We start from the raw sequence: 56,768 nt of genomic DNA, 5'->3' as shown, positions 1-56,768 counted from the left end.
ATCCAGCCCGGCGGAATCGGGAAAGCCCTGCCCGAGGTTGATGGCGCCCGCCCGTGCCGCAAGGGCGGACATATGCTCGAAGATGGTGGTGGAAACCGGAATGGGCTGGCCCGGTCCCTGCCCTTCTCTCATTGAGTCCGGAGCCTGGAGAAGGGGTTGTTGCGCGCCTTCTCGGCCTCTTCGGCCGCAGCGGCTTCCTCCTCCGTCGTCAGGTGGGCACGCACCCGCGCCAGCACTTCGTCGCTGGCGCGCGGATAGGGATCGAGCACAAGGGCCAGCGACTGGGCGACCGCCTCGCCAAGATCGATGCCGCCATTCTCCACCGGCAGGATGTCAAGCGCATCCTCTTCCAGTTCCAGCTCCGTTCCGGGGTCGATCTCGGCCTCTGGCTCGAAGCGCAGGTCCAGCGCTTCCTCGACATGGGCCGGCACAGGCTCTGACGAAACCACGCAACGCTGCACCACATCGGCCACGAGCCGGCCCGAAACGCGCGCACCGCGCCCATGGCGGCTGACGGCAAGCGTCGCTTCGAGCCGGTCGATGGCGATGAGGCCGAAGCGTTCGGCAAGCGCGGCGCGCGCTTCCGGGCCGGCGACAAGGGCCTGTTCCTTCGGCTGGCCGGGCAGCCGGTCGAGGGTCATGCGGACGCTGAATTCCGGGTTTCTGCTCATCGGGCATATCCTGCGGACAGGCGCCCCGCGAGCAGATCGCCCGCAGGCACGGCGTCAAGGGCCGCCTTCAGGCGGCGCACAGAAGCGGCAAGCCCATCGGGCGCCCCCTCGGGCGGGGCAGCGCGATAGACATTGCGCGCCAGCGCATCGGCCAGCGCCCCCTCGGGCGCGCCTTGCGCCAATGCCGCGCGATAGGCGCCCAGCCTGCCGCCCATCGCACCGATCACCCGGCCCATGTGCTTGCCGATCACCATGTCGCCGATGCCGATGTCCCGCAGCGAGCCATCCATGTCCTCGACGAAGCGTTCCGTCAGGATCGCCGTTTCGCCCACCAGCCCTTCCGATTCCAGCCGAAGCAGCACCAGCGCAGTGACCAGCGCGACCATGTCGAAGCGGCCATCCACCGTGTCGGCGACGCCATGGTCGAGATACCAGCCGGTGTCGCGGGCGGTGCGCGTGATCCAGCCCCAAAGGGCCGAAAGCGGTGGCGGGGCGGGTTTCAGCAATCTGGACAGGAAGGACATGGTCGGAATCCGCGATCATCCGGGCGCGTAGGGCTGCGACGAAGTGCCGGCAGCTTGCTTGCGCTGCTACATCAAGAAGCGCATATGGCGGCCATGCGCCCGCCCCGCAAGCGTGCGTTCAGCCGCGCCCTGCTTCATGAAGGGCCGCCTGATGATGGAGAGTTAATGACCGCCCCTATCCGCCTTCCGTCCCGCAAGCTGCTCCTGCCCGTCCTGCTTCTGGGCGCGCTGGCGGGCACTTCGGCCTGCACGCGCATCATGAACAACCAGGGTTATGTGGCGGATCAGGAACTGGTCGCATCGGTCCAGCCGGGGATCGACAACAGGCAGTCGGTCGAACGGTCGCTCGGCCGGCCGACGGCAACGTCCCAGTGGGACAATGATGTCTGGTATTATATTTCCCGCAACACCCGCCAGCTTGCCTTCGCGCGGCCGGTCGCCAGGGACCAGAGCGTGCTGATCGTGCGCTTCGGGCCTGACGGCACCGTGACCGCCGTTGAAAAGCGCGGCATGGAGCAGGTGGTCGCCCTTTCTCCCCATTCCGACAAGACGCCGACCGCCGGCCGCGAGGCGACCTTCCTCGAGGATCTGTTCGGGAACATCGGCACAGTCGGCGCGGCGCCTGGCGGCGGCCCGCAGTAAGGCAAGGCCGGGATACACGTTACAGGAACAGGAAAAAGGGCCTGCCGGCATATCCCGGCAGGCCCTTTTCCATGTGGTTTCATGTGGCGGGGCCTGCTGTGCAGGCCCGCCGGATCAATGCGCGGCGAGTGCAGCCAGAAGCAGCAGCGCCACGATGTTGGTGATCTTGATCATCGGGTTCACGGCAGGGCCTGCCGTATCCTTGTAGGGATCCCCCACGGTGTCGCCGGTCACGGCTGCCTTATGCGCTTCCGATCCCTTGCCGCCATGGTGGCCGTCCTCGATGTATTTCTTGGCATTGTCCCAGGCGCCGCCACCCGATGTCATCGAGATGGCGACGAAGATGCCCGAAACGATCACCCCCAGCAGCAGGGCGCCCAAGGCTGCAAAGCCATTGGCCTGGCCGGCAACCGCCGTGATCACGAAATAGACCACAATGGGCGCCAGCACGGGCAGCAGCGAAGGCACCACCATTTCCCGGATGGCGGCCTGCGTGACGAGGCCGACAGTCCGCGCATAATCGGGCTTGGAGGTTCCCTCCATGATGCCCGGGTTGTTGCGGAACTGGGTGCGCACTTCCTCGACCACGGCACCCGCCGCGCGGCCCACCGCCGTCATGCCCATGGCACCGAACAGATAAGGCAACAGCGCGCCCAGCAGCAGGCCGACGATGACATAGGGGTTGGACAGCGAGAAATCGACGACGAGATTCTCGAAATACTTCGAGAGATCAGCCGTATAGGCGTTGAACAGCACAAGAGCGCCCAGACCGGCCGAGCCGATGGCATAGCCCTTGGTCACCGCCTTCGTCGTATTGCCCACCGCATCGAGCGCATCGGTGCGCTCCCGCACCTCGCCCTCGAGGCCGGCCATTTCGGCAATGCCGCCGGCATTGTCGGTGACAGGCCCATAGGCATCGAGCGCCACGACCATGCCCGCCAGCGCCAGCATCGCGGTGGCGGCAAAGCCGATCCCGATGACACCCGCGAACTGGTAGGCGACTATCATGCCCACGCAGATCACGAGCGTGGGCAGCGCTGTCGCCTCAAGGCTGATGGCAAGGCCCTGGATGATGTTGGTGCCATGCCCCGTCTCGGACGCACGGGCGATGGAGCGCACCGGCCGGTAGGCCGTGCCGGTATAATATTCCGTGATCCAGACCATCAGGCCGGTGACGACAAGACCAACCATCATCGACCAGAAGAGGTCCATGGCGGTGAAGCCGCCCGAGCCGTCGGCCGCCTGCCCGCCGAGCACCACGCCCATGTCGGGAAAGACGAGCATGGTTGCGAGGAAGAGCGCCGGCACCGATGCCACGGCCGACACGATGAAGCCCTTGTAGAGGGCGCCCATGATGTTCTTCGACGTGCCGAGCTTCACGAAGAAGGTTCCGAGGATCGAGGTGAGGATGCAGACCCCGCCCGCCAGCAGCGGAAGGGTCATGAGCGCCTCGAGGTTCGGCCCGCCGATAAGCAGTGCAGTCAGCACCATCGTTGCGCCGACAGTCACGACATAGGTCTCGAACAGGTCGGCGGCCATGCCGGCGCAGTCGCCGACATTGTCGCCCACATTGTCGGCGATCACGGCGGGGTTGCGGGGGTCATCCTCGGGGATGCCGGCCTCGACCTTGCCGACAAGGTCGGCGCCGACATCGGCCGCCTTGGTGAAGATGCCGCCGCCAAGCCGCGCGAAGATGGAAATGAGCGACGCACCAAGCGCCAGGCTGACAAGGCTGTCGATCACCACACGGTCATCGAAGGCAAGGCCGAGCTGGCCGGTCAGCACGCGGAAATAGACCGTGATGGCCAGAAGCGCGAGGCCGGCCACGAGAAGGCCGGTGATGGCCCCGGCGCGGAAGGCGAGCGTCAGGCCGGCCTGCAATCCGTGGCGCGCCGCCTCGGCCGTGCGGACGTTCGCGCGCACCGAGATGTTCATGCCGATGAAGCCGGTGGCGCCCGAAAGAATGGCGCCGATGGCGAAGCCGATTGCCGGATAAATGCCGAAAAACACATAGACCGCCACCAGCGCAATGACGCCGACGATAGCGATGGCGCCATATTGTTTCCTGAGATAGGCGCCCGCGCCTTCCTGGATGGCGGCGGCGATTTCCTGCATGCGGGCATTGCCTGCCGGTGCCGCCAGCACCGAACGCGTGGCGAAAAGGCCATAGAGCACTGCGGCTATGCCGCAGCCTATGGCAACCAGGACATGATCCATTGGTCCCTCACCCCTTTATCGTTCCGGCACGAACCGGGTCGTGCCTTGTTGACATGGCGTCCGGCCCCTCCCGGGCCTGCGCCATGGGCAGAGCTTGGCAAAGTGACAGGGGGTGCGCAAGCCGCGGCGAACGGTTGCCGGCCAGCGGTCAGGTGCGGCGATCAGCCGTTGTGGTCAGCTGTGGCGATAGCCCATGGCCGAAGGTTCCGCCCCATCGAGCAGAAGGCCCGATCCGGGCGCAAGCTGGCCGATGCGGGAAACGGCAACACGCGCGCTGGCGGCAGCTTCGGCCACAGCCCCGCGCGCGGCCGGGGGCGCGGCGAACAGCAGCTCATAATCATCGCCCATGGCAGCCAGTGCTGCCACGGCAACGCCGCTCGCCCGCGCCGGATCGCTCAGCGGGATGGCGGCGCTGTCGAGGAAGGCGCCAAGGCCGGAAGCCGCTGCCAGGCGGGCGCAATCGATCAGCAGCCCGTCCGATACATCCATGGCTGCCGACGCCACGCCCCTGAGCGCCAGCCCCAGCGCCAGCCGCGGCACCGGCCGGCGGTAGCGGCGCAGCAGCGCCGCGCCGCCATTGCCAGCCGGGCGCCTGCCAAGCGCCACTTCAAGCCCGAGGCCGGCATCGCCAATGGTGCCGGAAACCCAGAGATCATCGCCCGCCCTTGCGCCGCCGCGCGAAAGGGCAGCCCCGGCCGGCACCGAGCCAAGCGCCGTCAGCCCGAGGACGGCACCATCGCCGGTGCGGATCGTATCACCGCCCAGAAGCGGAGTCGCATGGGCACGAAGCGCCTCGTCCATGCCGCGCAGAAGCGCTTGCGCCCAGTCCAGGCCCTGCCGGCTTCCGAGGCCCGCCCCCATCAGCACGCCGCGCGGGCGGGCGCCCATGGCGGCAAGGTCTGAAAGGTTCACGGCAACCAGCTTCCAGCCGACATCGGCCGGCGGGCAATCGGGCGTGAAGTGCACGCCCTCGGCCAGCATGTCGTGCGTGGCGACGAGCTGGTCGCCCAATGGCCAGTCTAGAACGGCGGCATCGTCCATCAGCCCGCGCGCGGCCGGGTGCGGCGCAATCCGGCGCAGTTCCTCCAGAAGCGCGGTCTCGATGTCCAGCCCTGGCCTCCCTTCCGGCTTTCCTGGCCTCAGCCCGCCTGCTCCGGCTCTTCGCGCACGCTGCGGCCAAGCCTGTCAAGCAGGGCGTTGACGAAGCCGGTTTCGGCGCGCGGATAGAAGGCCTGGGCCACATCCACATATTCCGAGACGATGGCCGCGCGCGGCACATCCGGCCGGGCGACCATCTCATAGGCGCCGCAGCGCAGGATCTGGTGCATCAGCCGGTCCAGCCGGGACAGTGTCCAACCCTTGCCGAGAAAGCTCGTTATGAGCGAATCGAGCTCGTCGACCCGCGCCAGCGATCCGGACACGATGTCATCGAAAAAGGGCCGGTCGGCTTCGGCGAGGCGGTCGCCGCCTTCCTCGGCATCGGTCACGGCGCCCAGCCGGTGGCTGTGAAACTCGGCAAGGAGTTTCGCAATATGGGTGCCGGACACGGATTGCTGGTAAAGCGCCTGCACAGCGGCCAGCCGCGCGGCCGAGCGCCGCTGGCGGGCTTCCCCGCCGGAGCTGTTCCGGCGCGGGGGACTGGATGGTTCTGACGTCATGGGCCGAGGCCATAGCGGCGATGCGCCGGCTCTGCCAGCCCGCAGGAAAAGTCTCTGCCGGTCGCGGGAAAATCCCGGCACGCCAGAATCGACCAGAATCGAGAGGTTACAGGATGCGGCGGCGGGCCGCAGCATAAGGGCGGGAGAAACATTCAGGAGCCCGAGGGACATGCTGACCAAGGCCGACGATTATCCGATTCACCAGACATCCGAGCCGATCGCCTATGCCGGAACCGACCGGAACTTCTACGATCGCTATTTCTTCAACGCGCAAAGCCCTGACGGCACGCGCTTCATGGGCGGCGCCCTCGGCGTCTATCCGCACCTCAACGTGATGGACGGGGCCTTCTGCTGGCTCGAGAATGGCGTGCAGCGTTCGGTGTTCGTGTCCCGCCTGCTCGGGATGGAGCGCATGGACACCCAGGTCGGGCCGCTTTCGGTGGAGATCGTCGAGCCGCTGAAGCGGGTGCGCGTGCGCCTCGCCGAGACGGACGGGCTTTCGGCCGACCTGCTCTTCGAAGGCCGCCATCACCCGATCGAGGAACCGCGCTTCATCTGGCGGCATGGCCCCCGCACCCTGATGGACGTGACCAGGATGACCCAGAATGTCGCCATCAGCGGCCATGTCACGGTGGATGGCGTGCGCCGTGACTGCTCCGGCTGGCGCGGCACCCGTGACCGCAGCTGGGGCGTGCGCCAGATCGGGGCCGCCGATCCGCAACCGCCGGTGCCGGTGCGGGATCCCCAGTTCTTCTGGCTCTGGGCGCCGCTCAACTTCGAACGCCATGCGCTCTATTTCCACACCAACGACGATGCCGAGGGCGTGCCCTGGAACCGGTCCGCGGTGCTCGTGGACCTCGCCTCGGGGGCGGAAACCAAGCTGGCAAACCCGCGCTTCAAGCTGGATCTCCAGCCCGGTGGCCGGCGCGCCACCTCCGCCGTTCTGGCCGCCGATGCGCCCGGCGGCCCGCTCGAGGTGCATCTGTCCATCGACCAGAATTTCCAGATGCACGGAATCGGCTACACGCACCCGCAATATGGCCACGGCGCATGGCGCGGCGATCTCGATGTGCAGACGGAGCGTTTCGACTGCCGTGCGGCGGACATCGGCGCCTTTTCCAACGTGCACATCCAGGGCCTGTGCGCCGCCGAACTGCGGCTGCCCGATGGCAGCATCGAAAAGGGGCGTGGCGTGCTCGAGCAGATGATGATGGGGCCGCACGCGCCGTCGGGCTTCAAGGAACTCTACGACCTGGCCTGATCTTTCATGATTGGGTGATGACGGCGGGGCATCATCGCCCCGCCGCCCTTCCCGAGCGCCGAACCGCCTGCCAGCGGCTTGACGATGGCGCGCGGCGGGTGCGAGGAGCGCGTTCAGCATTCCGAAACCGGGCATGGCGTATGGAACGACCGTTCAACGCATCCGTGCCTCGCTACGGGTCGAGAGGAGAGAACAGGCATGAATAAGTTCATCGGGCGTGCTTCCGCCGCAATGCTTGCGGCCCTTCTGATGGTCGGCGCGCCGGAAGCGGCCCTGGCGCAAAAAGGCAGCAAGGCGCCGAGTTTCAAGTTCACGAAGCCGGTGCAATCGCTTCTGGCGCAGGCGCAGAAGGCGCAGCAGGGCAATGACCATGCCGGCGCGGTCGCGCTGCTGCAGCAGGCCGACGCCCTGCCCAACAAGAATGCCGACGACGCATACATGATCAACATGCTGACGCTGAATTCGGCCATCAACCTCAAGGACAATGCGCTGCTCGAGAAGGCGCTCGAAGGCGCGCTGGCGTCCGAGCGGCTTCCGGCCGAGGAGCGCCCGAAGTTCATCCGCAATCTCGGCGCCATGGCGCTGCAGCGCAACGACACGCCGGCCGCCCTGGCGCAGTTCGAGCGGCTTCTCGCCCTCACCCCGAACGACAGTCAGCTGATGGTCGAAGTGGCGGAGCTTTATCGCCGCCAGAACCAGCCGAAGATGGCGATCGAGAAGATCAACAAGGCAATCGCGGCGTCGGAAACCAATGGTGCCAAGGCCGACGAGCAATGGTACCGCCGCGCGCTCGCCATCGCCTATGATGGCAAGCTCGGCGCCGAAACCATCGCCACCGGCGAGGCCCTGCTGAAGGCGCACCCGAACCCGACCAACTGGCGCGACGTGCTTCTGATCTACCGTGACAGCACCAAGATCGACGACCAGACCAACCTCGACGTGATGCGCCTGATGCGCCTGAACGGCGCGCTGGCCGGCGAGCGGGATTTCGTCGAATATGCCGACACCGCCACCATCCGGGGCCTTCCGGGCGAAGCCAAGGCTGTGCTCGACGAAGGCATCGCCAAGGGCGCGCTTCAGGCCGCCAAGCCGGTCGTCCGGGATCTTCTCGCCCAGGTGAACCCGAAGATCGCGGCCGACAAGGCTTCGCTCGCCGGCCTTGCGAAGGAAGCTGCAACCAGCAAGAACGGCCGCCTGGCCTATGCCACCGGCGACGCCTTCCTCGGCTATGGGGATTATGCGAAGGCCGCCGACATGTACCGGCTGGCCATCCAGAAGGGCAGCGTGGACGTTGCAGCCGCCAACACGCGACTCGGCCATGCGCTGGCCAAGGCTGGCGACAAGGCTGGCGCGGAAGCGGCGCTGAAGGCCGTCAGCGGCGCCCCGCGCGACCAGCTCGCCCGCTATTATCAGATCTGGCTCGCCAGCCAGTCCTGAGAGCGGACCACAAGGAAATGAAGGGCCGGACCTTGGGGTTCCGGCCCTTCTCCTATATGGGCCTAGCCCGAATCCCCCCGCTGCGGGGCGCAAACGAAACCACCGCCAACAGACAGGATCAACGGACAGTGCCAATGGCGATCAGACTTGGACTCACCTTCGACGACGTTCTCCTGGTGCCGGCGGAATCAACCGTCCTGCCGTCGCAGGCGGATACGTCCACCATGATCACGAAGGACATCCGTCTCGCCATTCCCGTCCTGTCCTCCGCCATGGATACGGTGACGGAAGCACAGATGGCGATCGTGATGGCGCAGGCCGGCGGGATCGGGGTTCTGCACCGCAACCTCACCATCGCCGAACAGGTCGAAGCCGTCCGCCAGGTGAAGCGGTTCGAATCGGGCATGGTGGTGAACCCCATCACCATGACAGCCGACCAGACGCTGGGCCAGGCGCTGGAACTGATGGCGACACACCGGATTTCGGGCATCCCCGTGGTCGCGGAAACGCCAGCGGGGGGGCCGGGCCGGCTGATCGGCATCATCACCAACCGCGACGTGCGCTTCGCCGAAAACATGAACCAGCCCGTTTCCGAACTGATGACCCGCGACAATCTCGCCACTGTACGGGCCGGGGTGACACAGGAGGAAGCGCGCCGCCTGCTGCACCAGCGCCGGATCGAAAAGCTGCTGGTGGTGGATGACGAAGGCCGCTGCGTCGGTCTGATCACAGTCAAGGATATCGAAAAGGCCGTCACCTACCCGAACGCCACCAAGGATCCGGCCGGCCGCCTGCGCGTGGCTGCCGCCACCACCGTCGGCGAGGCAGGCTTCGAGCGCAGCTGCGCCCTGATCGACGCCGAATGCGACCTGATCGTCGTCGATACCGCCCATGGCCACAGCCGCCAGGTATCCGAGGCCGTGAGCCGCCTGAAGGCGCGTTCGGGCAATGCCCGGATCGTCGCCGGCAATGTCGCCACAGCCGAAGCCGCACGCGCCCTCATCGATGCGGGCGCCGATGCCGTGAAGGTCGGCATCGGGCCGGGCAGCATCTGCACCACGCGCGTTGTCGCCGGTGTCGGCGTGCCGCAGCTGACGGCGATCATGGACACGGTCGAGGAAGCGCAGCGCCACGGCATTCCGGTGATCGCCGATGGCGGCCTGCGCACTTCGGGCGATATCGCCAAGGCGATGGCGGCCGGCGCATCGGCCGTGATGATCGGCTCGCTCCTTGCCGGCACCGAGGAAGCGCCGGGCGAAACCTTCCTCTACCAGGGCCGCGCCTACAAGAGCTATCGCGGCATGGGCTCGGTGGGCGCCATGGCGCGCGGCTCGGCCGACCGCTATTTCCAGCAGGACATCAAGGACCAGCTGAAGCTGGTTCCCGAGGGGATCGAGGGCCAGGTGCCCTACAAGGGCCCCGCGCGGGACTTGCTGCACCAGCTGGTCGGCGGCCTGAAGGCGGCAATGGGCTACACCGGCTCCGCCACGCTGGAAGACCTGCGCCGCCGCGCACAGTTCATCCAGATCACCAATGCGGGCCTGCGCGAAAGCCATGTCCATGATGTGAGCATCACGCGCGAGGCGCCCAACTACCCGACGAGCTGAGGCCCCGCCTCCGTCCGGCGCGATAAAGGCGCAAGTCCGGCGCACCCCGGCCCGCATCCAGTTCATGGCGGCGGGCTGGCGTTGCGTTCCGGGGGCCAGCCGCTATGTCAGGTCGATGCGTCCATCCCCCCGCCTGCAGGCTGCCATCGAAATCCTCGACCTCGTGATCGATGCCGCCGCCACTGGCGGCGCCGCCGCCGACACGATCATCCAGCGCTATTTCGCCAGCCGCCGCTATGCCGGCTCGAAGGATCGCGCCGCGATCCGCGACCTAGTCTTCGCCGCCATCCGCCGTTCGGCCGAACGGCCGCTTTCGGGGCGGGCCGCCATGCTTGGCCTCGCCGAAGAAAGGCCCGATCTCCTTTCCCTCTTCGATGGCAGCCCGCACGCGCCCGAACCGGCACAGGCTGACGAGCCACGCGCCGCCGCATCCCTCGTTCCGGGCTGGCTGGAGCCGGCCTTCCGCGCCCGCTTCGGCACCGCGATGGAGGTCGAGGCGCGTGCCCTTGCCGCCCGCGCGCCGCTCGATCTCAGGGTCAACCGGTTGCGCAGCGCCTGCCCGTCCGACATCGCCGCACAGCTAGGCGCGCAGCCGATAGCGGGTCTTCCATGGGGCCTCAGGCTCGACCCGCCACAGCCGCTCGACAAGCACCCGCTTTACCTTTCCGGGATGATCGAGGTGCAGGATGCAGCCAGCCAGCATTGCGCCGCCATCGCCGGCGCACGGCCCGGCGAAACGGTGGTCGACCTGTGCGCGGGCGCCGGCGGCAAGACACTTGCGCTTGCAGCCGACATGGAAGGCCAGGGCCGCCTGATCGCCAGCGACACGGACAGGGCGCGGCTTTCGGGCATGGCGCCCAGGCTTTCCCGCGCGGGCGCGTCCGGGCTGGTCGAAGCCCGGCTGCTCAATCCCGGCCATGAAAGTGGGGCATTCGCCGATGTCGCCGGCCTGGCCGATCTCGTGCTGGTCGATGCCCCCTGTTCGGGAACAGGCACCTGGCGCCGCAACCCGGAACTGCGCTGGCGCCTGACGCCACAGCGGCTCGATGCGCTGCTCGCGGTTCAGGCGCGGCTCATCGATGTTGCGGCAGGGTTGCTGAAACCGGGCGGCCGGCTGGTCTATGCCGTATGCTCGGTGCTGGAAAGCGAAGGCCCGGCGCAGGCTGCGGCAGCAGCCGGGCGGCTGGGGCTGACCATTGCCGACAGCATGGCGCTGTCTCCGGCCACCGATGGCTGCGACGGCTTTTTCGTCGCGCGCCTGACAGGAAGTTGCTAGGTCTGTTGACGGGCAAGGGGTTCTGGACCTTGCCCGGATCGAAAGGGAGAGGGACTGAAATGGGCTTGACCCGCGCATCACGGCTGGCCACCGCGCTTTTCATGGGCGCGATGATGGCGCTTCCCGTGGCGGCCGATGCAGCACCATCGCGGGTGGACAGGATCGCCGCTGCCCCTGCACGCGGCCTTCCCGACAGCCAGCTTGCGCCGCGTTCGGTGGCATTGCTGCAGCAGGGGCAGATGCACCTCGCCAATGGCGCCCACCAGGCCGCTGTCGACAGTTTCGAAGCCGCGCTTGCCGTCGATCCGCGCAACCGCCAGGCCTTCATCGGGCTTGGACAGGCAGCGCATGCGCAGGGCCTTTCAGGCACGGCCGTCCGTTTCTATCGCGAGGCGCTGGAAATCGAGCCAAACGACCTTCAGGCGCTGGAACTGCAGGGCGTCGCCCTTCTGGAACGCGGCGCCACCGCGCGGGCGAATGCAAATCTGGAGCGGATCCGCAAGCTGTGCGCCGCCCCCTGCCCCCAGGCGGACAGGCTGGCAGGCCAGGTTGCGCGCAAGGAAGCAGCCAGCGAACAGGCCGCCCTTGCCCAGGATAAGCGCCCTGAAGTGCGCGCTGAAATCCGCCCTGAAGCCCGCCCGGCCACGAGCCAGGATAAACGCTGAAGACATATGGCATGACCATGGCTTCCGCCCCGCACGCAGATCTTCACATGAAGCCCGGCAGCGCCGACCTGCGCACTGCGGCTGAGGCCGTCCTTGTCGGTCAGGGCGTGCAATGGACCGAATTGCGCGCCCGCGTGTTCGAGGCACTGGCGCAGGATGGCAGGCCGGTATCCGCCTATGATGTCGCCGAGCGCGTCTCGGCCATGTCGGGCCGGCGGGTGGCCGCCAACAGCGTCTATCGCATTCTGGACCTCTTCGTTGCCCACAATCTCGCCAAGCGCGTGGAAAGCCGCAACGCCTATGTGGTGAACGTCCACCCGTCCTGCGCGCATGACTGCATCTTCCTCGTGTGCGAAGGGTGCGGCCGCATCGACCATATCGATGATGACCGCCTCGCCGAAATGATGCGCCAGCGCGCCGCCGCCACGGGCTTCAGCCCTGGCCGCCCGGTGCTCGAAATGCTGGGCCGCTGCACCGCCTGCGACGCCGCCGGCTGAGGCCCCGCCCGGCCGGTTTCGACGCAGGGGCATTCGGCCGCAACATCGAAACGCGGAAACGGCTTTCCGGGCCGCGCGCTTCACGCTAGTTTACCCGGATGACTGATCCGCAATCCGGCGCGAGCCCCGCGCCCTATCGCCGGCCCGAGACCCCGCTGCTCGACAAGGTGATCCTTCCACCGGACCTGCGCCGTCTGAAGCCGGGTGAATTGCGCCAGCTTGCCGACGAGCTGCGCGCCGAGATGATCGATGCCGTCAGCGTCACCGGCGGCCACTTGGGGGCCGGGCTGGGTGTCGTCGAACTGACCGTCGCGCTCCACTATGTGTTCAACACGCCGGACGACAAGCTGATCTGGGATGTCGGGCATCAGGCCTATCCGCACAAGATCCTGACCGGCCGCCGCGACCGTATCCGCACGCTCCGCCAGGGTGGCGGGCTTTCCGGCTTCACCAAGCGTTCGGAAAGCGACTATGATCCCTTCGGCGCAGCGCACAGCTCCACCTCCATCTCCGCTGGCCTCGGCTTCGCCATCGCCAACAAGCTGTCGGGCGCGCCCGGCAAGGCGATCGCCGTGATTGGCGACGGCGCGATGTCGGCCGGCATGGCCTATGAAGCGATGAACAACGCGCACGAGGCCGGAAACCGGCTCGTCGTGGTGCTGAACGACAATGACATGTCGATCGCCCCGCCTGTCGGCGCGCTCAGCGCCTATCTGGCCCGGGCCTATTCCTCCAACACCTTCCTCGGCATCCGCGATGCCGTCCGCCAGGTGGCAAGGCGTGCCCTGCCACGCCCGCTGCAGGGGCCTGCCAAGCGCGCCGATGAATTCTTCCGCACGCTGGGCACCGGCGGCACCCTCTTCGAGGAACTGGGTTTCTATTATGTCGGCCCGATCGACGGGCATGACCTCGATATCCTGGTGCCCATCCTGGAGAATGTGCGCGATGCGGCCGAAGGGCCGTGCCTCATTCATGTGGTCACGAAAAAGGGCAAGGGCTATGCCCCGGCCGAGGCAGCGGCGGACAAATATCATGGCGTCGTGAAGTTCGACGTGGTGACGGGCAAGCAGCACAAGCCCGCCCCCGGCGGCCCGCCGAGCTACACCAATGTCTTCGCCGATGCTCTCATCGCGGAAGCCGTGCGCGACGACAAAGTCGTGGCCATCACCGCCGCCATGCCGTCCGGCACCGGCATCGACCGTTTTGCCAAGGCCTTCCCCGACCGCAGCTTCGATGTCGGCATAGCCGAACAGCATGCAGTGACCTTCGCGGCCGGCATGGCGGCACAGGGCTATCGCCCGTTCGCCGCCATCTATTCCACATTCCTTCAGCGCGCCTATGACCAGGTGGTGCATGATGTCTGTATCCAGAACCTGCCCGTGCGCTTCGCCATCGACCGCGCCGGCCTCGTCGGGGCGGATGGAAGCACCCATGCCGGCAGCTTCGACATCACCTATCTCGCCACGCTTCCCAACATGGTCGTGATGGCCGCCGCCGACGAAGCCGAGCTTGTCCACATGGTGCACACCTGCGCCCTGCATGACAGCGGGCCCATCGCCGTGCGTTACCCGCGTGGCGAAGGCGTCGGCGTGCCGCTGCCGGCAGCCCCGCAGCAGCTGGAAATCGGCAAGGGCCGGGTGGTGCGCGAAGGCAAGAAGGTGGCGATCCTGTCGCTCGGCACCCGCCTTGCCGAAGCGAACAAGGCGGCAGACGAACTGGACGCGCGCGGCCTTTCGACCAGCGTTGCCGACATGCGCTTCGCCAAGCCTCTCGACGAAGCCCTGATCCGCCGCATGTGCGCCACCCATGACGTCGTGCTGACCATCGAGGAAGGCGCGATCGGCGGCTTTGGCGCCCATGTCCTCACCATGGCGTCCGATGAAGGGCTTATGGATACGGGCCTCAGGATCCGCACGCTGCGCCTGCCCGACATCTTCCAGGAGCATGAAAAGCCCGAGAAACAATATGCCGAAGCCGGGCTTGACGCGGCAGGCATCGTGAAGACCGTGCTGTCAGCCCTGAGGCATAACAGCCTCGCCGTGAACGAGGGCGCGCGGGCCTGACGTGACGGCCTGGAACCTCGCTCAAGGGGCAGCGGCAAAGATCCGGAGCCGGGGCTGATGGCCAGGCAGCGGGCAGACCAGATGCTGGTGGAACGCGGGCTGGCTGAAAGTCGCTCGCGTGCGCAGGCCCTCATCATGGCAGGGCTGGTCTATGCGGGCGAGCGCAAGCTCGCCAAGGCCGGCGAAATGCTGGCGCCCGATGCCCCGATCGAAGTGCGCGGGCGGGATCATCCCTGGGTCTCGCGCGGGGGGCTGAAACTGGCCCACGGTCTTGAGCATTTCGGCCTCGATGTGACCGGCGCGGTGGCGCTGGACATCGGCTCCTCGACCGGTGGCTTCACCGATGTTCTGCTCGCCAATGGCGCTTTGCGTGTCCACGCCGTCGATGTGGGCACCAACCAGCTGGCCTGGAAGCTGCGGCAGGATCCGCGCGTGGTGGTGCTTGAACAGACGAACGCCCGCGCCCTCACATCGGCCCACATCCCCGAAGCGGTGGACATCATCGTCTGCGACGCAAGCTTCATATCGCTGGCGAAGGTGCTGGAAGCAGCGCTCGGCTTTGCGAAACCGGGCGCGCATCTGGTCGTGCTGGTGAAGCCCCAGTTCGAAGCCGGCCGTCAGGAAGTGGGAAAAGGCGGCGTGGTAAGAGACCCTGCCGTCCATACGCGCGTGTGCGAAGAGGCAGCGGCTTGGGTCACGGGTCGGGGGTGGCGGGTGCTGGGCATCACGCCTTCCCCCATCACCGGGCCGGAAGGCAATGTGGAATTCCTGCTGGCTGCACAAAAGCAAGGGGCGGCAGAGCAAAGCTCCACCGCCCCCTGAGCATTACCGGCCGCAGCCGGAAGCCGGAGACCGATCGCTGACGATCAGTGCGCCATCGACTTCTTCACCTGGTCGGCGGCGAGCGCCATGCGGTTCGAAATCGGCTGCACCACGTCACCGGCAACCTTCAGCCAGGTCTCGGACAGCTGCGACCAGTTGGCGACAGCCTTCTCGAACTGCGACCTGGCATAGTCATTCTGCGCCTGGAAGAATTCCTGGGAAGTCTTGGCGCCGGTAACCGCCTTGAAGGCAGCCTGCGCATCCTCGACATGCTTCTTCGACGTTTCCGCGAAGTGGCCGGCAAGGGTCTCGGCGGCGACGCCGGCCGCCTTGGCGGATTCGATCATCGCCTCGACATTGCCCTTGGCGAAATCGCTCATCTCGCTCATCGTTTTCATGTTCTTCTCCATCAGCTCGCTCATCCTGTCGTTCATCTGGCCGAAGCCCGCCCCAACCTCGGCAACTGCCTCGGCAGCTGCTTTATTCACGGCGTCCACAGCCTCCTCGGCCGTTTTCTCAATCCCGGAAAAGATGGCGGCTGCCGGGGTCTCACCCGCAACGGTTTCAGCCGCGCCGCCCTGTTCGCTGCCTTTGCTGCCGCTCATCGCCATCTCCTTCGTGACGGGCAGCGGTGCCGCATCCCCGTCCGGTGCAGCCGATGCCGCCGATGCCGCCTTTACGGGGCGTGTCCGTCCGGCCTTGCGGCCAGCGTTCCCGCTTGTCCCGTTGCGTCGCGCAGACGGCGCCTTGGGGGGATTTTCCTGCGACATTCGCCGCACTCCATTGCTATGCTGCGTTGCACAATAGCAAGGAAAGGCCGCAGAGGCAACCGGATTCTTGTGCACCGCAGCATTGGCCATGCCGGCGGCGTGATGGGCAAGGCCCGGGCGCGTCAGCCTCAGTGCGAGACGGCAACCCGCTCCACGCCGGAAAGCTTCAGCTGGGCGTCGATGGCGGCCACCAGCCGGGCAAGCGCGGCATCGTCCTTTGCTTCCGCCCGCGCCACCAGCACGTCCTGCGTGTTCGAGGCACGCAGCAGCCACCAGCCATCGGGCGTGTTCACGCGCGCGCCATCCGTGTCGTTGACATTCGCGCCCTCGGCCTTCAGCCGTGCCTGCACTTCACGCACCACTTCGAACTTCCGCTCTTCCGAGCAGGGGAATCGAAGCTCCGGCGTGTTGATGACAGCGGGCATGGCGCTTTTCAGAGCCGTCAGCGATTGGCCCAGCACGCCCACGGCCTCGATCAGGCGGATGGCTGCATGCAGCGCATCGTCAAAACCATACCAGCGGTGCTTGAAGAAGATGTGCCCGCTCATTTCCCCGGCGAGTGGCGCGCCCGTCTCCTTCATCTTCGCCTTGATGAGGGAATGGCCCGTCTTCCACATCAGCGGCTTTCCGCCCAGTTCGGCGATGCGGTCGTAAAGGGCCTGACTGGCCTTCACATCGGCGATGATGGTGGAGCCAGGAAGCTCCTTCAGCAGCGCCTCCGACAGGATCGCGAGCAGCTGGTCCCCCCAGATGATTCGCCCTTCCCCGTCGATCGCGCCGATGCGATCGCCGTCGCCATCGAAGGCAATGCCGAAATCGAGCTTCTGTTCGGCAACGAGCTGGCGCAGATCCTCGAGATTATCCTCAACCGTCGGGTCGGGGTGGTGGTTCGGAAAATTGCCGTCGATCTTCGTGAACAGGGCATGATGTTCGCCCGGAAGCCGCTTCAGCAGCTTTTCGAGCGCCTCGCCGGTTGCGCCATTGCCTGCATCCCAGCCGATGCGAAGGGCCGGGCCGCTGAAATCGCGCAGCAGGCGATCAACATAGCGGTCCAGTATGTCAGCCTTGCGGGCGCTGCCCTCGCCATGCACCCAGTCCCCGTTGATGGCGGCTTCTCCCAGCGCCCGGATGTCGGCGCCATAGAAGGGGCGATCCTTCAGCATCATCTTGAAGCCATTGTAGTTGGGCGGGTTATGGCTTCCCGTGATCATCACGCCGCCATCGGCTTCCAGCTCCGATACGGAGTAATAGAGCATCCCCGTCGGGCCGAGCCCCACGCGCAGCACGTCGCAGCCGGCAGCCACCAGCCCGTCGACCAGCGCCTGCTCCAGCCGTGGGGAGCTGTGGCGGCCGTCATAGCCCACGCACACCAGCTTTCCGCCACCACGGCGCACCACGGTTCCGAAACCGCGCCCGATGGCTTCGGCATCCGCCTCGCCCAGCGTTTCGCCGATGATTCCGCGAATGTCGTATTCGCGCAGCGAGGTCGGGTGGAACGCATGGCTCTGCATGAAGGTCCTTTCGCGGGTTTGCGTCACAAGATGTGCAGCAAGCGAAGCGTTAGGTAGCCTTGCCTGCCCGCGTCAACCGGGTCGGCGGCGGTGAATTTGCAACAAAAGGTCACGCGCCGCATTCACGCGACGGGCAATGTCCGGGTCACCGCCCCGGTCGGGATGGACTTCGGCAATCCGTCGGCGGTGGGCGGCAATGATCTCGTCTTCCCCGGCATTGAGACCGACACCGAGGATCTGCCGGGCTTCCAGCTCGTCGAGCGGGATGGCGGAAACCCGCCGCCGCAACTGGCCGGCAAGGGCAAGGCCGGCCGTGGCGGCGGCAACTGCAAGCCCGGTCAGATGCTGGCCGCGCGCCACCAGCCATGCAGCAAGCCCGGCGCCCGCCACCAGCGCGATCTTGCGCCCGGCATCAGGCCCCAGCCGCCCCGTGAACCAGAGCCAGCCGAACAGGCCAAGGGCGGCAAGCGCCAGCAGCCCCATCAGGCGGCCTTCTGGCCGGGCACCCTGTCGGCAAGGGGAAGCTGCAGCGCACCGATCAGTTCACGAAGCTCCGCCCGGGCCGCCACATGGCTGACGGAGGCATCCTTCAGATGCGCGATATCGAGAAGGGTAAGGCCGCGCGGGAACAGTTCGCGGTAGATCACCCGCTCGGACAGGCCCGGCACCACGCGGAAGCCGATTCGCCGCGAAAGTTCCTCCAGCGCCGTGCCAACGCGCTTGCGGTTGCGGGCCTCCAGCGTCGAAAGGCGGTTCCTGAGCACCACCCAGTCAACCGTGCCGCCATCGCTGCGGGCGCGCGTCTGCCGCGCCTTCCAGACCAGCTCGGCATAGAAGCTGGGCTTGGTGACATTGTATTTTTCGGGATCGACCTGGCCCAGCAGGTCGAAATCGATGAAGCTGTCGTTGATCGGCGTGATCAGCGTATCGGCCCGGGCGATCGCCGCGCGGCCAATGTCGGAATCGCGTCCCGGCGTGTCGATCACCAGCACATCGGCATCCGTCTTCAGGAATTCGGCAAGCGCCGCATCCTGGCCGTCCTCGATCACCGTCACCGGCGGGACGATCAGGTCGAGTTTCTTGCGCTGAGCCCATTGGGCGCGGTTTTCGAGGTAGCGCGCCGTGGTGCGCTGGCGCCAGTCGCAGTCCGCCACGGCGACGCGCAGGCCCACGCTTGCCAGCGCAAGGGCTATGTGCACGGCTGTCGTCGACTTGCCGGACCCGCCCTTTTCGTTGCCCAATACGATCACGTGGGGCCCCCGCGCCCCCGCTTGCGTTGACATCTTACCCTGCCTCTTGCGAAGGCCGGCCCAGTGCCGGCGGGCGCACCTTGGCGACAGAAGGGTGCTTTCGTCAATCGAACGGAGGGTCGTGATGGAAACGGTGAGGGACGTGACGGCGCTGAGGGCCCGCATCAGGGCCTGGCGCGGCAATGGCGAACGTGTGGCGCTGGTTCCCACCATGGGGGCGCTGCACCCGGGCCACATGTCGCTGGTGGCGATGGCCCGCCGCAAGGCGCACCGCGTGATCGCCTCCATCTTCGTCAACCCCGCCCAGTTCGGCGCCGGCGAGGATCTGGACCGCTACCCCCGGCGCGAAATGGCCGATGCCGCGATGCTTCGCGCCGCCGGGTGCAGCCTGCTTTTCGCGCCGCCGGTCGAGGTCGTCTATCCCCCCGGCTTTTCGACGAAAGTGTCGGTCACCGGCCTCGACGAACCGCTGGAAGGCGCGGCCCGGCCCGGCCATTTCGATGGCGTTGCCACCGTCGTCTCCAAGCTGCTGCTGATGGCCTTTCCCGATGTCGCCGTCTTCGGCGAGAAGGACTGGCAGCAGCTTGCCATCATCCGCCGCATGGTCACCGACCTCGACATTCCCGTCGAGATCGTCGGCGCGCCCACCCTGCGCGAACCGGATGGCCTCGCCATGTCGTCGCGCAACGCCTATCTCAACACCGGCGAGCGGACGATTGCCGCCGCCCTGCCCCGCACCCTGCGCGCCGCCGCCATCGCCCTCAGGGATGGCGCGCGAGTCGCGGAAACGCTGGCGACGGCCCGCGCCTCGCTGCAGTCGGCCGGCTTCAGGCTCGATTATCTTACACTCGCCGACGAGCGCAGCCTGAAGCCGCTCGACCGGGTGGAGCGCCACGCCCGCCTCTTCGTGGCGGCAAGGCTCGGCACCACGCGGCTGATCGACAACTGGCCCGTGGACATGCCGGCATGAGCGCCGCGGAGGCACGCGCCGCCCTCGATGACGCCATCGCGCGGGCCAATGCCCATGCGCCCTTCCTGCGCGGGCTGATCCGGCGCGAACCGGAGCTGGTGGAGATGATGGCGGCCGACGGTTTCGACGCCGCCGTTGCCCATTCCATCGCCCGGCTCGACCAGGAGCATGCGGCCCGGAGCGTGCGCGAAGCCCGCGGCGGCGTCGCGCTCACGGTGGCGCTCGCCGATCTGTCGGGGGCATGGCCGCTGGAAAAGGTGACGGGCGCGCTGACCGATTTCGCCGACCGGGCGCTGGATTTCGCCATCCGCCAGGCCTTTGCCGAACGCGAAGCGGAGCCGGACGGGCTGGCGGCGCTGGCGCTGGGCAAGATGGGCAGCGGCGAACTCAACTATTCCTCCGACATCGATCTCATCTTCATCCACGACCCGGAACGCCTGCCGCGCCGCCCGCACGAAGACCCGACGGAAGCGGCCGTCCGGCTCGTGCGGCGCATCTCGGCGCTCCTCGCCGAGCGAACGGGCGATGGCTACGCCCTGCGCGTGGACCTGCGCCTGCGCCCGGACCCGGACAGCACGCCCTCCTCCCTGCCGCTGGGCGCCGCGCTCAACTATTATCAGTCGCAGGCGCTGGCCTGGGAACGCTCGGCCTTCATCCGCGCCCGCGCGGCAGCCGGCGACACGGCCATGGGCTGCGATTTCCTGGCCGAAGTCGAGCCCTTCATCTGGCGGCGAAGCCTCGACTATTCGGCCCTCGCCGAAATCCGGGAGGTGAGCCACCAGATCCGCGACCATTTCGCGGAGGGGCAGAAGCTGGGGCCAGGCTTCGACCTGAAGCGCGGCCGCGGCGGCATCCGCGAAGTCGAGTTCTACGCCCAGGTGCATCAGATGATCTTCGGCGGCCGCGACCGGACCCTGCGCCCGGGCGCCACCCTCGATGCACTGGATGCGCTGGCGCAGGCAGGACGCATCCGGGGCGAGGATGCCAGGATGCTGGCCGATGCCTATCGCCATTATCGCACGCTGGAACACCGCATCCAGATGATGGACGACCAGCAGACCCATGCCGTGCCGAAGCTGGCCGCCGGGCGGACGCAGCTGGCGGGCCTGTGCGGCGCTGCCAGCTGGAAGGCGCTGGAGGCCGATCTCGCGCCGCGCCTGAAGGCGGTGGCGAAACTCTATGACCAGCTGCTGGAAACCGGCGAAGACAAGCGCGGCGAGCGAATCCCGATGGATCCGGAAGGGGCCGGACGCTGGGCCGCAAAGGCGAAGATCAAGGATCCGAAGCTGCTTGCCACGCTGATCGAGGGCTGGCGTTCAGGGCGGATGCGCTCGTTGCGCGCGCCCGAGGCGATGCAGGCCTTCGAACAGGTGATCCCCGGCCTCGTGCAGCAGATTGGCAGTGGCCGCACCGGGCGGGAAGCGCTGATCCGGCTCGATCAGCTCATCACCGCCCTGCCCTCGGGCGTGCAGTTCTGGCGCCTGCTGGCCGCCCACCCGAAGCTGGCCGAAGTCGTCGGGCGGCTGCTCACCACCACGCCGCTCCTTGCCGACGCCCTCGCCCGGCGCCCCAGCCTCATCGACATCCTGCTGGAGCCGGCCTCGCCCCTGCCCGACATCGCAGCCGCCAGCCTCGAGCTCGCACAGGTGACGCGCGGGCTGGAAGGCGAAGCCCTGCTCGACCGGGTGCGCGAATGGACTGCCGAGCGCCGCTTCCTGTTGGGGGTCATGCTGCTCGATGGCACCATCGCGCCCGCCCGCGCCTCGCACGAACTGTCCCTGATGGCGGAAGCGGCCGTAGGCCTTCTGGCCGATGCCGTCACGCGGGACTTTGCCGTCAGACATGGCACGGTTCCGGGTGGCCGCCTCGTACCGCTGGCGCTTGGCCGCTTCGGTGGCGGCCAGCTCACGACCCAGTCCGACCTCGACATCGTGCTGCTGTTCACCGGCAGCTACGAGGCCATGTCCACGGGCGATCCGCCGCTGACGGCCAGCGCCTGGTTCAACCGGCTGGGGCCGCGCCTCATAGCCGCCCTCACCGTGCCCACGGCCGCCGGCCCGCTCTACGAGGTGGACACCCGCCTGCGCCCATCAGGCAATGACGGCCTGCTTGCAGTCAGTCTCGACAGCTTCGAACGCTATCAGCGCGAGGAAGCCGGCATATGGGAGACGATGGCCCTGACGCGGGCACGCCCCATTGCCTGTGCGCCCGAGGATGCCGCAGCGGCCCAGGCTGTCATCGACAGCATCGTCTCAGCCCCGCGCGACAGCCAGGCGGTGTGGCAGGAAGCGGTGGAAATGCGCCGCCACATCGCGAAGCACAAGCCACAGGCCGGCCCCTTCGATGTGAAGCTGATGAAGGGCGGCCTTGTCGACATCGAGTTCATCATCCAGGCCCGCGCGCTTGTTTCGGGCCATCCGGTGCCGCCAAGGCTGGCGGATGCCGCCGCCCAGCTGGCGCCCGAACTCGTCGAGCCGGCGCGCCTGATGATGGACCTGCTGGTGATGCTGCGGCTGGTTCAGCCGCATGACGCCAGCGCCGCGCCGGATGCAGCTGCCGGCGCGCTTCTGGCACGCGCATGCGGCAAATCGGGCCTTGCCGCCCTCAAGGCAGATCTTGCACAAGCGCGCGGTATCGTCACCCGCTGCTGGTCCGAAACCTTCAGCCCTTCCCCGCAGGAGAAAAACCGATGAGCCTCGAAGTCGGAAGCCCCGCACCGGATTTCACCCTCGATACGCCGGACGGCCCCGTCAGCCTCGGTGACTTCGCCGGAAAATGGCTGCTGCTCTATTTCTATCCCAAGGATGACACCTCGGGCTGCACCAGGGAAGCCATCCAGTTCACCGGCGCCGCCGGCGATTTCGCCGCCCTCGATGCGACGATCCTGGGCGTTTCGAAGGATTCGGTAGCGAGCCATGCGAAATTCGCCGCCAAGCATGATCTCGGCATCCGCCTCGGCTCCGACCCGGAAGGCGGGACGGTCGAGGCCTATGGCGCCTGGGTCGAAAAAAGCATGTACGGGCGCAAGTACATGGGCATCGACCGCTCCACCTTCCTGATCGGGCCGGGCGGCAGGATTGTAGCGCTGTGGCGCAAGGTGAAGGTGCCTGGCCATGCCGATGCCGTGCTGAAGGCCCTGAAGGCGGCCCGGGGCTGAGGCGCCGCTGATGGTGGACAGCCTGCGCACAGCGGCCGTCACCGTCCTGCTTACGGCTGACGCCGCCGGAAAGGCGCTGGCCGCCCGGGATCTCAGGCGGCGATGGCAGGCGGGCGAACTGGCGCTTTCGGCCGAAGGACCGGCCATGCCAGATCGCCCGGCCCGCCCGGAAAATCCCCGGCTGCTGCCACCCAATGCCATGCCCAAGCGTGGTCGCGCCGGTTCGCCCCGCGCGCGCTTCGCCCTGCTGCACGCCCTTGCCCACATCGAGCTCAACGCCATCGATCTCGCCACCGACATGGCCGGCCGCTGGGGGCCGGACATGCCGCCTGCCTTTACCGATGACTGGCTCCGCATCGCCGACGAGGAGGCGATCCACTTCTCGATGCTGTCGGGCCTGCTGGCCGGCATGGGGGGCGCCTATGGCGACCTGCCGGCCCATGACGGCCTGTGGGAAGCCGCTCAGGCAACGGCAGGCGACCTTCTGTCCCGGCTCGCCATCGTGCCGCAGGTGCTGGAAGCGCGCGGGCTCGATGTGACCCCGCCGATGATCGCGCGGTTCGAGGCGCAGGAGGACCGGGAAGCAGCCGCCGTGCTCAGGCGCATCCTCGCCGACGAAATCACCCATGTGGAAGCGGGCAATCGGTGGTTCCGCTACCTGTGCGGCGAATCATTTGCAGAACCCATGGGAACCTTCCGCCGCCTCGTGGGTTTGCACTTTCGCGGAGCTGTTAAGCCGCCATTCAACGATTCAGCGCGGCGACAGGCCGGTCTGACGATGGACTGGTATGTCGGCCTTGGATTCCCCGATTCCCCTTCTAAACCGTAAATCACCGTTGCGCGGTCATGGGTTCCGGCCCGTTTCAGGCAGCGGGACGAGTTGAACGAAAACCAAGTGAGTGTGCTGTCCGGCCTTGTGCCGGATCCGCTGCCAAGGGGTCGAAAAGACGAATGCAGGAAAAGGTGAAACGTGCGGCCGCGCGAGTGTCCGTCGCTGTATCCGCCCTGCTTCCCGATCGGCGGATCCACATCGAGACCGACAGCGGAAAACGCTCCATCAGCATCGGGACGCGCGAACAGCTCATGGGACTCGCAACCACTGCCATGATCGCCGGCTGGCTCACGGTAAGCACCGTCGGCGCAATGACCACGGACAAGGCCGCAGACCAGCAGGCAGAAGCTGAACTGGCGCGCATGGCAGCCCAGATGCAGGCCCTGAAGGCCGACACCGTCGCCCTCAAGGGCAGCGTCGCCACCACCGCCCAGCGTATCGAAGCCCGCCAGCAGTTCCTCGATGCCCTGCTGACCGGCAAGGCCCGTGGCGCCGACCTCGCAGACCTTCTGCCCCGCACCACCCGCCGCATTTCCGCCGAAGCGGCGGCCGCTTCGGGCGTTCTCGCACCGTTCGCCGCGCTCGAGCAGAAGCAGCTCGCGCTGGTGGACCGCGCTTCGGCAACCGCCGAAACCCGCCTCCGCGATGCCGAAGCACTCATCGGCCGCCTCGGCCTCAATCCGGGCCGCTTCGTTGCCCAGTCTTCCGGCAAGTTCATGCATACCGGCCTCGGTGGTCCGTTCGTTCCCGCAACCGAGGATGCAGCCGGCGCCGACCCGCGCTTCGCCGAACTCTTCATGAACTGGCAGCGCGTGGAACAGCTCGAGGAAGCCATGGCCTCGCTGCCTGCCTATATACCGGCCAAGAGCTACACGCTCACCTCGGGCTTCGGCTTCCGCTATGACCCCTTCCACGGCAAGGGCGCCCGCCATGCCGGGCTCGATCTCGCCGGCGCCCATGGCGAACCGATTTATGCCGCGGCTTCCGGCCGCGTTGTGCGCGCCGGCCGTTTCGGTGCCTATGGACTGGCCGTCGATATCGACCATGGCCGCGGAATCACCACCCGCTACGCCCATCTTTCCAGCGTCAAGGTTTCCGCCGGGGACCGTGTGGACATGGGCCAGAAGATTGGCGGAATGGGCTCGACCGGGCGCTCGACCGGCACGCACCTCCACTATGAGATCCGCATCGACGGCCAGCCGGTGAACCCGCGCCCCTTCGTCGAAGCGTCGACCTACCTCCTCGCCTTCCAGACCGAAACGGCCGGACCGCGCTGAAACGTCGCGCCGCCCGGGATTCCGGGCCGCGCCATGACTGCGGGCCAAAGCGGGGATTCCTGTTGGCCGGAACGGTGTCCGTGGTTGCGAGCAGGCCGCGGCGAGCCTAGATAGTGTCCATGGCCGATATCGCTCTCACTCCTGCGGCAGCTGCACGCGTTGCCGCGATAGCAGCCCGGCAGGGCCGTCAGGATCCGCGCCTGCGTCTTTCCGTGGATGGTGGCGGCTGCGCGGGCTTCCAGTATAAATTCGAGCTGGCCGATGCCCCGGCCGAGGATGACACGGAAATCGTGACAGATGGCGTCGGGTTGCTGGTGGACAGCATCAGCCTGCCGCTGGTTGCCGGGTCGGTCGTCGATTATGTCGAGAATCTGGGCGGGGCCGCCTTCCAGGTCCGCAACCCCAATGCCGCTTCCAGCTGCGGCTGCGGCACCTCCTTTTCCGTGTGAGGATCGCCAGCTTCAACGTGAACGGCATTGGCGCCCGCCTGCCCCGCCTGCTCGACTGGCTGGCGGAAGCCAAGCCGGATGTCGTCTGTTTGCAGGAAATCAAGACGGAAACCGCCCGTTTCCCCTTCGACGCCATCGAAGATGCCGGTTATCACGCCCTTGTCCATGGGCAGAAGGGCTTCAACGGCGTCGCCATCCTCTCGCGGGAACCCGCCGAAGAGGTAGGGCGGACTCTGGCCGGCAATGACGGGGACGAACAGTCACGCTGGATCGAGGCCGAAGTCGGCGGCATCCATATCTGCGGCCTCTATCTTCCCAATGGCAACCCGGTGCCCGGCCCCAAGTTCGACTACAAGCTGGACTGGATGGACCGGCTGGCAGCCCGTGCCGCCGCGCTTCTGGCTTCGGAGCGGCCTATCGTGCTGGCAGGCGACTGGAATGTCTGCCCCACGGACCACGATGTCGCACGACCCGACATGATGGCCGAGGATGCGCTCTGCCGGCCGGAATCCCGCGCCCGCTTCCGCGCACTTGTCGCCAGCGGCTGGACAGATGCGATCCGGGCCCGGCATCCGCACGCCGAAGTCTATACCTACTGGGACTATCAGGCCGGGGCTTGGGCGAAGAACTGGGGCCTCAGGATCGACCACCTGCTGCTGTCCCCCGCTGCGGCGGACCGCATGCTGGATGCCGGAATCGACCGCGATGTCCGGGCCGGCGAACGCGCCAGCGACCATGTCCCGGTCTGGGTTGACCTGGCCGGGTGAATCTCTCCGGCAGTAGCGGGGCTGAGCGGAATAGACCCTAGAGATCGCGCTCGTAGATGCGGTAGGTCTTGCGGATCTTCGCGTTGATGGCCTCGGCAATCGAGATCATCGGGCCATTGTCATCGAGAATCCAGCCGATTTCACCGAAGCGCGAGCCGTTCTTCGCAACCGCGTCACGGCGGATATACTCGATCATCATGAAGGCAAGCAGCGAGGCGGTGCGACTGCCCTGAAGCGACTTGCGAACACCCATCAGCGGCACGCGCATCCAGTCCACCTGCGGGTTGCGCAGGCGCCACAGCAGTTTCGCCCAGCCGAAGGGAAAGAGCCTGCCGTCAAGATCCCGTATCAGCTGGTTGATGTCGGGCACGGTCATCATGAAGGCGACCGGCTCGCCATCATATTCCGCCACCCGGATGAGATGCGGAAAGACGATGGGCTTCAGCTTCTTGCCGACATGGGCGATTTCGGCATCGGTAAGCGGCACGAAACCCCAGTTGTCCGACCAGGCTTCGTTCAATATGTCGAGAATGAGCTTCGCTTCCTCGTCGAAGCGCTTCAGCTCGACCTCGCGGATGCGGATGCGCTTGTTGCGCTCTCCCGCGGCAACGATGCGGTTCACAAGCTCCGGAAACGGCTGCTCGATGGGCAGGTCCCAGGCGTGAAGATCCTTCACCCCGGCATAGCCGGCGGCAAGCACATGGCGTTCGTACCACGCCCGGTGATGGCCCATCATCACCACGGGCGGCTCTTCAAAGCCGGTAACGAGAAGCCCCGGCTCGTCCCAGATGGAGATGCTGACAGGGCCTTGCGCGCGTTTCATGCCCTGCGCGCGCAGCCAGTCCTCGGCGGTCCGGATGAGTTCGGCAGCCACTTCGGCATCGTCGATGGTTTCGAAAAGGCCCCATTGGCCAAGGCCTGGGGTGCGCTCCTGCACAAGATCGCAGACCTGAGCGGAAATGCGGCCGACCACTTCGCCATTGCGCCGGGCGAGGAAAAAGGCGGCCCGCCCATGAAGGAACCAGGGATTGCTTTTGGGGCCGCCGATGAGCGCGTGGATGTCACCCTTCAGCGGCGGAACCCAGGCCGGATCATCGGCATAGATCCACCAGGGAAGATCGACAAAGGCGCGCCTGTCGGCAGCCGTGGCGACAGGCCTGATGTCCACGCCCTTCAATGCACTTCCCCTGGATGTCCGTTCAACACCGGCCCGCTATCCGGCGGCTGCGCGCCGGATGTCAAGGCCGGTACAACCCGGCTGCCAATGGTGGGCCGGCTTGCCGTTGCCGGCTTCAGGCCGCGTCGGCGTTCGGGTCACTATCATTCTGGTTGGCGGCACGCTTGCGCGGATGGCCCTTGGCGACACCGCCCGAAAGGCGGGACACCCACGGATAGGAGCGGGCGACATCGTCAGTGTAGCCAAGGTTGAACACGGTGGGCGATTTCGCCGGCCGCTGCTCGCGCTCGTAAAGAGTTCCGAAAATGCGGTCCGGCCAGAAGCTGGTGATGCCGAAGTTGCCGGTTTCGTCATGGAAATGGTGCGCCATGTGGCGGCGCTTCATTTCCACGAGCAGGGGGTTCTTCGGCTTGTAACTGAGATGCTGGATGCAGTGGGCGAATTCATAGAAACAAGTGGTCAGAAGGCCTGCCGCAAACGCAACGGCAGCCCCGCCCACGCCGCCGATCATCCAGCCCACCGGGATCGTTGCGATGGCGATGGTGGGCAGCGTCGTGTAAAGCGCGCCGAACAGCACCTCGAGGTGGTTCGGATCCTGGTGATGATCGTAATGGATGCGCTTCCAGGTCCGCGCTGTCAGCGGGGATTTGTACATCCACTGGCTGTGCAGCACATAGCGGTGCAGCAAATACCAGATCAGCGGATAGGCGATCACGGCAAAGACCGCGGCCCCAACTCCGGCGAGAAGGCTGGGCGGGTTCCAGATGGCCACGCCCACGGAAATCACGGCCAGGATGAGATAGGCCTGAATCGCATAATATTGAAAATAGGCGACCACGAGTTCCCGCAAGGTCATCCGGTCCAGAAAATGGGCCCGGCTCCAGATTCCGGGCCGCTTTGCATGTTCCACGATCAAGGCTGTCTACTCCGACAATGCATCACGCCCATGTGATGGGGCATTGCGGCGATTTTAGGGTGCAATTCGCGCAGCCATAAGAGGGGCAAGCGGCCCTGCGCGCTTTGGCCGCTATTCCTCGGTTCGCACGAGCACGCTTTCCCCCACCAGGAAGAAAAGCAGGAACGGCGCCCAGGCGGCGGCCCATGGCGGATAGGTTCCGAAATCGGCCATCGCCATGGCGAAATTGTCGACCACGAAAAAGGCGAAGCCAAGCGCCAGCCCGATGACGGCGCGAACGAACAGCTTGCCCGACCGCGCCAGGCCGAAAGCCGCGACGGAGCCGAGCAAGGGCATCAGGGCCGCCGACAGGGGGCCGGATATCTTGTGGTTCAGCTTGGCGACGAGCTGGTCCGTGGGCTTCCCTGCGGCCTTCAGGTCACGGATGGCGGGCCAAAGCTGCCAGAAGGGCAGATGATCGGCATTGACGCTGCGTGTCGTGAACTGCTGTGGCTGCGCCCCTGTTGGCAGCGCGATCCGGCTGCTGGCGGTGCGCTTGCCGGTTGCCACATCGAAGCGGGATGCATTGACAAGCAGCCAGCCGCCCGCCGCCGGACGGGCTTCATCCGCCCGCACGATCGCGACCAGTCGCTCATCCGACCGGATGTAGAGGCTGACATCATGAAGGCGTGTGTCCGCCCCCGCCCCCTCGACCCTGGCGACATGCCAGAGGTCGCTTCCGGCGCGCACCCACACTTCGCGGCCGGTCGGTTCCTCGGGCGGAACCGGGTGATATTCGGCGGCCTTCCACCGATCATATTCGAAGTTCGCGCGCACCAGCACGCGTTCGTTGAAGATGAAGTTGAGCGCCGCGATCACCAGCCCGGCCAGAACCAGGGGCGCCAGGATCTGGTGCGCGCTGATGCCGGCCGCCTTGAAAATGGTGATCTCGCTGTTCTGGTTCAGCGTCATGAAGGTGAGCAAGGTTGCCAGCAGGACGGAGAAAGGCAGGAACAGCGCGATGATCTGCGGCATGCGGATGGAAACATATTTCCACAGCTCCGCCTCGCCATTGCCGGGAACGGCAAGGATACGGCCGGATTCGCCCAGCAGGTCGAGCGTCATCAGGATGAGCGCCAGCCCGGCCAGAAAGGCGAAGGTGCGCGTGATGAACATGCGCGCGGTGTATCGCGCGAGTGTCGGGGCGGGAAACAGGCGGGACAGCATCAGTTCACCCGCGCCCCCGCGGCACCCTCAGCCGCACCGTCCGGCACTTCGCCGAGCAGGGTCTCCGGCACAAGGCCGATCTTCTGCGCGGGCTTCTTCAGGCGGCTGAAGAGCTTGGTGATCCTGGCGAACAGGCGTTCCAGCCCGCCGATGGGCTGGCCGCCCGGCTGGTGGGCGAGAACATGATAGAACCAGTAGCAGAGCGCGGCGAACAGCGCGAAGGGAACCCACTGCGCCAGCAGCGGATCGACCCGGCCGATCGCGCCCATGCGTTCCCCATATTCCGAGACCTTGTGGTAGGTCACGAGGATCACGATCGAAAGGAACACGCCAAGCGCCGAACTGCTGCGCTTGGGCGGAACTGCCAGCGCGATCGCCAGAAGCGGCAGGACGAACATGGCAACCCATTGCACCGTTCGGCGGTGGAAGGTGGCGCTGGCCTGGGTCCGCTCGTCGGCCATGGCGGTCTCGTCACGCATCAGCTGCCACAGCTCGGGCAGGGTGCGCTCGAGGTTTGCGCCACCACGGGCGCGGAAGCTCTCGATGGCCGGCAGGTTCACGGGCAAGTCGTGCAGGGCAAAGCTGAGGACACGGGGCACGCCCTCGCCCGGCGGATCATGGACCAGCGTGCCATTTTCCAGCCGCAGGATGATGATGTCGGGGTCATCCGTCATCAGGAACTGGCCGCGAGCGGCCGATACGGCAAGCGAGCGCCCGTCTTCCGAACCGGCGCGGACGAACACGCCGCGCAGGTCGCGGCCCTCGTCGAAGCTTTCTTCCACCCTGAGCGTGGTGCGTTCGCCGATGCGGGCGAATTCGCCAACCTTGATGCTGGCGCCAAGGGCGCCCGAGCGCAGTTCGAAGCGCAGCCCCTCATAGGCGTAGCGCGAATAGGGCTGAAGATAGCCGACGATGCCGAAATTGATGAGGGCGAACAATGTCGCGAGCATGTAGGGCACCTTCAGCATCCGGCCATAGCTGACGCCCACGGAATTGAGGGCATCGAGCTCGGAGGAAAGCGCAAGGCGCCTGAAGCCGAGCAGGATTCCAAGTGTCACGCCGATGGGAATGCCGAGTGAAAGATATTCCGGAATCAGGTTGCCGAGCATCCGCCAGACAACCGACACCGGCCCGCCTTCGTTCACCACGAAATCGAAGAGGTTCAGCATTTTCTCGAGGAGAAGCAGCATGGCCGCGATCACAAGCGTGCCCACGAGGGGCACGATGATCAGCTTGAAGAGATAGCGGTCCACCGCTGTCAGCACTGCCATGGTGCCTGCGCCTTAGCAGGCAGACCGGCAAAAGGCCAAGCGCCCGGGTAGCAAAACAGACCAAAGGCTCGACGAAGGGCCCGGTCGTTCCTAGATATGTTGCATGATTGCAGCTCTCGCCCTGATGTCGACAGCCGTTTTCGGTGTTCCCGAAGCCTGCTCGTCCAATGCGGAATCGCCCGCCGTCCTCGTTCGTGTCCATGGCTTCAAGGACAGGGTCGGGCAATTGCGCATCGCCATCTATCGCGCCAACGAGGAAGAGTTTCTTGCGTCCGGGCGCTATGTCCAGCGGCTGGACACGCCGCTCACGCCGAAGGGCGACATGACGGTATGCGCACCCGTGCCGGAGGCCGGACAGCATATCGTCGTCGCCCTGCACGACCGGGACGCCAACGGCCGGTTCGGTCCATTCAAGGATGGAGTCGGCTTTTCCCGCAACCCGCGACTTGGTCTTTCCAAGCCCGACATCCAGAAGGTCGAAGTGCCTCTCGACGGCCTGATGCCGATGTCGATCGAGCTCAACTATATGCGGGGTCTTCGGCCAGCACCTGTGCGACAGAAGCAAAATCCCTGACGGTGAGCGTCTCGGCGCGGCGGGTCGGGTCGATGCCGAGCCGTTCCAGCGCCTGAAGCGCGTCCGGCAGGCCCTTGAGCGACTGCCGCAGCATCTTGCGCCGCTGACCGAAAGCCGCCGCCGTCACCTTTTCAAGCAGCTTCACGGGCACAGGGATGTCCGGCTGGCGTGGCACCAGCCTGACCACTGCCGAATCCACCTTGGGCGGCGGGGTGAAGGCGCGGGCGGGAAGCAGCATCTCGATCCGCACGTCGCAGCGCCACTGGGCCAGCACCGACAGCCGGCCATAGGCTGAACTGCCGGGGGGGGCGGCGATGCGTTCGGCGACTTCCTTCTGGAACATCAGGGTTGCCGAGCGCCACCAGGGCAGCCAGCGCGCCTGGGTGAGCCAGCCGGTCAGGAGAAGGGTGCCGATATTGTAGGGCAGGTTCGCCGCGATATGCGCGCCCTCCCCCGCCAGCGCCTCGGGGTCGACTTCGAGCGCATCGCCATGCACGATCTTCAGCCGCCCGCCACTGGCAGCCGAAAGGCGCTGGAGGATTGGCAACGCACGGGCATCACGCTCGACAGCGATCACCTCGGCCCCTGCCATCAGAAGCGCGCGCGTCAGGCCGCCCGGCCCCGGCCCCACTTCATAAACCCTGTCGCCCGGCGCCAGCGGAATGGAGCGGACAATCCGCGCCAGCAGGTTGAGATCGAGGAGGAAATTCTGGCCCAGCGCCTTGTCGGCGCGCAAGCCCTCGGCCGCAATCTCGTCCCTCAGCGGCGGAAGGGCGGCAAGCGCCTTCGCCACATCCTCCTCAGGCGATCCGATCAAGCTGCCTGGGCCTGGCTCTGCGCCCGTGTCTTCGCGCACTGGCCGGCAAGGGCGATGGCGGCGATCATGGCGCGCGGATTGGCTTCCCCCCGCCCGGCGATGCCGAAGGCCGTCCCGTGATCCGGCGAAGTGCGGATGAGCGGAAGGCCCAGGGTCATGTTCACGCCAAGATCGAAATACAGGGTTTTCAGCGGGATGAGCGCCTGGTCATGATACATGCAGATTGCCGCGTCATAGGTGGCGCGGGCAGCCGGATGGAACATGGTGTCGGCCGGCAATGGGCCGCTGACGTCCAGCCCCTCCTCGCGGAGGCGGTCGATCGCGGGCTGGATGATGTCCAGTTCCTCATGGCCCATGGCGCCACCCTCCCCCGCATGGGGGTTCAGCCCGGCGACGGCGAGGCGCGGCCGCGCGATCCCGAAATCCCGCACAAGGCCGCGCGCCACGACGCGCGCGCGCGAAAGGATCAGCTCCGTCGTCAGGGATTCCGGCACGCGCGCGAGCGGCCGGTGAATGGTGACAGGCACCGTCCTGAGGTCGGGACCGACCATCATCATGGCGACATTTTCGGCAGCCACCCCGCAACGCTCAGCGACGAATTCCGTCTGGCCGGGATGGCGGAAACCGATGGCATAGAGCTGCGCCTTGGCAACCGGCCCCGTGACCAGCGCGGCAGCCGCACCGGACCGTGCCAGCCCGACAGCCATTTCCACGGAATCGAGGGCACAGCGCGCGCCCGCCAGATTGGGCTGGCCGGGCACGATCTCGCCCGGATCATCCACCTGCAGAAGCGGCAGGGCTTCCGGAAAGACGCTGACGGCATCGCCGGGATGGCCGATCTGGGCGATCGGCCCATTCCAGACAGCCTCGATGCTGCGGCGGTCCCCGATGGCGAAAAAGGGCGGCAGCCTATGCGCTTCCCGGATGGCCCAGGCCTTGGCGATCACCTCAGGCCCGATGCCCGCCGGGTCGCCGAGCGATACGGCAAGCGGCATGATGGCGTGCCGCTCCCAGGACGTTACGGAAAAGTCGGTGGTGTCAGCGGTAGTCAATCACCGCATCCCGTCTGAGATCGCGCAGATAGCGCCGTGCGGCGCTGTTCACACGCTGGTCGTTCAGCTGACTGTACACCTGGTCGAAGCTGGGCAGGCCCGCACTGGCCGAGGGATCATCGCGACCACAAAGCACCAGCACGCGCAGGCCATCCTGCGGGGAGCCGAAGGGCGGCGTCGCCATGCCGACCTGCATGTTGCCGAGGATCTGCTGCAGCGGTCCGGGCAGATCGCCAAGCCGCAGCTGGTCGTTGTTCACCACTTCGGCCCCGATCTCGCGCGCGACTTCGTCGGCCCGGCCGCAGCCACCCATGTTGCGCGTGCGCTCCTGGATGCCGGCGGCAAGCCTGCGCGCCTCCGCCTCGCTGATTCCGGCCTTGAGCGGAATGGTCAGCTGCTTGAGGCTCAGAATGGCGTTGGACGGGTCCGCCGCAAGCACCTGCCGCTTGTCGATCAGGGCGATGATGGCGACACCGCCCGGAACGGCGACCGGGTCCGAGACGGCGCCGCGCGGCAGCGACGTGACGATGGGCTGAAGGGCGGCGGAAAGCTGGCCGGCGCGAACCCAGCCCAGATCCCCGCCGACAGCAGCCGTCGACGCCTCGGAAAACTGGCGGGCATAGGCGACGAAGCTGGCGCCCGCGCGCACCTGCTCGACGATCCGCGCCGCATCCGACAGCGCCTGCGCCTGCAACTCGGGCGGGGCCGAAAGGAAGATCTCGCCGACGCGATACTCTTCCTGGCCCTTGCTTTCCTCGAGCTTGCGGATGATCGACTGCACCTCATCGTCGCCGACATTGATGAAAGGCTCGACCCGGCGGCGCAGCAGCCTGGTCCAGGCCAGTTCGCCCCGGATCTGCTGCTTGATGGTGGCAGGCGAGGAACCGCCGTTCGCCAGAAACTGCGCGAACTGCTCGGGCGACTGCTGGAAATTCTGGGCGACGCGGGCGAAGGCCTGCTCGATCTCGGCTTCCGGAATCGTCACTTCGTTTTCACGCGCGGCCTGGATCTGGAGCATCTCGTCGATCAGGTTGCGCAGAACCTGCAGCCGCAGCATGTCCATCTCTTCCGGGGGAACACGGCCGCCATTGGCGATCACGACCAGCGAAAGACGGTGATCGACATCGGTATCGGTTATGATGTCCCCGTTCACGATCGCGGTTGCCTTGCGGACATTGGGGTCCACCGTACCGAGCACCGTGACTTCGGGCAGGTCAAGCCCGCCTGCCTGACGCTGCATCTGCAGCGCGCCCATCTGCTGGGCCACGGCCGGAGCCGGGGCAGAGGCAAGCGCCAGCCCGATCATGGCCAGGGCCGGCAGCGTCCGTTCGAACTTCTTCATGCGGTCAAAACTGTCCTTCCTTGCCGCCCGCATAGACGAGGGCGAAGCCAAGCGCCAGCACCCTCGGCCAGCAGAAACCCGCCTTTGCCGGATGGACGCTTAACCCCTGCTTACAGCGCCCGGAAACAGGGCCTAGCCAAGATTGCGCAGGGCAAGCGTGAACAGGAAGGTGTCCCCGATCCGCGCATTGGGATTATCGACATAGTTGCGCTTCCAGGTCAGGCCGATGTCGAAACATTCGTCCGTATAGCTGACGCCCAGCCGGTGGCGGATGGGCTGCCAGCCATCATTGGCTGTCAGCGGATCTTCCGCGCGTGAGGTGAGGTCGACGACAGCCGAGCCGAAAAGCGCCCAGTAGCGGCCGAATGCGATCCGCGCGCCGGCACGCACTTCCTCATGATCGGTCAGATCCTCGAGGTTGATGTTGCGGTTGAACTTCAGGTAGCCGAGCGAGACGAAGGTGCGCCGCGATCCGACGGCGATGTCGGTCTCGTTGCGGCGGATGGCGAGATTGTCCTTGTCCAGCCTGAGGCGCTGGGTGACTTCCACCATGTCGCCGAAGCGGACGGACAGCCGGCCGACGAAATCCGAGAGCCGGTCCGAAAGGCCGGTGCCGTCCGGAAAGATGTCTGTCTGGTCGTCGAGCCTGTAGCTCTGGCCCATCTGGGCGTTCAGCGCGATGCCGGGCTTCGTCCAGCGCCAGTCGAGACCATAGGTGATGCGTGCCCCGCCTTCCCAGCGGTCATAGCCGGGAAAGCGGTTGAGCGAGAAAAGGTTCGATTCCTCGAGGTCGATCGCACGTGAATCCTCGTTGGCGATTCCCTCATTGGCCGTGGCGGTGGATGCAACCAGCTGGACACGTGGCGAAATCACCTGCGAGCCGCCAAGGAACGGTCCGGCAAAGGGCCATTCCATGTCGACAGCAGCGAGCGGCACGAGACGCGTCTTCCAGCCATCGCGGCCGGCATAGAGCGGATCATCGGCGAGCGCCGTGTCAGACATCGAATAGATGTCGCCGCGCACGAGGCCGGTGAAGGTGATGCGCTGGCCGAGCGTGGTGAGCAGGCTGCGATCCCACTGGGCCGAAGCGAGCGCCCGCGCCATCGACTGCCCGTCGCGCCGGTAAAGGCCGAGGCTGTTGGCCTGCAGCATGACCTGCCCGCCGGCCACCTGGTCCGGAAGGCGCCAGCGGAAGTCGATCAGCGGCAGCGCCATGGGCGTCCTGCCATCCTCGACTCCTGTCCGCAGGTCCTGGAACGCCCAGCCGGTCACGGAAAAATAGCGCCCCTTTTCAAACCGTTCGAGGGCGTAGGTGGAGCGCAGGCGCGTATCCAGGCTGATCTGGTAACGACCAAGGAAATTGTCGTCGTTCGTCAGGCGCGATGAAAAGGTGGAGCGCCATCCATTGCCATGCTCCACCTGCCCGCGGGCGTCGAAATAGCCGCGGACCCGGGCCGGCGTCTCGACGATCTGGCCGCTGCCTTCGTCCAGTTCCTGGCCCTTGGCATAGGTGATGCGCCCGCCGATCTGGATCGGCCCGCCCGCCAGAAGCTGGCGATAGGTCACGCCGAGCACCGGCGCGACATCGGTATAGACGTGGCCGGTAAGCGTCAGATCCTTGTCTGGCGCGATTGCCCACAGATAGGGGATGGCAATCTCGCCCCCCAGTTCGCGCGAATAGCGGACATCCGGCGACAGGAGGCCCGACTGGCTGCGCTCAAAGCTGTCGGGGTGGGAAAAGCGCGGCAGGGCCACGATGGGCACGCCGAACATCTCCAGCCGGGCGCCCGTGTAGAACACACGGCCACGCACCGGGTCATGAACGACCTTCACCGCCTTCAGCGACCAGACCGGATCGATCGGGCAGCCTTTCTCATTCACGACCGCGCAGGGTGAATAGACCGCCTTGTCGAGTGTCGAGCGCCCGTCTTCGCGAACGCCGCCGGTCGCCGCGAGACGGCTGCCATCGGACAGGATCAGGAGGATGTTGCTGACCGCACCATCCTTCAGGCTCTCGGTCAGGCTGAACCTGTCGGCGACGGCCTTCGTGCCGCTGCCATCATCGACCAGCACATTGCCGCTGGCCTCCACCGAGCCGGTGCGGCGGTCATAGACGACGGTATCGGCCGTCAGCCTCTGGCCGTTCCGGTAGACAAGCACATTGCCCGCCGCCGTGATCACTTCGCTGTTCTCGTCATAGCTCAGCGTGTCGGCCTCGAACTCCACCATGGGTTGAGGCTCTGCCGCGGCTGCCGAAGGCGGGCCGGGTTCCGCCACCTGCGAGACAGCCGGTGACGCGCCGGCGACAGCCAGGGCAAGGGCGGACATGGTCCGGAAAAGATGGGCTGGGGCTTTCATCGGCTCCCGGCGGCTTTAGGGTGGCTGGTGCCGTCGTTCAAGCCATCCCCGGCCCAAAGTCGGCGTGCCGAAGCCGGCTGCTCCTCAGAAGGGGATGATCCGACCTTCCTTGCTGTATTTCAGGTAGCCGACATTGGCCCCCAGCCGCCAGCCGGCGCCCAGCCTGATGGGCACGATCGTGACCCCGTCGCGGCGGTGATAATTGGCCGACACGCCACCGATCAGATAGGCCTTGCCCTCGACGGCCGGAAAGCGGCGGAAAAGATCCTCGGTGTCGTTGAGATTATAGACCAGCGCGAACGCGCGCGAGGCATCGCCGCCCACGTCCGGCCCGATGGAAGGCCCGGTCCAGTGGACGACGCGTTCGCCCTCGACCTTGTGAAAAAGCTTTCCGCGCCCATAGCGCAGGCCGATGACCAGCGCGCCGGAGCCTTCGCGGCCGACGATATAGGCGTTGGGCTTGCCGAGGTCGGCGAACACCCGCTCGACGAGCATGGCGACGCTTTCGGACGCCTCTCCAAACGCGCCATCGGCAGCGGCAATGATCTCGCCCATCTCGTAGGTGGTGGATGTCGAGTCTGCGGCAGCCCCGGCCCCGGATTCCGCCGCTGTTGCCGCCGCGCCCGCCGGTGCTGGCGCCTGCGCGGCGGCAGGGGCCTGCTGCACGGGCGGGGTCGGGTCCGCCGGCAACACCGGTTCCGGTGGCGATGCCACCTGCGCCAGAGCCGCGGCCGGAAGGATTGCCACCGAAATAATTGCCGCCACAGGGACGGTGAAACTGCGCCTGATCATGGCGCGAAACCTGACAGCGGCGGATGAATCCAGGGTGAATCGGATCATGCCGGCTCAGTCCTCGGCAACCACAGGGCAACGCAGCAGCGGCAGCCCCGAAACGTCCACCTCGACAATGTCGCCGGGGAACAGATAGAGTGGCGGCTTGCGCTTTTCCCCCACGCCCGCGCAGGTTCCGGTGGCGATGATGTCACCCGGCTGCAGTTCGGTGAAGCCCGATATGTAGCTGATCAAAGTCTCCACATCGAAGAGCATCAGCGAAATCGGCGTGTGCTGCACAACCGCGCCATTCACGCGCGTGGTCAGTTCATGGCTGCGATAGTCGCCGAAGGCAGCTGCCGGAGTCAGTTCAGGGCCGATGGCACCCGAGCGATCGAAATTCTTGCCCGCCGTGAACTGGGCAGTGTGGCGTTGCCAGTCCCGGACGGACCCGTCGAGAAACGGTGTCCATCCCTCGATATGGGCCAGCGCCTGCTCGCGGGGAATGTGCCGGCCGGGCTTGCCGATCACCACGGCCAGTTCCCCCTCATAATCGAGGCTGTCCGAGTTGGCGGGCTTCACGATGCCCTGCCCGGCGGAAACCAGCGAGCGCGGCGTGCGCATGAAGAGCATGGGATGTGCATTGGTTTCGCCCCGGCCCATTTCCTCGAGATGCGCCGCATAGTTCACCGCGGCGCAAAAGATGCGCGCCTCGGGTTTGGGAAACCAGCTCATGCCGCCAACTCCTTTCCTCCGGATCTGCCCGCCGGGCCGGGCCGCCCGCTGGCATCCACCTTCAACAAGCCGCCCGACAGGGCAACCACCCCCCGGGGGCGCCCGCCCAGTGCGCGCACGAATGCCGGGTCGCCGATGTCGAGGTCGCCGGCATAGGCGCCATAGGCCGGAAGCACCAGCCGCTGGCCGGCCATGGCGATGCACCGGCGCGTCACCCGGCCGCCCGTGCGCAGGGAAATCGTCACCTTGGGGTGGAAATGGCCGCTGATTTCCGGCCCCGGAATGCCGGGGCAAGCCTCGTGGCGCAGCGCAATGCCGTCGATGACCAGTTCAGCATGGACGAAGCCACCAAGCGTGCCCGCGCTTTCGCCATCATGGTTGCCGGTGATCCAGTGCCACTCGACACTGCCCATAAGCGCCGCAAGCGCCATGCGGGCTTCAGGCAGAAGCCGCGACGGCCCGTCATTATCGTGGAAACTGTCCCCCAGGGCGGCGATGCGCCGTGCCCCGGTTTCCCGCACGGCCCGTTCCAGGCGTTGCAGCGTATCGAGGCTGTCATGCGGGGGGAGAAGCCAGCCATGCCCGGCGAAGTAGCTGCCCTTTTCAAGATGCAGGTCAGCCAGGATCAGCATCTGCTGGCCAGGCCAGAAAAGCGCCCCGCACGGCAGGGGCAGAAAATCGCAGCCCGCGAACGAAAGGGAAACATCGCCCATGCGCCGGCCATAGACGCCCGCCGCCTGCCGCGCAATCGGGAAGGCAGTTGGCGGCGAGGATCTCAGAAGCGCGTGACCCAGCCGATCTCGCCCTGCACCCATGTCGGGTCGCGATCCAGCGTGTCGGGGGCGTTATGCTGCAGCCGCGCTTCGAGGCGGATGTCGCCATGGCGGCTCGGCCAGTTCACGCCCGCTTCGAAATGGCCGATGCGCTCGCGCGATTTCGAGATGCGGAAGCGCTGGTCACCGTTGATGTTCAGGTCGATGTGGCGCGCCGCGAGATGCCAGCGGCGGTTGCGCGTATCGGTCAGCGCGGCGTGGAGCGTGATGGCGCGGGCATCGCCATCGAGCGAATGGCCGATGGGCCGCCCGCCATAGGTCCAGCCATCGGTGTAGAGGAAATTGTTGTAGGTGGAGCCGGGCCATGTATCGCCGCCCATCAGCCGCCCGAGGAACTTGGCGGCCTGGCTGTCCACATATTCGACGCCGGCATCGATGAGCGCGCCATCCTCACCGACGGGGCCGGTGACCGACACGCCGATCTGGCGGGCGAACTGTTCGATCAGGATATTGTCCGCATCCTCGGCCGTGGTGTCGAACGTCAGTTCCAGCACATGGCCGCTCGTGCCGATCGGCCGGCGGTAGCTCATGTCGAAGCCGGCAAGCTGGTTGCCCGGCTCGTCCGCGGTTCCGGTGTTGTCGGCATCCCCCACGCCCACGAGGGCGCGGCCGATGGTCTTCACATCGCACGGGCGGTTGCGGCCGCACAGCATCAGGCCGCGGTTCAGCCCGATCTCGAACCATGGGGTGGGCTGGAAGGCGAAGCGCATGCCGATGATGGCCGGGTTGTCGAATTCGCGCTTCTCGTCGGCCATGCCGACGAAGGCGTCGAAGCTCACAGGGCCGAGCCAGCGCAGCACGGGTGCATCGATGGTGAAGGGTTCGAGCCTGCGGAAGCCGACCTTCGGAAACGGCCGGGCGCTGGTGGAAAAGATCATCGACCCGTCATGGCCGGGGCCCCAGTAGGTCTCGACCCAGCCGCCATAAAGCGCCCAGTTGCCGAGCTTCAGCGCAGCATGGCTGGGATCGGGCGAAACGCCATTGCCGTCGCGCGTGGCGCGCTGGCGCGTCGTGCCGTCGCTCTGCCAGGTTGCGCCCCAGCTGATGAAAAGCGCGCCAAGATCATGCGCGGCGGAAACGCTTGCCTCGCCCTGGTTGCGGGCGACGCGTTCGAAGCCGCGCACGAGCGTTGCGTCACTGGTGGCAGACAGTCGCGCCATATAGGTCGAACGGCCGGAATGATGCGCCGACAGCGCCGCGACACGGCGGATCGCGGCTGCAATATGGGGCGGCTGCGGCCCGGCCGCCTCGGCGCGCGCGAGGCCGCGGTCAATCTGCGCCCAGGGCAGCGGCCAGGCATTGACCGGCCCGAGGATGAAGCCATGGGCGCGCAGCAATTCCACATCGGTGCGAAGCCGTGCATCCCCTGCGGCGGCCCAGGGGGCCGCCTGCACGGGCGCTGCCAAAAGCGCCGAAACCGCAAAGGCGGCAGCGAGCGCGACCTTCACGCCTGCACCCAGCTGGCGTTGGCAAGCGCCAGCGCACGGGGGTCATCCACATCCAGCCACGGGGCATCCCCGATGTCCACGGCATGGGCCTGCCCGGCGCGTGCCAGCGCCGCCACCCCCTGCGACAGGCTGGGCGAAGCCAGGCTGGAAAGCGCCGAAACCAGTTCCGGCCCGATCCGGAACAGGCCGGTATCGAGGCAGTCATAGACCTTGAGGGACTTGCCGATCGCCTCGATCCGCCCGTCCCGCGTGCGCACGCGGGTGACATCCGCCTCGTCGATCCAGGGGTGGCCGAGCCGGCGATCGACCCCGAGGGCAAGCGGCGCAGGCTCTGCCGCCATCACGCGCGCCACAAGCGAGGGGGCAAGCAGATGGTCCGCCATCATCAGCAGGGTTCCGGGCCGCACGTCCCCGGCTGCCGCCAGCAGCGACACGCCATTGGGTGTTTCCGCCCATTCCGGATTCAGCGCAAAGCGGACAGGAAGTGGCCCGCTGCGGGCCACTTCCGCGATCGCATCGGCGGAATTGCCCAGCACCAGCGTTGCCGATTCGACACCGTTGGCCGCCAGCACGTCGAGCGCGTGCAGGATGAGCGCGCGCCCACGCACTTCGGCCAGCGGTTTGACCGGGGCGGCGGCAAGCAGCCGCGAGCCCGCGCCCGCCGCCAGGATGATGGCATTGGGTTTTCCGCCCGTCATGGTTTCAGCCTGCATGGAATCAGTCTGCGCGCCGGATGTTTCATGGCCATGACGAACGGGCAGCCGCGATCAGGCCGCGGCGGCGCCCTGAATGTCGCCCCGGATGAAGGCATCCAGTTCGTCATGGGCCTGTGAATCCGGCAGCTGACGCGGCGGGTGCTTGCAGAAGGAGGTCGAGGGCGGATGGATCACCCCGCCCTGCCCGCGCTTCAGGGCCAGCGCCGCGCACCGCACCATGTCGATGGCGACGCCTGCGCTGTTCGGGCTGTCCTCGACCGAGAGCCGCAGCTCGAGGTTCATCGGCACGCCGCCGAAAAGCAGGCCTTCCATGCGCAGGAAGCAGACCTTGTTGTCATTCTGCCAGGCGACATAATCCGACGGGCCGACATGGATGTTCTCGTCGTCCAGACGCTCGGCCGCAACGGACTGCACCGCCTCGGTCTTGGAGATCTTCTTCGATTCCAGCCGCTCCTGCGCCTTCATGTTCAGGAAGTCGGTGTTGCCGCCGGTGTTGAGCTGGTAAGTCCGCTCCAGCTTCACGCCGCGGCGGGCGAACAGGTCTGTCAGGGTGCGGTGCACGATGGTGGCGCCGACCTGCGCCTTGATGTCATCGCCCAGAAGCGGCACGCCGGCTTCCTCGAAGCGCCTTGCCCAGTCCGGGTTGCTGGCAATGAACACGGGAATGTTGTTCACGAAGGCAACCCCGGCCTTCAGCGCCGCCTCGGCGTAGAATTCGGTCGCCTTCTGGCTGCCGACGGGCAGATAGTTCATCAGCACATGGGCGCCGCTGCGGCGGAGTTCCTCGACCACTTCGTCGAGCGTCGGCTCGGGCGCGTCGGCGATGCGGAAGCTGCGGGATTCGGGCGCGTCCAGCATGTGCGGGGAAACCCCGTCGTTCACGCGGCCCATGCGCACCTTCACGCCCGTCTGCGGCACATTTCGGCAGAAGATTGCAGTGCAGTTGGGCGCCTCGAAGATGGCCTCGGCGATATCGCGGCCGACCTTGCGGCGATCAATGTCGAAAGCCGCCACGAAGCGCAGGTCGCCCGGCGTCCAGCCCCCGATGTCCATGTGGCTGATTCCGATGGGCTCGCCAGCCTCGGGCCTGGAATAATGCGCGACACCTTGAACGAGGGAGCTTGCACAGTTCCCGATGCCGACAATCGCGACGTTTATGGGTTCCATTTTACGGGGAATGCCTTCCGCTGGAGATGGTCCGGATCGTTACCGACCGTCATGAGTCTGAAACAAAGCCGTCACCTAGCGTTGCCGCCGCGACTGGGCAAGAAATCATAAGCGCTGCGCTCGAGATTGCCGCGAATGATGGGGCTGGCATCGCGTCCGTAGCCGGCAATGGCCTTCAGAAGGCGCCAGTGCGAGACGGCGAAGGTGATGAAGGCATAGAAAAGCAGCCACAGCATTCCGGGCCACCACTGGCCCGCAAGGCCGAAGGGGATGAGTGTCCAGAAGAAGGTGTTGCGGCGCCCCCCGATCAGGCGGAACCGGCGCTCGAAGGCGCCCCAGTCATCCAGCTGGCGGCCGGTGAAGCGGCGGAAGAATTCACCCGACGCGGCCTCGGTGAGCGCGAAGACGATGATTCCGGCCACCACGAGCCAGGCGGAGATGCCCTGGCTGATCGAGAACCAGTAGCCGAGCGCCAGAAACCAGCCATATTCGATGATCTTGTCGAGCACATGCTCGAGATCGCCCCAGCGGGAGAATTCGTGCCGCGCGCGCGCCAGCTTGCCGTCCACGCCATCGAGCGGGCCGACGACGATCGCCAGCGCCAGGCCCCACCAGAGCTGGCCGGTCGCGAACAGCAGCATCGCAGCAATGCCCAGGATAGCCGTGAGAATCGTGACCATGTTCGGCGTGACAGGCGTGGTCAGAAGCAGGCGCACCAGCAGGTTTTCTGCCGGCGGATGCAGGAAGCGCGCCGGCCAGTCGAGGCAGCCTTTCTGGGCCGCGTCGATCAGCATGTCGGTCGCGGCCCTGCGGGCTTCATCGTCCTCGGGAACGGCCCAGACCATCGGCGCATCCCGGCGGCGGGCGGGTGCGTAGGTGGACAGGGATTCGACATCGAAATGCCCCGCCCCGCCCTCGAACGCCGCGCGCACGAGCGTTCCGGTCAGTTCCCAGTCCCCCAGTGTCCGGGCGGTCTCACACACGAGGGCGGCCGGCATCCGCGCCAGCCCGGCCCAGTGGCGCTGGCTGTCCAGCCGCTCCGCCCCGGCCGGCGGCTGACCGGCAAAGGCGAGCAGCAGGGGCGCATGGGTAGGCGCATCCGGGGGCGCATCCACCATGGCCTCGACAAGGCGCGCGTCGATCAGAAGGCCCGGCGCAAAAAGCAGGATGGCGCTTTCTTCCCCCGCCGCCGCGTCCGCGGCAAGGCGTGCGGCCAGTTCGCCGGCATCGTGCAGGCGCCAGCATCGCGGCTCTGCGGCAAGGCGCGCGGCCAGATCGGCCGGCAGGGCCGGCGCCACCAGCGCCACGGCATCCACGCCCGCCTTCAGCGCCATCCGCACCTGGCGTTCCAGCAGGGTGATTCCGCCGACGATTCCAAGCCCCGGGGACAGCTGCCCCGGTTCGCTTTCGCCAGCCGCAAGCAGCGCGATCAGTTTCATGTGCAGGGTCTTAGCCTTGGCTGAAGGGGCTTGCCAGCCCGCACAAGTCAAAGCAGGGTGGCGGTCTGCCATGGATAGTGCCCGCCCCGTCGAGATCGAGCCGCTTTCGAATCGCCATTTCGTTCATCCGGCAGCCGCGGCGCTCCTTCCGCCCGCCATCCGCCTGGGCCTTCACCCCAACACCGTCTCGGTCGCAGGACTTCTCCTCGGCCTGCTGGCCGGACTTGCCTATACCCGGTGGGAGGATCCGCGCTTCGCCACGCTCGGTTTCCTGCTGATGATCGGCTGGCACATCCTCGACGGGCTGGATGGCAAGCTCGCCCGCGCCACCGGCAAGACCAGCCCCTTTGGCCGCTTTCTCGACGGAATCGCCGATTACGCCTGTTTCGTTTCCGTCTATTGCGCCCTCGCCTTCAGCCAGCCCCAACCCTGGGCGGCTTTCGCGCTGGCGGTCGTGGCCGGGGTCGCCCACGCCCTTCAATCCCAGTTCTACGAGGGTGAGCGCGCCACCTACATCCGCCGCATCAGGGGCATCTTCCACGCCGAGGCCCGCACGACAGCAGGCGGCGGGCCTGAAAAGCTCTACAACCGCCTCGAAGCCCTTCTCGCCAACCGCACGCGCCCGTTCGACCGGGCGCTCGCCACAGCGACAGAGGAAGAGCGGGCAGCCATGCTCGCCGGCTGGCAACCGCAGGCCGCGCGCACGTTGCGGCGCATGGCGCTGATCAGCGCCAATGGCCGCACGCTCGCCATCTGGGTGGCAGCGATGCTTGGCTATCCCGTGGCTTACTGGATTTGGGAAATAGTGTGTCTTAGCCTTCTGGCCCTTGCCGGCGCACGCGCACTCAGGCAGGCGGAAAGACGTTAACGACCGGCCCCGCGCGGCCAGAGGTCGGGAAAGTCGAGGAGGCCATGCGCGAAGTCACGTCCATACGTCCGTCCTTCCTGGTGGTGAGCTTCCTGTCGATCATATGGCTGGGGCTTGCTGCCTGGGCCATGCGCTCGGAAGGCGTCCGCCCGGAATCCCTGTTCGTTGCCCTTCAGACCCTCGGGCTGCTGCTGGCCCCGGTGGCAGCACTGTTCGCGCTCGCCTCGGCCCTGGGCAACCGCGAATCCCTGCCGGTCCTGCGCGCTTCCGACCCGGTGGAGGAATCCGAGGCGCAGCTGACAGGTATCGTCACCCGCATCGATTCGCTGCGCACGGCTCTCGCCGGCGAACTTCAGGGCCTGACCGAGGCCGCCGCCACGCTTGAGCGCCATTCGCGCAGCGCCGAAGGCGTGGTGCGCCAGATCACCGAAGCCACCAATGCCGCAACCGAGGCCACCCGCGCACTCGAAACCGTGTTGCCAGAGGCCGCCCGCAGCGCCGAAACGCTGCGCAGCGCAATGGAAAAGGCCGGCAGCGAAACCAAGGCGCGGGCGGATGAAGCCGAAACGGCTGCCGCCACCCTGTCCGCCCGGCTCGAGGCGCTGACAATTGAAGGATCGAACGCCGCTAACAGCCTTTCGCAGGCGCTGGAAACGCTGGAGGCGCGCGCGCTTGCCGGCCGGACCCAGAGCGAAGCCGGCATGCGCGCCATCCGCGCCGAAGCCGACACCCTCTACGACTATCTCGAGAACACGCTGACAGCCAAGCGCGACATGCTGCACCGTCAGGGTGAAAGCATGGCCGCCCAACTGAACGAGGGCTATGCCCGGCTGGAAGCACTCGCCAACAGCTCGACTGCGGAACTGGTCCGCAGGCTCGCGGCGCTCGTCGAACAGGCAGATGCGATCGAGGCCCGGCTCAACGCCCATGCCGCGACCACCGATACGCTGGCGACGACCGGCGAACGCGCCTTCCAGTTGCTGGATGCGCGCCTGCAGCACAGCAGCGAGACTGCGCGCGGCACCCTCGACCGGCTTTCGGCGCGTGTGCAGGAAGTGAGCGGCGAACTGGCAGCCCTCACCCAGCCCCTGAAGCAGACCCAGACCGCAACGCAGGACCTCGACACGTCGGTCAACCGGCTGCGCGAAACGACGATGCAGACGGTCGACGTGCTCGGAGAAACGCTCCCGGCCCGCACTGTGGAGGCTGGCAAGGCTGCGGAAACCCTTTCCGGTGACCTGCGCGCCCTGTGTGCCGCCATCGATGACGCGCATGCGAAAGCCGCCTCCCTTGCCGAGCCGATTTCCAGCAGTCAGGCGGCGCTGGAAGCCGCCAGCGCCGGCTATGCCGCCCAGCGCGCCGCAATTGAGGCCGCGGGCCAGGCGCTCGTGGTGGAACTCGAACAGGCCCGCCAGCTGATCGGCGAAGTGGAAGAACAGACGCGGGACACCTCGCTTGCCGCCGCAACCCGGCTTGTCGATGCCATGGGCCGCGTGCGGGAAGTGGCGAGCCAGGCAACGGGCACCATGCGCGAGATGCTTGACGGCGTTCTGGCCGAAGCCCGCGAAAGCCTTGAAAAGGCGGCGGACGAAGCGATGCGCCGGAGCTTTGCCGAACCCATCGCCCTGAAGGCGCGCGAAGCCGAAGCGGCCGCCTCGGCCGCAGCCGAGCGAACCGCCGGCAGCATGGCGACACTCGCCAACGCCCTGAAGCAGGTGGAGCAGCGCGGCCAGGAACGGCTGAGCAGCCTGGAGGCGGCGCGGCAGGAAGAGCTGCTCGCAGCGGCCACCCTGCTGACAGACAGGCTGGCGCAGGCCTCGGTCTCGATCGCCACCGCGCTCGACAAGCCGATGGACGATCAGGACTGGGTGCGCTGGCGCAAGGGCGAGCGCAGCTTCTTCAACAAGAAGGCCCTGAGCCTTCTGGCCCGAAACGAGGCAAGAGAATTGCGGGCGCTGGTGGCAAGCGATGGTGATTTCGCCCGCGCAGCCCGTGACTACAGTGCCAGCTTCGATGCTCTCGTCCGCCGGTTCGAAGACCCGGCACCGGCGCTCGCCGCTGCCCTTCAGGACAGCCAGCAGGGCCGTCTTGCAGCAGCCCTCAGCGAGGTTCTGGCGGGCTGAGCCCTATTGCCGGAACGCTGTCCGGGGTTCCACGGCAGGCGGTTCGATGGCGGACATGTCGACACCGGGCAGGATCCTTTCGAGATCCGCCCGGGTCACCCACCCCATCTCCCAGTTCAGCATGAAAAGACCGAAGAACAGGGCCGATACCAGCGTCGTCCACAACAGCTTCCTTGGCATGGACAGCGCGTGCGGCGCGCTCTGCGCCTGCCCCGGGACTTCCTCCTCGCCCAGCTCGGAGGTGGTGCGCACGCCATAGGGCAGCACGAGGAACAGGGTGAAGACCCAGAACAGGAAGTAGATGGCGAGCATGGAGATCCAGCTCACGCCCTGCCCTCCATGGTGATGAGCTGCACTTCGGTCGGCGGTTTCTTGCCTGTCCACTGCCGGGCTACGCGCCGAACGGAAACCTTCACCTCGTCCTCGAGGCGCCGCCTGTCGGCGAGGCCATATTTGGCAAAGGCCTTGGCGGCGGCATCCGACGCTTCGGCGAGGAAGGCTTCCTCATCCTCTTCCACCGGAATGCCGCTGGCAAGCACGCGCGGCGGGGCGGCAATGCGCCCGCGCCCATCGAAGACAAGAGTGACGACCATGAGGCCGGAATAACCCATCTTGCGCCGGGCGCGAAGCGTCGGCCCGTCGGCTGGCAGTATCACGTCTCCATCGAGCACAAGCCGCCCGGCCGGCACATGGCCAAGCACCTGCGGCTTTCCAGGCGCAAGGCGGATGACGCTGCCGTTCACGGGCACGATGGCCTCGGGCACACCCCACTCGCGGGCAAGGCGGGCATGCTCTTCCATGTGCCGGCGCTCCCCATGGACGGGAACGCTGATGCGCGGGCGGATCCAGCGATACATCGCCTCCAGCTCCGGCTTGCCGGGGTGGCCAGACACATGGACATGCGCCTGCCTGTCGCCAACGATCTCGACGCCAGCGGCCGCCAGGGCATTCTGCACCCGGCCGATCGCCATCTCGTTGCCCGGGATCTGCTTTGAGGAATAGATGACGAGGTCGCCACGTTGCAGCTTCACATGCGGGTGGACGCCATCCGCGATGCGGGCCAGCGCCGCCTGCGGCTCGCCCTGCGTGCCGGTCACCACGATCAGAAGCGATTCCGGCCGCGCATTGGCTGCCTGCTCCAGGCTCATCGTGTCCGGGAAGTCCCGCAGATAGCCATTAGCCCTGGCAACCGCGATGATGCGGTCGAGCGAGCGCCCGGCCACCACGAGCCGCCGTCCCGTGGCCTTGGCGACTTCGCCCAGCGTATGAAGGCGCGCCGCGTTGGACGCGAAGGTCGTGACCAGCACGCGCCCGCGCTTGCGCGCCTTCACCAGCTGCATCAGCCCGTCGAAGACCTGGCTTTCCGAGCCTGAAGGCAAGGCGTTGAAGACATTGGTTGAATCCCCGATCAGGGCAAGTGTTCCATGACCGTCATTGTCCCCGATCGCCGTCAGTTCCGCAGCACTGGCCGGATCCCCCAGCAGCGGGCGATCGTCGAGCTTCCAGTCGCCGGTATGGAACAGGCGGCCGTGCGGCGTATCGATCACGAGGGCATTGCCCTCGGGGATGGAGTGGGCGAGCGCCACCCAGCGGGCGCGGAAATCGCCAAGCACGACCTCGCCACCCATGGGCACGACATTCAGCTTCACCTTCCCGGCGATGCCCTCGTCTTCCAGCTTGCGGCGGATGAGGCCCGCCGTGAAGGGCGTTGCGTAAAGTGGCACCCCCAGATCCATGGCGAGATAGGGAATGGCCCCGATATGGTCCTCATGGCCATGGGTCAGCAGGATGCCCAGCAGATCCTCGCGCCTGTCCTCGATGAACTGGAGATCGGGAAGGACCAGTTCGATGCCCGGCAGGGATGGGTCTGCAAAGGTCATGCCCAGATCGCACATGATCCACTTGCCGCGGCACCCATAAAGATTCACGTTCATTCCGATCTCGCCGGAGCCGCCCAGCGGCAGGAAGATCAGTTCGTCACCTGGCGTCAATTATCAAAGCCTTTTCATGTTCAGGGCATGGATACGCATCAGCCCCTTGATCATCAGATCCGGATCCACATGATCGATTGCATCGGTATGGCGGCTGAACAACGCCGCCAGTCCCCCCGTGGCGATTACAGTGGTGGGGCCGGTTATTTCATCCTTCATCCGATGAACCAGCCCTTCGATCAAGCCCACATAGCCCCAGAACACGCCGGACTGCATGGCGTGGACTGTTCCCTTGCCGATCACGCCCAGCCCTTCAGCGGGCGGCTCGACAGCGATACGCGGCAAGCGTGCGGCGGCGCGATAGAGGGCATCCATCGACAGGTTGATGCCCGGCGCAATCACGCCGCCCTCATAGGCGCCGTCGCATGACACGACATCGAACGTGGTCGCGGTTCCGAAATCGATGATGATGAGGGCGCCCAGCCATATGGAATGGGCGGCAACGGCATTCACGATGCGGTCGGCGCCGACTTCCCCGGGGTTGGGCAGGTTCACGGCCATGCCGTAATCGATTCCCGGAGCGCCGACGATCATCGGGTCGAGTCCGACATATTTCCGCGCCAGACCGCGCAGGTTGAACAGGGTCTGCGGCACGACGCTGGCGATCACCACCTGGTCGATTGCGTCGCGTTCCACCCCTTCCATCTGCATCAGCTGGTGCAGCCACACGGCATATTCATCGGCCGTGCGCTTGGCATCGGTGGCGATGCGCCAGCGGAAACGGATCTCGTCACCATCCACGATGGCGAAAACAATGTTCGTATTGCCCACATCAATGGCAAGAAGCATCAGCCGGTCGCTCCTTCCTGGCCGGCGGGCGGCTGGCTCAGCCACACATCCCCGGCATGAATCCTGTGAACGAAGCCCCCCTCCGCTTCGAGCAGCAGCGCGCCATCCTCCGCGACATCGCGAAAACGGCCCTGAATGGCCTGCGCGCCATTCCCGACCCAGAGCGGCGTACCGGGTGGATGCGCTCTGGCAAGCCAGTCCGCGCGGATGGGGGCGAAACCGCCAAGACGCCAGGCCGCACGCCGCGCGGCAAAGGCGTCTGCCAGCTCCCTTGCCGCAACGCTGGCCGCCAGTTCGACACCCGCATCGGCAAGGCAGGCCGTGGCCCTGTCTGGAAGCGAAGGCGCAGCGGCCAGATTCACGCCCACACCCAGAAGCAATATCCCCGCTTCGCGTTCCAGCAGGATGCCCGATAGCTTCGCGCCATCCAGAAGCAGGTCGTTCGGCCATTTGAGCTGCAGCCTGTCAGCACTCACATGGCGCGATACCATGTCATGAAGCGCGAGCGCGGCGACAAAAGCCAGTTCGGCGACCCGTTCTTCACCGGCCAAAGGGCGGATCAGGCAGGTGGCCGCGAGATTGCCTTCCGGCATCTGCCAGGCCCTGCCCATCCGGCCTCGGCCCGCTGTCTGCCGCCGGGCCGTCACCCACTGGCCATCGACAAGATCGGCGGCATGGGAACGCACCCAGTCGTTGGTGGAGCCGACCTCGTCGAGTTCGAGAACCGGCGGCGCGTTTTCGCGTGACAAGGCCCTAGAACAAGCTTGCGGCAGCCCGCCGCGTCGCCTCGCCAAGTGGGCCGAGAAGGAGATAGCCGAGCGGCGAGCAGAAAAGCGCAGCAGCCGCCAGCATGCCATTGTTGACGACAGCCGCCCCCTGCCCCGCGCCATCCACGACAACCACATCTGCCGGCGGATCGAAGAACAGGATCTTGACGACGCGCAGGTAATAATAGGCCGCAATCACGCTGGACAGCACGCCAAGCACCGCCAGAAGCCAGAGATTGGCTGCAACAGCCGCCTCGAAGACGGCCAGTTTCGCCATGAAGCCGAAGAGCGGCGGAAGGCCGGCGAGCGACAGCATGAAAATGGCAAGAGCGGTCGCGAGCCAGGGCCGGCTGCGCACCAGCCCGCCGAGATCGGAAAGCGTTTCAACCGGCCGGCCTTCGGAATCGGAAAGGGCGAGCACGCAAAGGAAGGCGCCCAGCGTCATCACCATGTAGATGGCCAGATAGAGCAGGACAGCGGATGCGCCGGCGGCTGTTGCCGCTGCAAGCCCGATCAGCATGAAGCCGATGTTGTTTATGGAGGAATAGGCAAGCAGGCGCTTGATGTTGCCCTGCCCGATCGCGCCGACTGCGCCGACCAGCATGGAGGCGAGGCTCATGAAGATGATGATCTGCCGCCAGTCAGCCACCATGCCCGAGAAGGCGTCGAGCGCCACCCGCAGCAGAAGGCCCATGGCGGCGACCTTCGGCGCCGTTGCGAAGAAGGCCGCCACGGGGGTCGGCGCACCTTCATAGACATCGGGCGTCCACATGTGGAACGGCACGGCGGAAACCTTGAAGGCAAGGCCGGCCAGCACGAAGACCAGCCCGAAAAGCGCACCCATGTTCCGCTCTTCCCCGGCAGCAAGGCCGGCGGCGATGGCAGCGAAATCGGTCGATCCGACAAAGCCGTAAACAAGCGAGATGCCGTAGAGCAGAAGGCCGGAGCTCAGCGAGCCGAGGACGAAATATTTGAGGCCGGCTTCGGCCGAACGCTCCTCGTCGCGGTGGAAGGCTGCAAGCACATAGGCCGCCAGGCTCATGAGTTCGAGGCCGACATAAAGGGTAAGGAGGTTGTTCGCCGAAACCATCACGAACATGCCAAGCACGCTGAGCACGATCAGCACCGGATATTCGAACCTGGCCGCGCCCGAGCGCGCGAGATGCGCAGGCGCCAGCAGCACGGAGGCAGCGGCCCCTGCCAGAATCAGGATCTTCAGGAAGGCGGACAGGCCATCGGCGACATAGAGGTCATTCCAGGCAAGCGCGCGCACGGGACTGTCATCGACAATGTTGAGGGCAGCAAGGCCGAACAGAATGACAGCGCCCCACGACAGGCCACCCAGCGCCCCATCGCCGCGAAAGACGCCCAGAAGCAGAAGCACCATGGCGCCTGCTGCCAGCACCACTTCGGGGGCTCCGATGGCAAGCGATTGCATCAGCGTCACGCGCGGTCTCCGGAAAGGCTGGTTACTGGGCTGGTTACTGGGCTGGCTTCAGGCGTCGCCGATACGGACGCGCTGGCCATGGCAGGTAGGCTGAACGGGGTCTGCGGCGGCCCTGCCCGCTCGAGCCGGGCGATCAGGCTCTCGACAGGGGCGCCGAGGGGGGCAAGGAAAGGCTTCGGATAGACGCCCATCCACAGCACAACGGCAGCCAGTGGCAGCATGATGGCCCATTCACGCGGCGTGATGTCGGGCATGGCGGCCGCATCGGCGTTCTTCTGGGCGCCGAACATCACCCGGGCATATAGCCAGAGCATGTAGCCTGCGCCCAGGATGATCCCCGTGGTCATCACGAAGACAACCCAGGTGTGCGCCTTGAAGATGCCGGCGAGCACGAGGAATTCACCAACGAAACCCGAAGTGCCGGGAAGCGCGACCGAGGCCATGGTGAACAGCAGGAAGAAGACTGCATAGCGCGGCATGTTGGTCGTCACGCCGCCGTAACGGTCGATCTCGCGCGTGTGCAGGCGATCATAGATGACGCCGACACAGAAGAAGAGCGCAGCCGAGACGACACCGTGGGACAGCATCACCACCATCGCGCCCTCGATGCCCTGCTGGTTGAAAGCGAAGAGCCCGCCCGTCACGAATGCCATGTGCGCGACGGAAGAATAGGCGATGAGCTTCTTCATGTCCGCCTGGATGAGGGCGACGAGTGAGGTATAGACCAGCGCCACCATCGACAGGCCGAAGACGAGCCACATCAGTTGCACCGAAGCTTCCGGGAACATCGGCATGGAAAAGCGGATGAAACCATAGCCACCCATCTTCAGGAGCACGCCAGCCAGGATCATCGAGCCGGCAGTCGGCGCCTCGACGTGGGCATCCGGCAGCCAGGTGTGCACCGGCCACATCGGCATCTTCACCGCAAAGCTTGCGAAGAAGGCGAGCCACAGCCACGTCTGCGCACCGACCGGGAAATCATGCGCCATGAGCGCCGGAATGTCGGTGGTGCCGGCCTCGGCCGCCATCCACAGCATGGCCAGCAGCATCAGCACGGAGCCAAGCAGCGTATAGAGGAAGAATTTGTAGCTGGCATAGATGCGCCGCTTGCCGCCCCAGATGCCGATGATGAGATACATCGGGATGAGGCCAGCTTCGAAGAAGATGTAGAAGAGGAACAGGTCAAGCGAGGCGAAGACGCCGACCATCAGCGCTTCCATCACCAGGAATGCGGCAATATATTCCGGCACGCGGGTCTTCACGCTGTCCCATCCGGCCAGGATGCACAGCGGCATCAGGAAGACGGAGAGAAGGATCAGGACGAGGCTGATGCCGTCGATCCCGAGATGCCAGGCGAACCGCCCGCCGAAGATCTCGGCCCGCTCTACATACTGGAAGGCAGCCGTCGCGGTGTCGAAGCCGCTCCACAGCCACAGGCCGAGACCGAACAGCACGACAGTCGTGCCGAGGCCGATGGACCGCGCAAGCCGCGCACGCTGGCCTTCATCGCCAGGCAGGAAAAGCACGACCAGCGCAAGCGCCAGCGGCAGGAGGATCATTGCCGAAAGCATCAGCGCACCATGAACCAGGTTGCAAAGGCGGCGACACCGACGAGCATCACCAGCGCATAGGAATAGACGAGTCCGCTCTGGAACCTGCGGGAGACGGCAGTGCCGGCGAGCACGGCCGCCGCAAGACCATCAGGCCCGAAACGGTCGATCGTGCCCTGATCGCCCCGCTTCCAGAAGAAGCGGCCGAGCCACAGGGCAGGCTTCACGAAAATGGCGTTGTAGAGTTCATCGAAATACCATTTCCGCGACAGGAAGCGGTGCAGCAGATGGAACTGCGCCTTGAAGCCTTCGGATGCGCCCGGCTTCAGCACATATTGGCGCAGCGCGATCAGGAAGCCGATCGCCATGACGATGAACGGCGCCCAGTGCACCAGGCCGGGCACATGATGCAGCGCATCATAGAAGGCGCCATCATGCACGAGCGTGCCGGACCAGAAAGCGGTATCGCCACCGACGAACAGCCCGTTGAAGGCCGCACCGGCGAACAGCGCGCCGGCGCTCAGCACGATGAGCGGGACCAGCATGACCAGCGGGCTTTCGTGCGGATGATAGCCGGCCGTGCCGTCCGCCTGATCGCCATGATGGGAGTGATCGGCATGTGCGGTGCCGTCATGGGCGTGATCGTCATGAACAGCGTGCTGCACATGCTCCGACCCGGCCCAGCGCGGCGTGCCGAAGAAGGTCTTGAAGATCAGGCGCCAGCTGTAGAAACTGGTCAGCGTCGCCGCGAACAGGCCCGCCCAGAAGGCAACCCTCGCCGGCTCGGTGCCCCGCTCCCAGGCGGCGAACATGATCGCATCCTTGGAGAAATAGCCGGAGGTATAGTTGAGCCCGGTGATCGCGACCGTGCCGATCATCATCGCCCAGAAGGTGAGCGGTATCGCCTTCCGCAGGCCACCATAGAAGCGCATGTCCTGCTCATGGTGCATGGCATGGATGACGGAACCGGCGCCGAGGAAGAGCAGCGCCTTGAAGAAGGCATGGGTGAAGAGGTGGAACATCGCCGCGCCATAGGCGCCCACGCCCGCCGCGAAGAACATGAAGCCCAGCTGCGAGCAGGTGGAGTAGGCGATCACGCGCTTGATGTCATGTTGGGTGGTGGCAACCGTTGCGGCGAAGATCGCCGTCAGCGCGCCTACATAGGTGACGACGGTCGATGCCGTGACGGAAGCCTCGAACAGCGGCGACATGCGACACACAAGGAAGACGCCGGCCGTCACCATGGTGGCGGCGTGGATGAGCGCCGAAACCGGAGTCGGGCCTTCCATGGCATCGGGCAGCCAGGTGTGCAGCGGCACCTGCGCCGACTTGCCCATCGCGCCGACGAAAAGAAGGAGTGCGATGGTCGTGACAGCATCCACTTCCATGCCGAGGAACTGGAAGGTGGCGCCCTTCATCCCGTCGACATTGCCGAGGATGGTATCGATATCGACCGTGCCGAACAGCATGATGAGCGCGAACAGGCCGAGCATGAAGCCGAAATCACCCACACGGTTCACCACGAAGGCCTTGATGGCTGCGGACCATGCCGAGGGCTTCTTGTACCAGAAGCCGATGAGCAGGTAGCTCGCCAAGCCGACGCCTTCCCAGCCGAAGAACATCTGGACGAGATTGTCCGCCGTGACCAGCATCAGCATGGCGAAGGTGAAGAGCGACAGATAGGCGAAGAAACGGGGCTGGTCCGGATCTTCGGCCATATAGCCCCAGCTGTAGAGGTGAACGAGTGCCGACACAGAAGTGATCACGACCAGCATCACGCCTGTCAGGATATCGACCTTCAGGGTCCAGTTCACTGCAAGGTCGCCACTTGCGAACCATTCGGCAACGACGACATCCTGTGCCGGCGCGCCGCCGATCAGGCCGAGGAAGGTGACCCAGCTGAGGGCGGCAGATACGAACAGCGCACCGGTGGTGACCGATTTCGCCGCCGTGGCGCCGATGGCCCGGTTGCCGATTCCGGCAATCAGGAATGCAATCAGGGGAAGAAAGACTATCGCCTGGATCATGTCAGCCCCGCATCTGGCGGACATCATCGACAGCGATGGTCCCGCGGTTCCGGAAGTAGATGACGAGGATGGCAAGGCCGATCGCGGCCTCGCCAGCCGCCACGGTCAGGACGAACATGGCGAAGATCTGGCCCACCATGTCGCCGAGGAAGACCGAGAAGGCGACTAGATTGATATTCACCGACAAGAGGATCAGCTCGATCGACATCAGGATGACGATGATGTTCTTGCGGTTGATGAAGATACCCAGGACGCCCAGCGTGAACAGGATCGCGCCCACGGCGAGATAGTGGCCGATGCCGATCATCACTTAACACCCCCGTCGGTATCCACGCCGGCGCCCACGGCCGGCCGGGTGATGGTGACCGCGTTTTCAGGCGTGCGCGCATTCTGCCGCGCGATCGACTGGCGCTTCACACCCGGCCGCTGGCGCAGCGTGAGGACGATGGCGCCCACCATCGCAGTCAGCAGGATCATGCCGGCCATCTGGAAGATGAAGACATAATCCGTGTAGAGAATGGTGCCGATGGCCTGGGTGTTGGTCAGTTCCGGGCCGGGCGCCGGCGCGGCGCGCGCCGCGACCGCGAGATCCCCGAAAGCCCAGGCGCCGCCCACCATAATCAGTTCGACCGCCAGGACCAGACCGAGAATGAGCCCGAACGGCAGGTATCGCGCAAAGCCGGCCCTGAGCGAGGTGAAGTCGATGTCGAGCATCATGACCACGAACAGGAACAGGACCGCGACCGCGCCGACATAGACGATCACCAGGATCATCGCGAGGAATTCGGCCCCGATCACGAGGAACAGGCCGGCGGCGTTGAAGAAAGCGAGAATCAGCCAGAGCACCGAGTGCACCGGGTTTCGCGCAAGGATCACCATCAGCGCCGAGGCAACCACCACGGCAGCAAAGATATAGAAGATTATGGCCTGGATCACGGCTGTGCGCGGCCCCCGATCAGATGACACATGATGATTGCGATGCCGTTAGCGGTAGGGCGCGTCTGCGGCAAGGTTTGCGGCGATGGCACGCTCCCAGCGCTCCCCGTTCGCGAGAAGCTTCT

54 protein-coding genes (2 of these 54 running past the window's edge) are annotated in these 56,768 nt (G+C 66.2%); 19 read left to right on the top strand and 35 right to left on the bottom strand.

Features of this window, described 5'->3' with window-relative positions:
* The 3 genes in view from ACUJ46_RS04625 to ACUJ46_RS04615 are tightly spaced (each overlapping or abutting the next) and all read right to left on the bottom strand, a layout consistent with a single transcriptional unit that may run on beyond the window.
* Positions 1-132: the start of an aminotransferase class I/II-fold pyridoxal phosphate-dependent enzyme gene (locus ACUJ46_RS04625; protein WP_445389259.1), read on the bottom strand. The gene continues 1,044 nt to the left of window position 1, outside the view; only the first 132 of its 1,176 coding nucleotides appear in the window; the start codon lies at positions 130-132; its stop codon lies off the left edge, out of view.
* Positions 129-671: a YceD family protein gene (locus tag ACUJ46_RS04620; RefSeq protein ID WP_445389258.1), complete on the bottom strand. Its 543-nt coding sequence runs from the start codon at positions 669-671 to the stop codon at positions 129-131. Before ACUJ46_RS04620 ends, ACUJ46_RS04625 begins: the two co-directional genes overlap by 4 nt.
* Positions 668-1,195 carry a ubiquinol-cytochrome C chaperone family protein gene (locus ACUJ46_RS04615; protein ID WP_445389257.1) on the bottom strand — a complete coding sequence of 176 codons (528 nt, stop codon included), beginning with the start codon at positions 1,193-1,195 and terminating at the stop codon, positions 668-670. The genes ACUJ46_RS04620 and ACUJ46_RS04615 overlap by 4 nt, the downstream gene beginning before the upstream one ends.
* 165 nt (positions 1,196-1,360) lie before the next feature.
* On the opposite strand from ACUJ46_RS04615, the gene ACUJ46_RS04610 reads away from it, so the two are divergent.
* Positions 1,361-1,837 carry an outer membrane protein assembly factor BamE gene (locus ACUJ46_RS04610; RefSeq protein ID WP_445389256.1) on the top strand — a complete coding sequence of 159 codons (477 nt, stop codon included), beginning with the start codon at positions 1,361-1,363 and terminating at the stop codon, positions 1,835-1,837.
* Positions 1,838-1,951: 114 nt separating this feature from the next.
* Here the strand turns inward: ACUJ46_RS04610 and ACUJ46_RS04605 are convergent, their stop codons facing one another.
* The 3 genes from ACUJ46_RS04605 to nusB all read right to left on the bottom strand — a co-directional run bounded on the left by ACUJ46_RS04605 (position 1,952) and on the right by nusB (position 5,712).
* A complete protein-coding gene (locus ACUJ46_RS04605) occupies positions 1,952-4,054 on the bottom strand; it encodes a sodium-translocating pyrophosphatase (protein ID WP_445389255.1) in 2,103 nt (700 codons plus the stop codon).
* 174 nt (positions 4,055-4,228) lie between these two features.
* Entirely contained in the window at positions 4,229-5,125 is an 897-nt protein-coding gene (gene thiL, locus ACUJ46_RS04600; protein ID WP_445389535.1) for a thiamine-phosphate kinase, read from the bottom strand.
* A gap of 68 nt (positions 5,126-5,193) precedes the next feature.
* Positions 5,194-5,712 (bottom strand): transcription antitermination factor NusB, encoded by a 519-nt coding sequence (gene nusB / locus ACUJ46_RS04595; protein ID WP_445389254.1) that lies wholly within the window; start codon positions 5,710-5,712, stop codon positions 5,194-5,196.
* 169 nt (positions 5,713-5,881) lie between these two features.
* On the opposite strand from nusB, the gene ACUJ46_RS04590 reads away from it, so the two are divergent.
* The 8 genes from ACUJ46_RS04590 to ACUJ46_RS04555 all read left to right on the top strand — a co-directional run bounded on the left by ACUJ46_RS04590 (position 5,882) and on the right by ACUJ46_RS04555 (position 15,340).
* A complete protein-coding gene (locus ACUJ46_RS04590; RefSeq protein WP_445389253.1) occupies positions 5,882-6,973 on the top strand; it encodes a hypothetical protein in 1,092 nt (363 codons plus the stop codon).
* A 198-nt stretch (positions 6,974-7,171) separates the two neighbouring features.
* A complete protein-coding gene (locus tag ACUJ46_RS04585) occupies positions 7,172-8,410 on the top strand; it encodes a hypothetical protein (RefSeq protein ID WP_445389252.1) in 1,239 nt (412 codons plus the stop codon).
* 134 nt (positions 8,411-8,544) lie between these two features.
* Positions 8,545-10,017 carry an IMP dehydrogenase gene (guaB, locus tag ACUJ46_RS04580; RefSeq protein ID WP_445389251.1) on the top strand — a complete coding sequence of 491 codons (1,473 nt, stop codon included), beginning with the start codon at positions 8,545-8,547 and terminating at the stop codon, positions 10,015-10,017.
* 115 nt (positions 10,018-10,132) lie between these two features.
* Positions 10,133-11,293 carry an RsmB/NOP family class I SAM-dependent RNA methyltransferase gene (locus ACUJ46_RS04575; RefSeq protein WP_445389250.1) on the top strand — a complete coding sequence of 387 codons (1,161 nt, stop codon included), beginning with the start codon at positions 10,133-10,135 and terminating at the stop codon, positions 11,291-11,293.
* A gap of 65 nt (positions 11,294-11,358) precedes the next feature.
* Positions 11,359-11,958: a tetratricopeptide repeat protein gene (locus ACUJ46_RS04570; RefSeq protein ID WP_445389249.1), complete on the top strand. Its 600-nt coding sequence runs from the start codon at positions 11,359-11,361 to the stop codon at positions 11,956-11,958.
* A gap of 47 nt (positions 11,959-12,005) precedes the next feature.
* On the top strand, positions 12,006-12,455 hold the full coding sequence (locus tag ACUJ46_RS04565) for a Fur family transcriptional regulator (protein WP_445389248.1): 450 nt from the start codon (positions 12,006-12,008) through the stop codon (positions 12,453-12,455).
* A 98-nt stretch (positions 12,456-12,553) separates the two neighbouring features.
* A complete protein-coding gene (gene dxs / locus ACUJ46_RS04560) occupies positions 12,554-14,518 on the top strand; it encodes a 1-deoxy-D-xylulose-5-phosphate synthase (RefSeq protein WP_445389247.1) in 1,965 nt (654 codons plus the stop codon).
* Between the two features lie 57 nt (positions 14,519-14,575).
* Entirely contained in the window at positions 14,576-15,340 is a 765-nt protein-coding gene (locus tag ACUJ46_RS04555; RefSeq protein ID WP_445389246.1) for a TlyA family RNA methyltransferase, read from the top strand.
* Positions 15,341-15,384: 44 nt separating this feature from the next.
* Here the strand turns inward: ACUJ46_RS04555 and ACUJ46_RS04550 are convergent, their stop codons facing one another.
* The 4 genes from ACUJ46_RS04550 to ACUJ46_RS04535 all read right to left on the bottom strand — a co-directional run bounded on the left by ACUJ46_RS04550 (position 15,385) and on the right by ACUJ46_RS04535 (position 18,904).
* Entirely contained in the window at positions 15,385-15,945 is a 561-nt protein-coding gene (locus ACUJ46_RS04550; RefSeq protein ID WP_445389245.1) for a phasin family protein, read from the bottom strand.
* Between the two features lie 293 nt (positions 15,946-16,238).
* Positions 16,239-17,621 (bottom strand): phosphoglucomutase/phosphomannomutase PgmG, encoded by a 1,383-nt coding sequence (gene pgmG / locus ACUJ46_RS04545; RefSeq protein WP_445389244.1) that lies wholly within the window; start codon positions 17,619-17,621, stop codon positions 16,239-16,241.
* 72 nt (positions 17,622-17,693) lie between these two features.
* Positions 17,694-18,104, bottom strand: coding sequence for a J domain-containing protein (locus ACUJ46_RS04540; RefSeq protein ID WP_445389243.1), 411 nt, complete (start codon positions 18,102-18,104; stop codon positions 17,694-17,696).
* Positions 18,104-18,904, bottom strand: coding sequence for a division plane positioning ATPase MipZ (locus ACUJ46_RS04535; protein WP_445389242.1), 801 nt, complete (start codon positions 18,902-18,904; stop codon positions 18,104-18,106). Before ACUJ46_RS04535 ends, ACUJ46_RS04540 begins: the two co-directional genes overlap by 1 nt.
* Positions 18,905-18,995: 91 nt before the next feature.
* Here ACUJ46_RS04535 and panC point away from each other — a divergent pair, with 91 nt between their 5' ends.
* From panC to ACUJ46_RS04500, 7 genes are all read left to right on the top strand, one after another.
* Positions 18,996-19,841, top strand: coding sequence for a pantoate--beta-alanine ligase (panC, locus tag ACUJ46_RS04530; RefSeq protein ID WP_445389241.1), 846 nt, complete (start codon positions 18,996-18,998; stop codon positions 19,839-19,841).
* Positions 19,838-22,534, top strand: a complete 2,697-nt coding sequence (locus ACUJ46_RS04525) for a bifunctional [glutamine synthetase] adenylyltransferase/[glutamine synthetase]-adenylyl-L-tyrosine phosphorylase (RefSeq protein WP_445389240.1) — start codon at positions 19,838-19,840, stop codon at positions 22,532-22,534. Before panC ends, ACUJ46_RS04525 begins: the two co-directional genes overlap by 4 nt.
* Positions 22,531-22,998, top strand: coding sequence for a peroxiredoxin (locus ACUJ46_RS04520; RefSeq protein ID WP_445389239.1), 468 nt, complete (start codon positions 22,531-22,533; stop codon positions 22,996-22,998). Before ACUJ46_RS04525 ends, ACUJ46_RS04520 begins: the two co-directional genes overlap by 4 nt.
* Positions 22,999-23,008: 10 nt before the next feature.
* Positions 23,009-23,827: a ferritin-like domain-containing protein gene (locus ACUJ46_RS04515; protein ID WP_445389238.1), complete on the top strand. Its 819-nt coding sequence runs from the start codon at positions 23,009-23,011 to the stop codon at positions 23,825-23,827.
* Positions 23,828-23,961: 134 nt separating this feature from the next.
* Positions 23,962-25,107, top strand: coding sequence for a M23 family metallopeptidase (locus tag ACUJ46_RS04510; protein WP_445389237.1), 1,146 nt, complete (start codon positions 23,962-23,964; stop codon positions 25,105-25,107).
* A 119-nt stretch (positions 25,108-25,226) separates the two neighbouring features.
* Positions 25,227-25,556, top strand: a complete 330-nt coding sequence (gene erpA, locus ACUJ46_RS04505) for an iron-sulfur cluster insertion protein ErpA (protein WP_445389236.1) — start codon at positions 25,227-25,229, stop codon at positions 25,554-25,556.
* A complete protein-coding gene (locus tag ACUJ46_RS04500; RefSeq protein WP_445389235.1) occupies positions 25,553-26,323 on the top strand; it encodes an exodeoxyribonuclease III in 771 nt (256 codons plus the stop codon). The genes erpA and ACUJ46_RS04500 overlap by 4 nt, the downstream gene beginning before the upstream one ends.
* A gap of 37 nt (positions 26,324-26,360) precedes the next feature.
* Here the strand turns inward: ACUJ46_RS04500 and ACUJ46_RS04495 are convergent, their stop codons facing one another.
* The 4 genes from ACUJ46_RS04495 to ACUJ46_RS04480 all read right to left on the bottom strand — a co-directional run bounded on the left by ACUJ46_RS04495 (position 26,361) and on the right by ACUJ46_RS04480 (position 30,887).
* Complete coding sequence (locus tag ACUJ46_RS04495) at positions 26,361-27,500, bottom strand: N-acetyltransferase (RefSeq protein ID WP_445389234.1); 1,140 nt, start codon at positions 27,498-27,500, stop codon at positions 26,361-26,363.
* Positions 27,501-27,615: 115 nt separating this feature from the next.
* Complete coding sequence (locus ACUJ46_RS04490; RefSeq protein WP_445389534.1) at positions 27,616-28,356, bottom strand: sterol desaturase family protein; 741 nt, start codon at positions 28,354-28,356, stop codon at positions 27,616-27,618.
* Between the two features lie 171 nt (positions 28,357-28,527).
* Positions 28,528-29,622 (bottom strand): LPS export ABC transporter permease LptG, encoded by a 1,095-nt coding sequence (gene lptG, locus ACUJ46_RS04485; RefSeq protein WP_445389233.1) that lies wholly within the window; start codon positions 29,620-29,622, stop codon positions 28,528-28,530.
* Positions 29,622-30,887 carry an LptF/LptG family permease gene (locus tag ACUJ46_RS04480; RefSeq protein ID WP_445389533.1) on the bottom strand — a complete coding sequence of 422 codons (1,266 nt, stop codon included), beginning with the start codon at positions 30,885-30,887 and terminating at the stop codon, positions 29,622-29,624. The genes lptG and ACUJ46_RS04480 overlap by 1 nt, the downstream gene beginning before the upstream one ends.
* A 130-nt stretch (positions 30,888-31,017) precedes the next feature.
* Here ACUJ46_RS04480 and ACUJ46_RS04475 point away from each other — a divergent pair, with 130 nt between their 5' ends.
* A complete protein-coding gene (locus ACUJ46_RS04475) occupies positions 31,018-31,467 on the top strand; it encodes a DUF2141 domain-containing protein (protein ID WP_445389232.1) in 450 nt (149 codons plus the stop codon).
* Here ACUJ46_RS04475 and rsmA read toward each other — a convergent pair.
* The 11 genes from rsmA to ACUJ46_RS04420 all read right to left on the bottom strand — a co-directional run bounded on the left by rsmA (position 31,412) and on the right by ACUJ46_RS04420 (position 44,145).
* Positions 31,412-32,284 carry a 16S rRNA (adenine(1518)-N(6)/adenine(1519)-N(6))-dimethyltransferase RsmA gene (gene rsmA / locus ACUJ46_RS04470; protein WP_445389231.1) on the bottom strand — a complete coding sequence of 291 codons (873 nt, stop codon included), beginning with the start codon at positions 32,282-32,284 and terminating at the stop codon, positions 31,412-31,414. The genes ACUJ46_RS04475 and rsmA overlap by 56 nt on opposite strands.
* On the bottom strand, positions 32,281-33,279 hold the full coding sequence (pdxA, locus tag ACUJ46_RS04465; RefSeq protein WP_445389532.1) for a 4-hydroxythreonine-4-phosphate dehydrogenase PdxA: 999 nt from the start codon (positions 33,277-33,279) through the stop codon (positions 32,281-32,283). The genes rsmA and pdxA overlap by 4 nt, the downstream gene beginning before the upstream one ends.
* A 43-nt stretch (positions 33,280-33,322) precedes the next feature.
* Positions 33,323-34,678 carry a peptidylprolyl isomerase gene (locus tag ACUJ46_RS04460; protein ID WP_445389230.1) on the bottom strand — a complete coding sequence of 452 codons (1,356 nt, stop codon included), beginning with the start codon at positions 34,676-34,678 and terminating at the stop codon, positions 33,323-33,325.
* A 132-nt stretch (positions 34,679-34,810) separates the two neighbouring features.
* Entirely contained in the window at positions 34,811-37,006 is a 2,196-nt protein-coding gene (locus ACUJ46_RS04455; RefSeq protein ID WP_445389229.1) for an LPS-assembly protein LptD, read from the bottom strand.
* Positions 37,007-37,120: 114 nt separating this feature from the next.
* Positions 37,121-37,876: a DUF1134 domain-containing protein gene (locus tag ACUJ46_RS04450; protein WP_445389228.1), complete on the bottom strand. Its 756-nt coding sequence runs from the start codon at positions 37,874-37,876 to the stop codon at positions 37,121-37,123.
* A gap of 6 nt (positions 37,877-37,882) precedes the next feature.
* Positions 37,883-38,542, bottom strand: a complete 660-nt coding sequence (locus tag ACUJ46_RS04445; protein WP_445389227.1) for a fumarylacetoacetate hydrolase family protein — start codon at positions 38,540-38,542, stop codon at positions 37,883-37,885.
* Complete coding sequence (gene pdeM / locus ACUJ46_RS04440; protein WP_445389226.1) at positions 38,539-39,255, bottom strand: ligase-associated DNA damage response endonuclease PdeM; 717 nt, start codon at positions 39,253-39,255, stop codon at positions 38,539-38,541. Before pdeM ends, ACUJ46_RS04445 begins: the two co-directional genes overlap by 4 nt.
* Before the next feature lie 62 nt (positions 39,256-39,317).
* On the bottom strand, positions 39,318-40,823 hold the full coding sequence (locus tag ACUJ46_RS04435; protein ID WP_445389225.1) for a capsule assembly Wzi family protein: 1,506 nt from the start codon (positions 40,821-40,823) through the stop codon (positions 39,318-39,320).
* A complete protein-coding gene (locus ACUJ46_RS04430) occupies positions 40,820-41,536 on the bottom strand; it encodes a phosphocholine cytidylyltransferase family protein (RefSeq protein ID WP_445389224.1) in 717 nt (238 codons plus the stop codon). Before ACUJ46_RS04430 ends, ACUJ46_RS04435 begins: the two co-directional genes overlap by 4 nt.
* Before the next feature lie 54 nt (positions 41,537-41,590).
* Positions 41,591-42,706, bottom strand: a complete 1,116-nt coding sequence (locus ACUJ46_RS04425; RefSeq protein WP_445389223.1) for an inositol-3-phosphate synthase — start codon at positions 42,704-42,706, stop codon at positions 41,591-41,593.
* 71 nt (positions 42,707-42,777) lie between these two features.
* Complete coding sequence (locus ACUJ46_RS04420; protein WP_445389222.1) at positions 42,778-44,145, bottom strand: CDP-alcohol phosphatidyltransferase family protein; 1,368 nt, start codon at positions 44,143-44,145, stop codon at positions 42,778-42,780.
* Between the two features lie 70 nt (positions 44,146-44,215).
* Here ACUJ46_RS04420 and ACUJ46_RS04415 point away from each other — a divergent pair, with 70 nt between their 5' ends.
* Positions 44,216-45,013, top strand: a complete 798-nt coding sequence (locus ACUJ46_RS04415; RefSeq protein WP_445389221.1) for a CDP-alcohol phosphatidyltransferase family protein — start codon at positions 44,216-44,218, stop codon at positions 45,011-45,013.
* A gap of 44 nt (positions 45,014-45,057) precedes the next feature.
* Positions 45,058-47,136: a hypothetical protein gene (locus ACUJ46_RS04410; protein WP_445389220.1), complete on the top strand. Its 2,079-nt coding sequence runs from the start codon at positions 45,058-45,060 to the stop codon at positions 47,134-47,136.
* A 3-nt stretch (positions 47,137-47,139) separates the two neighbouring features.
* Here the strand turns inward: ACUJ46_RS04410 and ACUJ46_RS04405 are convergent, their stop codons facing one another.
* The 10 genes in view from ACUJ46_RS04405 to nuoI are tightly spaced (at most 48 nt apart) and all read right to left on the bottom strand, a layout consistent with a single transcriptional unit that may run on beyond the window.
* Positions 47,140-47,463 (bottom strand): DUF1467 family protein, encoded by a 324-nt coding sequence (locus tag ACUJ46_RS04405; RefSeq protein WP_445389219.1) that lies wholly within the window; start codon positions 47,461-47,463, stop codon positions 47,140-47,142.
* Positions 47,460-49,127 carry a ribonuclease J gene (locus ACUJ46_RS04400; protein WP_445389218.1) on the bottom strand — a complete coding sequence of 556 codons (1,668 nt, stop codon included), beginning with the start codon at positions 49,125-49,127 and terminating at the stop codon, positions 47,460-47,462. The genes ACUJ46_RS04405 and ACUJ46_RS04400 overlap by 4 nt, the downstream gene beginning before the upstream one ends.
* A gap of 3 nt (positions 49,128-49,130) precedes the next feature.
* On the bottom strand, positions 49,131-49,916 hold the full coding sequence (locus tag ACUJ46_RS04395) for a type III pantothenate kinase (RefSeq protein ID WP_445389217.1): 786 nt from the start codon (positions 49,914-49,916) through the stop codon (positions 49,131-49,133).
* A complete protein-coding gene (locus ACUJ46_RS04390; protein ID WP_445389216.1) occupies positions 49,916-50,665 on the bottom strand; it encodes a biotin--[acetyl-CoA-carboxylase] ligase in 750 nt (249 codons plus the stop codon). Before ACUJ46_RS04390 ends, ACUJ46_RS04395 begins: the two co-directional genes overlap by 1 nt.
* A gap of 4 nt (positions 50,666-50,669) precedes the next feature.
* Positions 50,670-52,121, bottom strand: coding sequence for an NADH-quinone oxidoreductase subunit NuoN (gene nuoN, locus ACUJ46_RS04385; RefSeq protein ID WP_445389531.1), 1,452 nt, complete (start codon positions 52,119-52,121; stop codon positions 50,670-50,672).
* Positions 52,122-52,126: 5 nt separating this feature from the next.
* A complete protein-coding gene (locus ACUJ46_RS04380; RefSeq protein WP_445389215.1) occupies positions 52,127-53,689 on the bottom strand; it encodes an NADH-quinone oxidoreductase subunit M in 1,563 nt (520 codons plus the stop codon).
* Positions 53,690-53,700: 11 nt separating this feature from the next.
* Positions 53,701-55,707, bottom strand: a complete 2,007-nt coding sequence (nuoL, locus tag ACUJ46_RS04375) for an NADH-quinone oxidoreductase subunit L (RefSeq protein WP_445389214.1) — start codon at positions 55,705-55,707, stop codon at positions 53,701-53,703.
* Position 55,708: 1 nt separating this feature from the next.
* The gene (gene nuoK, locus ACUJ46_RS04370; protein WP_445389213.1) at positions 55,709-56,014 is read right to left on the bottom strand and encodes an NADH-quinone oxidoreductase subunit NuoK; all 306 of its coding nucleotides are present in this window, start codon (positions 56,012-56,014) and stop codon (positions 55,709-55,711) included.
* Complete coding sequence (locus tag ACUJ46_RS04365; RefSeq protein ID WP_445389212.1) at positions 56,014-56,643, bottom strand: NADH-quinone oxidoreductase subunit J; 630 nt, start codon at positions 56,641-56,643, stop codon at positions 56,014-56,016. Before ACUJ46_RS04365 ends, nuoK begins: the two co-directional genes overlap by 1 nt.
* A gap of 48 nt (positions 56,644-56,691) precedes the next feature.
* On the bottom strand, positions 56,692-56,768 hold the final stretch of the coding sequence (nuoI, locus tag ACUJ46_RS04360; RefSeq protein WP_445389211.1) for an NADH-quinone oxidoreductase subunit NuoI. Its footprint extends 409 nt past the window's final position; 77 of the gene's 486 nt are visible here — the last part of the coding sequence; the start codon falls outside the window, past its right edge; the stop codon is at positions 56,692-56,694.

The organism is Sandaracinobacteroides sp. A072, assembly GCF_052616365.1.
The sequence above is the reverse complement of the archived record's forward strand: the minus strand, read 5'-3'. Positions and strand labels throughout refer to the sequence as shown.

Coding starts and splice junctions, on each gene's coding strand:
- ACUJ46_RS04620 (WP_445389258.1), bottom strand. CDS start 671: ATGAGCAGAAACCCGGAATTCAGCGTCCGCATGACCCTCGACCGGCTG.
- ACUJ46_RS04615 (WP_445389257.1), bottom strand. CDS start 1,195: ATGTCCTTCCTGTCCAGATTGCTGAAACCCGCCCCGCCACCGCTTTCG.
- ACUJ46_RS04610 (WP_445389256.1), top strand. CDS start 1,361: ATGACCGCCCCTATCCGCCTTCCGTCCCGCAAGCTGCTCCTGCCCGTC.
- ACUJ46_RS04605 (WP_445389255.1), bottom strand. CDS start 4,054: ATGGATCATGTCCTGGTTGCCATAGGCTGCGGCATAGCCGCAGTGCTC.
- nusB (WP_445389254.1), bottom strand. CDS start 5,712: ATGACGTCAGAACCATCCAGTCCCCCGCGCCGGAACAGCTCCGGCGGG.
- ACUJ46_RS04590 (WP_445389253.1), top strand. CDS start 5,882: ATGCTGACCAAGGCCGACGATTATCCGATTCACCAGACATCCGAGCCG.
- ACUJ46_RS04585 (WP_445389252.1), top strand. CDS start 7,172: ATGAATAAGTTCATCGGGCGTGCTTCCGCCGCAATGCTTGCGGCCCTT.
- guaB (WP_445389251.1), top strand. CDS start 8,545: ATGGCGATCAGACTTGGACTCACCTTCGACGACGTTCTCCTGGTGCCG.
- ACUJ46_RS04575 (WP_445389250.1), top strand. CDS start 10,133: ATGCGTCCATCCCCCCGCCTGCAGGCTGCCATCGAAATCCTCGACCTC.
- ACUJ46_RS04565 (WP_445389248.1), top strand. CDS start 12,006: ATGAAGCCCGGCAGCGCCGACCTGCGCACTGCGGCTGAGGCCGTCCTT.
- dxs (WP_445389247.1), top strand. CDS start 12,554: ATGACTGATCCGCAATCCGGCGCGAGCCCCGCGCCCTATCGCCGGCCC.
- ACUJ46_RS04555 (WP_445389246.1), top strand. CDS start 14,576: ATGGCCAGGCAGCGGGCAGACCAGATGCTGGTGGAACGCGGGCTGGCT.
- ACUJ46_RS04550 (WP_445389245.1), bottom strand. CDS start 15,945: ATGAGCGGCAGCAAAGGCAGCGAACAGGGCGGCGCGGCTGAAACCGTT.
- pgmG (WP_445389244.1), bottom strand. CDS start 17,621: ATGCAGAGCCATGCGTTCCACCCGACCTCGCTGCGCGAATACGACATT.
- ACUJ46_RS04540 (WP_445389243.1), bottom strand. CDS start 18,104: ATGGGGCTGCTGGCGCTTGCCGCCCTTGGCCTGTTCGGCTGGCTCTGG.
- ACUJ46_RS04535 (WP_445389242.1), bottom strand. CDS start 18,904: ATGTCAACGCAAGCGGGGGCGCGGGGGCCCCACGTGATCGTATTGGGC.
- panC (WP_445389241.1), top strand. CDS start 18,996: ATGGAAACGGTGAGGGACGTGACGGCGCTGAGGGCCCGCATCAGGGCC.
- ACUJ46_RS04525 (WP_445389240.1), top strand. CDS start 19,838: ATGAGCGCCGCGGAGGCACGCGCCGCCCTCGATGACGCCATCGCGCGG.
- ACUJ46_RS04520 (WP_445389239.1), top strand. CDS start 22,531: ATGAGCCTCGAAGTCGGAAGCCCCGCACCGGATTTCACCCTCGATACG.
- ACUJ46_RS04515 (WP_445389238.1), top strand. CDS start 23,009: ATGGTGGACAGCCTGCGCACAGCGGCCGTCACCGTCCTGCTTACGGCT.
- erpA (WP_445389236.1), top strand. CDS start 25,227: ATGGCCGATATCGCTCTCACTCCTGCGGCAGCTGCACGCGTTGCCGCG.
- ACUJ46_RS04490 (WP_445389534.1), bottom strand. CDS start 28,356: ATGACCTTGCGGGAACTCGTGGTCGCCTATTTTCAATATTATGCGATT.
- lptG (WP_445389233.1), bottom strand. CDS start 29,622: ATGCTGTCCCGCCTGTTTCCCGCCCCGACACTCGCGCGATACACCGCG.
- ACUJ46_RS04475 (WP_445389232.1), top strand. CDS start 31,018: ATGTCGACAGCCGTTTTCGGTGTTCCCGAAGCCTGCTCGTCCAATGCG.
- pdxA (WP_445389532.1), bottom strand. CDS start 33,279: ATGCCGCTTGCCGTATCGCTCGGCGACCCGGCGGGCATCGGGCCTGAG.
- ACUJ46_RS04460 (WP_445389230.1), bottom strand. CDS start 34,678: ATGAAGAAGTTCGAACGGACGCTGCCGGCCCTGGCCATGATCGGGCTG.
- ACUJ46_RS04455 (WP_445389229.1), bottom strand. CDS start 37,006: ATGTCCGCCCTTGCCCTGGCTGTCGCCGGCGCGTCACCGGCTGTCTCG.
- ACUJ46_RS04450 (WP_445389228.1), bottom strand. CDS start 37,876: ATGATCCGATTCACCCTGGATTCATCCGCCGCTGTCAGGTTTCGCGCC.
- ACUJ46_RS04445 (WP_445389227.1), bottom strand. CDS start 38,542: ATGAGCTGGTTTCCCAAACCCGAGGCGCGCATCTTTTGCGCCGCGGTG.
- pdeM (WP_445389226.1), bottom strand. CDS start 39,255: ATGGGCGATGTTTCCCTTTCGTTCGCGGGCTGCGATTTTCTGCCCCTG.
- ACUJ46_RS04430 (WP_445389224.1), bottom strand. CDS start 41,536: ATGCAGGCTGAAACCATGACGGGCGGAAAACCCAATGCCATCATCCTG.
- ACUJ46_RS04425 (WP_445389223.1), bottom strand. CDS start 42,706: ATGGAACCCATAAACGTCGCGATTGTCGGCATCGGGAACTGTGCAAGC.
- ACUJ46_RS04420 (WP_445389222.1), bottom strand. CDS start 44,145: ATGAAACTGATCGCGCTGCTTGCGGCTGGCGAAAGCGAACCGGGGCAG.
- ACUJ46_RS04415 (WP_445389221.1), top strand. CDS start 44,216: ATGGATAGTGCCCGCCCCGTCGAGATCGAGCCGCTTTCGAATCGCCAT.
- ACUJ46_RS04410 (WP_445389220.1), top strand. CDS start 45,058: ATGCGCGAAGTCACGTCCATACGTCCGTCCTTCCTGGTGGTGAGCTTC.
- ACUJ46_RS04395 (WP_445389217.1), bottom strand. CDS start 49,916: ATGCTTCTTGCCATTGATGTGGGCAATACGAACATTGTTTTCGCCATC.
- nuoN (WP_445389531.1), bottom strand. CDS start 52,121: ATGCAATCGCTTGCCATCGGAGCCCCCGAAGTGGTGCTGGCAGCAGGC.
- ACUJ46_RS04380 (WP_445389215.1), bottom strand. CDS start 53,689: ATGATCCTCCTGCCGCTGGCGCTTGCGCTGGTCGTGCTTTTCCTGCCT.
- nuoL (WP_445389214.1), bottom strand. CDS start 55,707: ATGATCCAGGCGATAGTCTTTCTTCCCCTGATTGCATTCCTGATTGCC.
- nuoK (WP_445389213.1), bottom strand. CDS start 56,014: ATGATCGGCATCGGCCACTATCTCGCCGTGGGCGCGATCCTGTTCACG.